The sequence below is a fragment of the Leifsonia sp. 563 genome (assembly GCF_040545055.1).
In the GTDB taxonomy this organism is placed as follows: domain Bacteria; phylum Actinomycetota; class Actinomycetes; order Actinomycetales; family Microbacteriaceae; genus Leifsonia.
The window spans coordinates 226507-283769 of the sequence record NZ_JBEPLE010000004.1; the positions used below are offsets into that span (position 1 = coordinate 226507).

Below are 57263 nucleotides of genomic sequence, written 5' to 3' on the forward strand. Positions count from 1 at the left end.
CGTACTCGGCCGTGACCCAGCCGCGGCCCTTGCCCGACATCCAGCGCGGAACGCCGTTCGTGAACGAGGCGGTGCAGAGCACGCGCGTGTTGCCGAAGGAGATGAGCGCGGAGCCCTCCGCCTGGCGGCTCCAGCCCCGCTCGATGGTCACGGGACGCAGCTGGTCCGGGGTGCGCCCGTCGGCGCGGGTGATGTCGGTCACTCAGGTCTCCTCGGTGGGATCAATGGCTCGGTGGGCGGTGGACGGTCAGAGCGGGAGGTCGATGACGCCGGTGTGCACCAGGTCGACCTGCGAGACCTCGGGGCCGATGAACCGGTGGGCCAGACGCAGGAAGGTGTCGGCGTCCGAGCCGGTGGCTTCGTAGTGGATGGTCGGCGGCAGCGGTGAGCGGCGCTCGAGCCCCTGGCCGACGAGGGTGCGGTAGACGTCCTTGGCGGTCTCGGTGTCGCTGGAGACGAGCGAGACGCCCTCCCCCATCACGTACGAGATCGCGCCCTTCAGGAACGGGTAGTGCGTGCAGCCGAGCACTAGCGTGTCGACATCGGCGTCGCGGAGCGGCTGCAGGTACTCGGCGGTGACCCGCAGCACCTCCTCGCCGCTCGTGACGCCCGCCTCCACGAACTCGACGAACCGCGGGCACGCCTGCGTGAACAGCTGGAGGGTCGGTGCGGCAGCGAAAGCGTCCTCGTAGGCGCGGGAGGCGATGGTGCCGACCGTGCCGATCACCCCGACCCGGCCGGTGCGCGTCGCGGAGACGGCACGCCGGACAGCCGGCTGGATGACCTCGATCACCGGCACGTCGTAGCGCTCGCGCGCATCCCGCAGCATCGCCGAGGACGCGGTGTTGCACGCGATGACGAGCATCTTGACGCCCTGGTCGACGAGGAAGTCGAGCACTTCGAGCGAGTACCGGCGCACATCGGCGATCGACTTCGGACCGTACGGGGAGTGCGCGGTGTCGCCGACGTAGAGGATGGACTCGTTGGGCAGCTGATCGCGGATCGCCCGGGCGACGGTCAGCCCGCCCACACCCGAGTCGAAGATCCCAATCGGCGCATCCGTCACAGCACTCCAGCCTACCGGTCCGGTGGCGCACGGAGGCGTGAGTAGGTCGGGTGGCGTGAGTAGGCTGGCGACGTGACCGAGAGAGCCGCGTCCTCCGCGCTACTGACCGACCGCTACGAGCTCACGATGCTCGACGCCGCGCTGCTCGCCGGCACCCACGATCGCGAGTGCGTGTTCGAGGCGTTCACCCGCCGGCTTCCCGATGGACGCCGTTACGGCGTGCTGGCCGGCACCGGACGGCTGCTCGAGCTGATCGAGCAGTTCCGGTTCCAGGATGCCGAGCTGCAGTTCCTGCGCGACAACCACGTGGTGCGCGACGAGACCATCGACTGGCTCGCCGACTACCGCTTCTCGGGCACGATCCGCGGCTACCGCGAGGGCGAGCTGTTCTTCCCCGGATCGCCGTTCTTCATCGTGGACGCCCCCTTCGCCGAGGGCGTCATCCTCGAGACCCTCCTGCTGAGCGTCTTCAACTACGACTCGGCCGTGGCCTCGGCCGCCGCGCGTATGGTGGCCGCGTCGGCCGGTCGCCCGCTGGCCGAGATGGGCTCACGCCGTGCGAACGAGCGCTCGGCGGTCGCTGCCGCCCGCGCCGCCTTCATCGCCGGGTTCTCGGCGACGTCGAACCTCGAGGCCGGGCGCACGTGGGGCGTGCCGACGATGGGGACCGCGGCCCACGCCTTCACTCTCCTGCACGACTCCGAGGAGGACGCCTTCCGGGCACAGGTGGATGCGCTCGGCCCCGGCACCACGCTCCTGGTCGACACCTTCGACGTCGAGAAGGCGATCGAGACGGCCGTGAAGGTGGCCGGTCCGGAGCTCGGCGCCGTGCGGCTCGACTCGGGCGACCTGCCCAAGCTGGTCAAGCAGGTGCGCCAGCAGCTCGACTCCCTCGGCGCCACGAAGACCCGCATCACCGTCACCAACGACCTCGACGAGTTCACGATCGCGGCCCTCGCCGCCTCCCCCGTCGACTCCTACGGGGTCGGCACGTCCGTCGTGACCGGCTCCGGGCATCCCGCCTCCGGCATGGTCTACAAGCTCGTCGCGCACCGCGGCGGCGACGGCGGCGAGTGGATCTCCGTCGCCAAGAAGTCGGACGGCAAGGCCAGCATCGGCGGCCGCAAGCACCCGATCCGCCGGCTCGACGCGCGCGGGACGGCGGTGGCCGAGGTGGTGCACATCGTCGAGAAGGGAGACACGCCGGACGACAGCGGGCGCGACCTCCTGGTGCCGCTGATCACGGACGGCGAGGTGCACCGCGAGCACCTGGGCGTCGAGGGGACGCGCCGGGCGCGTGAGCACCGCGCGCTCGCCATGGCGGAGCTGCCGGACGAGGCATTCCGTCTGGGCCGCGGCGACCCCGTGCTGCCCACGCTCTTCGGCTGAGCCCGGCCGGGCGACGTGGCCCGAGGGCTACTCGCCCTGCAGGCCCTCGTAGATCTCGCGGCAGGTCGGGCACACCGGGAACTTCTCGGGGTCGCGGTTCGGCGTCCACATCTTGCCGCACAGCGCCTTCACCGGCTTGCCCGTGAGAGCCGACTCGAGGATCTGCTCCTTCTTGACGTAGTGCGAGAAGCGCTCGTGGTCGCCCGGCTCCTGGTTCTGCAGGAGCTCCTCGAGCTCGCGGTCGAGCGTCGTCGCCCCGCCGCCGCTCGGCTGGCCGCCCGGCTCGGAGATGCTCGCTTCGTTCATACCACCAGTTTAGACGCCGTACGGGAGGATGCGTCGGGGATGCCCGACAAGCGCCCGCTCACTCGTTGCGGTTCGCGAAGGCCATGATCTCGGGCCCGCGGCGGTCGAACACCCGGCCGCCCAGCCAGATCCCGAAGAACAGGGTGGCGAAGCCGATCAGCACCGCCGCCACCGGCGCGATCGCCAGCCAGAACGCGTTGACGGTGATCCCGAGGACCAGGAAAACCAGCACCGGCGAGGCGAGGATCAGGATGGCGAAGAAGCTCAGCGACTGGACCAGCGCCGCGGAGGCGCCCGAGGTCTGCGGCTGCGTGAACGCACTGTCGCCCGGTTTCGTCGCCGGGTACGGGAACAGCGCGGACGAGATGCTGGAGAGGCCCAGCCCGATCACCAGGATCGCCCCGCTCAGCGCCGCGACGGACGGCAGCACGGCCCAATCGCCGAAGACGATCGTCGTGGCGATGGAGCCGACCACGAGCACCGGAATGCCCACCACGACCGGCGGGAACATCCGCCCGGCGCGGTCCGCCATGCCGCGCGTGCCCGACACGAGGTGCAGCCAGATCGCGGTGCTGTCGTAGGCCAGGTCGTTGTGGATGCTCCAACCGAGGAACAGGCACACCAGCGGCAGCGGCACGAGGGCGATGAAGTGCCACGGGAGCCCGGCGAGGGCGAGCGCGACCACCACCGCGACCGGGATCACCGGGATGAGGACGATCGACACCCAGTAGCGCGCGTCCCTGCCCCAGTAGGTCATCGAGCGCGCGGCGATCGCGGCGGTCGGGCCGCCGGGCAGCCGGTCGAACCAGCCGAGGCCGTGGTAGTCCTTCGACCGCTGCTCCCGTTCTGGCGAAGCGACGACGTGGGCGACGAGCGCCGTCCAGCCCAGCCAGAGCAGGCCGAGCGTGACGAGCGCGATGATCAGCTGCAGCACGGCAGCGCCCCAGTCGCCCTGCGCGGCGGCGCCGGGCGCCGACCACATGGCGCCGAGCGGCGTCCACGCGAGCCAGCCGGCCGCGCCGCCGAGGGCTCCGAGACCGTCACGGCCCCAGTCGACCGTGACGAGCAGGAGCAGCACAGGGCCGATGAGCACGAGCAGCAGGATGCCGATGACGCCGCCCGCCTCGCGGGACCGGCGCGTCGACAGCATCGAGTGGGCGATCGCGGTCGTGACGCGTGAGGCCAGCACACAGGTGAGCACCACCACGACCGCGCAGATCAGGGCGACCAGCACCGTTCCGGGGTTCTGCGACCACGTGACGACCGTGGTCGCCGCGCAGATGATGAGCACGAGCGACGGGATGCCGAGGAGCCCGGCCAGCAGCAGGCCGGTGGCGAGCGATCGGTTCGGGATGCCGAAGAGCGCGAACTCCCGCGGGTCGAGCGTGTCGTCGACGCCGAAGAGCAGCGGGAGCAGGGCGAAACCGGCGAGCACCACCGACCCGATGACGACGAGGACGCTGTGCGTCGCCGCGACATCCGGGACGAGCCGTGCGGCGACCAGCGAGCCGACGACGAGGACGGTGATGAAGCCTCCGTAGAGCAGCCCGATCACCAGGCCGAAGATCTGCCACGGGCTCCGCCGGAAGGCGTTGCCCATGATCCGCAGCTTCAGTCCGAGAAACTGTGCAACCACTCCATGCCTTCCGCTGCCTTGCGACCGCCGGCCAGGTCGACGAAGCGCTCTTCGAGCGTCTGCTCGCCGCGCACCTCGTCGATGGTCCCGGAGGCCAGCACCTGCCCGCGGACGATGATGGCGACGCTGTCGCACACGCGCTGGATCATGTCCATGCCGTGACTCGAGACGACGACCGTTCCGCCCGCCGCGGTGTAGCGCTGCAGGATGTCGATGATGTTCGCCGCCGACACCGGGTCGACCGACTCGAACGGCTCGTCGAGCACGAGGAGCCGCGGCGAGTGGATCATGGCGGCGGCCAGGGCGATCTTCTTGGTCATGCCGGCGGAGTAGTCGGCGACGAGGCGGTCGAGGGCGTCCTCGATCCCGAACGCGGCGGCGAGGTCGCCTGTCCGAGCACGGACGGTCTTGGCGCTCAGCCCGCGCAGGGTGCCCGCGTAACGGAGGAACTGGGCGCCGGTGAGGCGGTCGAACAGCCGGAGCTTGTCCGGCAGCACGCCGATGATGTGCTTCGCACGGACCGGCTCCGCCCAGACATCGACGCCGTGGACGACGACGCGGCCGGCGTCCGGCCGGAGCAGCCCGGTGACGATCGAGAGCGTCGTCGTCTTACCCGCGCCGTTCGGCCCGACGATCCCGTAGAAGGACCCTTCCGCGATGTCGAGGGTCACCCCGTCGACGGCGACCGTGTCGCCGTAGCGCTTCTGCACACCGCTGATGGTCAGCACCGTCGGCCGGGTCTCCACCGGTTTCGGCGCCTCCAGCACGACGGTCGGGGCGGCGCCCGCTGCGGCCGTCTCTGTCTTCGTGCGTGCGCTCTGCCGCGGCTTCGCCGCGGTCGTTCTCGTCCGCGGAGCGCGCGTGCTCGTGCCGGCGGCGGCCGCAGCCGTCTTCGCCGGGGCACGCTTCGCCCGTGGTGCCGGGCCGGTGTCGGCCCCGCCCTGCGCGGTCGTCGGCTCTGCAGCCTCCGCCATGGTGTCCCCCCTCTGTGATCCCCGTTTCGCCGTCTCCGCCGCTTCCGTCGCCCGACCCTCCTCGGGCTCGGTGCTCTGGGGACGCGCGTGCTCGGAACTCACCCCGCTAACGTACCAATACCCACGCGCCTGCGTACCCCCCGCACGAGCGTGACGCGATCGGTCTGCTCCGAATGTCCTGTGAGGAACATAACGACCCAACAACGACATCCGTCAACCCCTGCCCCCCGTGTATGCCCCCCGGTAGTCTGTGGGAGGCATGAAGGGGTGTCTAAACGCGTAAGCGCGGATGAATTCCTGGGTGAGCCTCTCCCGGGCGAGGCCGGCGGCGACGAAGGAAGTCGCTGCACAGGCCGGGCCGCGTAGGACAAGGAGATGATTGTGACGACCCAGGTAGTGATTCTCGCGGCCGGCATGGGAAGCCGACTCGGACGGAGCCTTCCGAAGCCGCTGACCGAACTGAACGACGGCCGCACCATCATGCAGCAGCAGTTCGACAACATCCACGCGGCGTTCGGCAAGGACGCCCAGGTGACGATCGTCGTCGGCTACAAGCTGGAGCACATCATCGAGGCGTTCCCGGACGCCCAGTTCGTCTACAACGAGCAGTACGACCAGACCAACACCTCCAAGAGCCTCATGCGCGCCCTGCAGGCGTCGGGCCCCGGCGGCGTGCTCTGGATGAACGGCGACGTGGTCTTCGACCCGGCCGTCCTCGTGCGCGGTGCCGCCATGGTGGCCCGCGACCAGACCTTCGTCACCGTGAACACCTCGTCCGTCGCGGACGAGGAGGTCAAGTACACGACCGGCCCGGAGGGCTACATCCAGGAGCTGTCCAAGACCGTCAAGGGCGGTCTCGGCGAGGCGGTCGGCATCAACTACATCTCCTCCGGCGACAAGGCCGCCCTGCTGCGTCAGCTGCAGCGCGTCGGCGACCAGGACTACTTCGAGCGCGGCATCGAGCTGGCGATCGAGCAGGACCGCCTGCTGGTCGAGCCGGTGGACATCTCGGACCTGTACGCCGTCGAGGTCGACTTCCAGGAGGACCTGGAGCGCGCGAATCTTTTCGTATAGTCGGATGTCGGCGTGAGCTTTCACGCGGCTTCGATCAATACGATGGGTTCTCGTGACCAGTATCCCGACTGAAGTGCGCCCTGCGCAGCGTTCGCGCTTCTCGCGCTACCGGCACTCGCTCTGGCTGCTGACCAAGCGCGACCTCCGCGTCCGCTACTCGACGAGCGTCCTCGGCTACCTGTGGTCGATCCTCGATCCGCTCGTGATGAGCGCGATCTACTGGTTCGTCTTCACGGTCATCTTCAAGCGCGATGTCGGTGAGAACCCCTACATCGTCTTCCTGCTCGCCGCGCTGCTGCCGTGGATGTGGTTCAACGGCGCCGTCTCGGACAGCACGCGGGCGTTCATCCGCGAGGCGAAGCTGATCCGCTCGACGATGATCCCGCGGACCATCTGGGTGAACCGGATCGTTGCGTCCAAAGGCATCGAGTTCCTGCTGTCCTTGCCGGTGCTGGCGTTCTTCGCCGTGCTCACGGGCGCGCGCCTCAACGTCGACGTGCTGCTGTTCCCTGTCGCAATCCTCATCCAGACGGTGCTGACCATCGGCGTCGGGCTGATCGTGGCGCCGCTCGTCGTGTTCTTCCGCGACCTGGAGCGCGCCGTGAAGCTGGCACTCCGCTTCCTCTTCTACGCCTCCCCCATCATCTACAGCGCCCGCGACCTGCCCGGCGGGTGCGGGGCAGGCATCGCCGCGCGGCACTGCGCCGCCTACCTCACCGCCCATCCCGGCGCGCAGACGGACGTGCTGTTCTCGCTGCATTTCTGGTCGGCGTTCAACCCGCTCACCGGCATCTTCAGCCTCTACCGCTCGGCGTTCTTCGCCGAGGAGCTGGACTGGTTCCTGGTCGGCGTCAGCGCGGCGATGTCACTGGTGCTGCTGGGGATCGGCTGGCTCGTCTTCAAGCACTTCGAGCGCGACGTCCTGAAGGAGATCTGAGTGCCCCCCGTCATCGCCGTCGACGGTCTCGGCGTGCGCTTCCGCCGCAATCGCGGAGCCCGCCGCTCGTTCAAGGACCTCTTCTCCACCCGCGAGCGCCGGGTGCGCCCGGACGACTTCTGGGCGCTCCGCAACGTCAGCTTCGACGTGCAGCCGGGTGAGGCGATCGGCGTGGTCGGCCGCAACGGCCAGGGCAAGTCGACGCTGCTGAAGCTCGTCGCGGGCGTGATGCTCCCGGACGAGGGAACCGTGACCGTGCGCGACGGCGTCGCCCCACTGATCGAGATCACGGGGGGATTCGTCGACGATCTCACGGTGCGCGACAACGTCTACCTGACGGCCGGCCTGCACGGCATGACCCGCTCCCAGATCGACGAGCGGTTCGGCGAGATCATCGACTTCGCCGAGATCGGCGACTTCGTCGACACCCCGTACAAGCACCTGTCGAGCGGCATGAAGGTGCGCATCGCGTTCTCCGTCATCTCGCAGCTGGAGGAGCCGGTGCTGCTCGTCGACGAGGTGCTGGCCGTCGGCGACCGCGGCTTCCGGGAGAAGTGCTACCGGCGCATCGAGGAGCTCCTCGCGGGCGGGAGGACGCTGTTCTTCGTCTCGCACAACGAGAAGGATCTGCGGCGCTTCTGCGAACGCGGGCTCTACCTCGACAAGGGCGCGCTCGTGCTCGACGGACCGATCGGGGATGTCCTGGAGCTGTACAACGCCGACTACGGCACCTGAGTTCGAGCGTTCTCCCCAGGGCGTGAAACCGTCCCCAGAAAAGATTTCGGTGGGTTCTCCCCGGAAGTGGTGTTCGTGCCCGATTTCGGGGCGTCGAGCGTCGGAGGGGCTGGTTAGCGTCGTCGCATGAATCGTCTCCGGTTTCTTCGCAGCCCCTCTCCCGCCCCTCGTCCGCGCCGCCTGGCGTACCCCGTCCCGTGGCGGGTCGACCGCTCCGCGGCACCCCACTACCGCCTGGTCAATGCGGGGAAGGAGACGCTCAACGGGGTGACCCTGAGCGTCTCCGGGAGCGCCCGGCTGCGGGTCAGCGCGCCCACCTCCGTGCCACCGGGCGAGGCTGTCCGGGCGAGCCTGTCCGGCCCGGAGCCGGCCCGCGACACCGTGCTGGTCGTGCGGTGGTTCCCGCCGGACGGCCGCGAGTACCTCTGGCAGATCAGCTTCTGACGAGAGCTCTCCGGGTCGCACCCGCGGCCCGGAGGGCTCCCCCGGAATACGGGTATCACCGGCATTTTCTGTGACCAACGCGTGAGGTTCGATGTTCGGGGTGCTCGTGCTCTGGAGCAGAAGGGGCGTTCGGCTCTTCACTGATGAACTATGAAGAACCCCGCAGGGACCGCCGCCCTCCTGCTCGGCGAACGCATCCGTCGTGCCCGTGTCCGCCTGGGCCTCAGCCAGGAGGCGATCGCGAGTCTCGCCGCCATGCACGTGACCAACTTCGGCAAGATCGAACGCGGAGGGGCGAACCCCAGCCTGCTGACGATGATGCGCATCGCGGCGGTGCTCGGGACCGACGTGTCGACCCTCACGCAGGACATCTCGACCGAACACCTGCCGAGCGACGTCCGCGTACTGTCGGCTCGCGAGTACCTGAGCGCACGGGAACGGCGTCGCCGGTCGTCTTGATCGGGAACCGGCCTACACTCTGAGGAGATGGCTAAGAAGCAGCAACCGATCATCTCCGTCACCGGAGGACCGTCGCGCGGCGGAGACACCCCGCGCGCGGTGAACACGACCCTGGACCGCTTTCTCGGCATCCAACGGCCGGTCGTGGTGGCCCACCTGCGCAGCATCCGCCGCCGTCACCCGGACGCGTCCGCGGACGAACTGGCCCGCATCCTCGAACGCCGGTACCTCGCTGCCGTGACGAGTGGTGGGGCCGCGGTCGGAGCCACCGCCGTCATCCCGGCGATCGGCACCGGCATCACCTTGGCCCTCTCCGGGCTGGAGACGGCCGGTTTCCTGGAGGCGACCGCCCTGTACGCGCAGTCGATGAGCGAGTTGCACGGCATCGCCGTCGACGACCCCGAGCGCGCCAGGGCCCTGGTGCTCACGATGATGCTCGGCAAAGAGGGATCCGACCTCGTGCGTCAGCTGGCCGGCCAGTTCGGCGGGGGCGGTGTGACCCGCACTGCCTACTGGGGCGAGCTCGTCACCTCGACACTTCCGAGCATGGTCGTCGGTCCGCTGGTCGACCGGCTGAAGAACGCGTTCATCCGCCAGTTCGCGGTGCGCGGCGGGGCGAGCATCCTCGCCCGCGCCATCCCGTTCGGCGTCGGCGCCGTCATCGGCGGCACGGGCAACAACATCCTCGGGCGACGCGTCGTGCAGAACGCGCGTCTCGCGTTCGGCCCGCCACCGCTCGTCATCCCCGAGGTCCTCACCCCGAACGAAGGCCCGGGAGCGGTGCGCCGCCTCGGTACGGCGACCGGCACGCGCGTGGTCCGGGTGGGCACCGTGCTCCGGGGCGCACTCCCCCGCCGCGGGCGGCGGAAGGATGCGCCGACGGAGGCCATCGAGTCCGAACTGCCGCGGGGTCCGTACGTCATCGAGTCCGGCCCCTCCGGCGCTCCGGCCGACGCGCCCACAGGCGGTGGGACCGCCGCTGAGGGCTCCGCAGACGACGGCGAGGCGGGAAGCCGGCGCCAGGTCGGCTGACCGCATCCACGGGGCGCCACCGGGTGTTCAGACGATCGGTGGCCGTCCTGCTGCCGTCATCCGCGCCACGGTCCTCCACCGCAGCGGGCGTCGCTCGCCCGGGTCGGTGCGCCAGCCCTCGGCCCAGCCGCCGAACCACGCACGCAGGACGGCGGGCTTGCGGAACCAGCGCAGCAGCTGGATGCCGGTCCACGACCCGACATAGAGCGGGATGAGCACGGCCGGGAGGTTGCGGCGGGCCAGCCACACGCGGTTCCGCGCGTTGAGCCGGTAGTAGTACGAGTGCCGGGTCGGCGACACGGACGGATGCTCCGCCACGAGGTCGCCCGCGTACCAGACGCGCTTTCCCTGGTCCCAGACCTTCCAGGCGAGGTCGATGCCCTCGTGCGCGTAGAAGAACGGATCGGCCCAGCCGCCGGCCCGCTCGAAGACGGCACGCGGCAGGACCACGGCGGCCTCGAGCACGGCGAACACGTTGCTGGAGCGCTCCGGGTCGCCCTTGCGGATGCGCGGGATCCAGCGCCGGGGCGCCGGCGCGCCGTCGGGCACGCGAAGCCGGGGCTGCAGCATCCCGATGCCGGGGTCGTCCCGGAGCTTGGCGACGGCGTCCGCCAGGAACGTGCGCGACGGGATGTCCGCATCGTCGTCGAGGAAGAACAGCCACTCGCCGTGCACCAGCGGCACCCCCGCGTTGCGTCCGGCGGGGATGCCCACGTTGTCGGGCAGGGCGAGCACGTGCACGCCTGCGGGAAGCGCCGGGTCTGCGGTGGCCGGGTCCCACCCGTTGCCGACCACGACGACGTCGGTGGTCACGCCCTCCTGGGCGAGCACCGACTCCACGCCGCGGCGCAGCTCGACCGGCCGGGCGCCCTGCGTGAGCACCACGACCGCGACCGCGGGCAGCTCAGCCACGGACCCGCCGCGACGCCATGATGGTCACGAAGTGCCCGATCAGCGCCAGGATCGACAGCGGGACGAGCGCACAGAGCAGGATGCGGTCGGCGAGCGTCGCGCCGATGAACAGGCCGACGATGGAGAAGACGAAGATCAGGATGGTGAGCTCCACCGAGTGGTACAGCCGGTGGAACGGGAGGAACTTCGCCGCACGCCGCAGCGTCGCGATGAGCCCGTGCGTCGGCGCGTACTCCGACTGCGTGTCGGCGAGCTTCGGCAGTCCGGCGTTGGCGCGCGCCACGCGCACCATGTCGTTGAGCGCCTTGTTGAGCACGATCACCAGGGCGAGCAGGGTGCCGAGGTTCGTCCAGAGGAAGTCCTCCGGCGTCTCCAGCGGATAGCCCGCCGCGCGGATGCCGAGGACGATCGCGATCAGCGTCTCTGTCGAGTAGTGGCCGACGTTATCGAGGAAGATGCCCACGGGCGACGACGTGCGGCGCCAGCGCGCCACCTCGCCGTCGCAGCAGTCCACCAGCATCTGCAGCTGGCCGAGCACCAGTGCGAGAGCCGCGCCGGCGATGCCCGGGATGAGCAGGGCCGCGGCGGTCGCCCATCCCGTCAGGATCATCAGGCCGGTCACGCCGTTCGCCGAGATCGAGGTCTTGAGCAGCACCCACGTCAGATACGGCGACAGGTTGCGGAGGTACAGCGAGGCCGTCCAGTGCTCCGCGTTGCGGCGTCCGCGCACCTCTGGGGGCTGCGCGACGGCCTTCAGCTCGGCGATCGAGGACGGACGGGCGCCGTGCGCCGCAGGTCCGGGTGCGGTCATGCCTACCTTCCCGTGTGGGCCGTGATGTTGCGGGTGAGCGACAGGTATCCGAGGACGAAGCCGATCCCCCAGCTGAAGTGGATGCACGGCAAGACTACGAGAAACCACAGGAACGGGCGAAAACCGTCGCGTCGCCCCCAGAGCAGCGCGGAGATCACGACGATCACCACGTAGAGAGCCGGGATGGCGAAGCCCCAGAGCAGCCACGGCGCGGCGCCGAGGAGGGCCTGGATGATGCCGACGATGCCGAGCACCGTGCCGACCGCGACGCCCACCACCATCACGGGCGGCGCGAAGTAGCGCAGGCCATTGGATGCCGGGAAGCGCCGGGCGAGCTCGCCCCGCCAGATGCCGGTGGAGAAGAACTGCCGGGCGAGCCGGTACAGGTTCGGGCGGGGGCGGTAGGTGACTTTGAGCCGCGGCGTGAACCAGACCGTGCCACCCGTGGTGCGGAGGCGCCGGTTGAGCTCCCAGTCCTGGCCGCGCTTGATCTCCTCGTCGAAGAGGCCGACCTCGATCAGGCGATCGCGGCGGAACACGCCGAGGTAGACCGTCTCGGCCGGACCGGCCTCGCCGCCGACATGCAGCTTCGTGCCGCCCAGGCCCACACGGCTCCCGTACGCACGCGCGACGGCGCGCTCGAAGTCGGTGGTGCCCTGCGCATCCATCAGTCCGCCGACGTTGTCTGCGCCCGTCTCCAGGATGGTCTCCACGGCGACGCGCGCGTAGTCCGGCGGAAGGACGCTGTGCGCGTCCACCCGGATCACGATCGGGTACTGCGACTCGCGGATGGCGAGGTTCAGACCGGCGGGTGTCGAGCCCACGACGTTGTCGACGACCCGGATGCGGCTGTCGACGGCCGCGAGCTCCTCGACCAGCTGGGTCGTGCCGTCCATGCTCGGACCGAGGGCGATGGTCACCTCGAACGGCCCGGCGTAGTCCTGCGCCAGAAGGCTGTCGACGGCGGCTCGCACGTGGGTGACCTCGTTGAGCACGGGCATCACGTACGAGACACCGGGGAGGGTGTTCACGATGTCGTCCGGCATCTGGTCCTTCGCTGTAGCGGGTCGGCGTCGAGCCTATCAGCCGGGTCTGCGGCGCGGCCGGGAACGGGGAAGGGCCGCCCCGCGCCTGCGGGACGGCCCTTCTCGGTGTGCTCGATCGGCGCGATCACTCGGCCGGGAGGGACCCCAGCGTCACGGTCGCGGTCTTGGTCTGACCGTCGCGGATGTAAGTGACGTCGACCTTGGAGCCGGCCGCCTGCGCCCGGACCTGGGCGGTCAGGTCGGTGGCGTCGGTGATCGGGGTGTCGTCGAGGTTCACCACGATGTCGCCGGCCTTGAGGCCCGCACCGGCCGCGGCGCCGCCGCTGGTGACGCTCTTGATCAGTGCGCCGACCGTGGTGGCCTTGCTGTCGGTGCTCGCGTCGGCGACCGACGCGCCCAGCAGGCCGTGCGTGGCGGAGCCGCTCTTGATGATCTCGTCGGAGACGCGCTTGGCCAGGTTCGACGGGATGGCGAAGCCGACGCCGATGCTGCCGGACTGCGAGCCGTCGGAGCTGGAGCCGCCCGCGCTGGCGATGGCGACGTTGACGCCGATCAGCTCACCCTTGCTGTTGAGCAGCGCACCACCGGAGTTGCCCGGGTTGATGGACGCGTCGGTCTGGATGACCGGGAGCGAGATCGTTCCGGCGCTCTGCTGCTGTTGCTGCTGCTGACCGCCCTGGTCGGGGAAGTCGAAGTTGAACGGGTTCTGGCTGCCGCCGTCGCTGTTCGAGTCGTCCTTCGGAGCGGCCGAGGAGGCGATGCTGATGCTGCGGTTGAGCGCGCTGACGATGCCGTCGGTGACCGTGCCGGAGAGGCCGAGCGGCGCACCGATGGCGACCGTGGTGTTGCCCACGTTGAGCTTGCTCGAGTCGCCCCAGCTGATCGGGGTCAGCCCGGACGCCTTGTCCAGCTTGATGACGGCGAGGTCGGTGGTCGGGTCGGTTCCGACGATCTTGGCCGTGTAGATCTTGCCGTCGTTGTCGGTGACCGTCACGTTGACGTTGGCCGCCTGGCCGTCGAGCGTCACGACGTGCGTGTTGGTGAGCACGTAGCCGTCGGAGGTCAGGATGATGCCGGAGCCGGTGCCGCCGGAGCTCGACGCGCTCACCGAGATGGTGACGACGCTCGGGGACGCCTTGGCGGCGACCGCGGTGATGGTGCTCGCGTCGTTGGAGTCGTTCACCGTGATGTTCTGCGGGCCGGAGACGGTCTTGATCGTCGCGTTGCCGCCGTCGGTGGCGGCGTAGATGCCGACACCGGCTCCGGCGCCGGCGATGCCGCCGACGAGCGCGCCGATGGCGAGCGTCGCGATGATGAGGCCGGTGCTGCGGTTCTTGGCGGGCTTCGCCGGAGCCGTAGCGGTCGCGGCGCCCGGTGCGCCGGCGTAGCCCTGCTGGTGGGCGTTGGGGGCGTAGGGCTGCTGCGGCTGCTGGCCGTACCCGGCGGGCTGGCCGAAGGCGCCGTTGCCGTGGTGCGGCTGCTGCGGCTGCTGCTGCTGGCCGTACGGCTGCCCGTAGGTCTGCGGCTGCGGCTGGTGCTGCTGCGCCTGGTACGGCGCGCCGGTGGGCTGCGGAACCGTCGGCTGCGCGGCGGTGGGCTGCGGAACCGTCGGCTGCGCGGCGGTGGGCTGCGGCTGGGTCGGCTGCGCGGCGGTGTCGCCGGTGCTCTGCGCGGCCGGGGCGGTCCATCCGGCTCCGGCTGCGGGAGCCTGCTCGGCCGGGGTCTCGGCCGCGGGGGTCTGCGCCGCCGGAGCGGCGGGGGTCTCGGACGGCGCTGCGGGGGTCGCGGCGCCGGTGTGCTCGATGCTGGTGCGCTCAGTGCCGGCAGCATCCACGACCGCGTCGGTGTCGGCGTCGTGCTGGGGCTTCGCGGGCTCCGGGGTGTTCGGGGTGTCGGTCATGGTGTTGCTCCTTCCAAGCACAGACAGCTTGGGATGCGAACCTGGGCGTTCTATTTGCCGTTGCTGTGGGCGACCTTCTGCGTGTCGATGACTCTCCCCAACGTACCCAATGGGTTGGATGCGAGTAAGGCCGTAGCGTTGTCCTATGACGATCACGGGAGGCTGGCGGCGCGCCGCCACGGGTGCAGGACTGCTCGGAGCCGACGGCTCCGTGCGGCCGACGATCTTCGCCGAGATGAGCGCGCTGGCGTCGCGGACGGGCGCCATCAACCTCGGCCAGGGGTTCCCGGACGAGGACGGACCCGCCGCAGTGCTGGAGGCGGCCGTGGCGGCCATCCGCGACGGGGAGAACCAGTACCCGCCCGGGATGGGCATCCCCGACCTCCGCCTGGCCGTCGCCGAGCACCAGAAGCGGTTCTACGGCATGGAGCTCGACCCGGACCGGGAGGTGCTCATCACCGCCGGCGCGACCGAGGCGATCGCGGCGACGCTGCTCGCGCTGCTCGAACCGGGCGACGAGGTGGTCACATTCGAGCCGTACTACGACGAGTACGGCGCCGTGATCTCGCTGGCGGGCGGCGTGCACCGCACCGTGCCGCTGGAGCCGCCGGCCTTCCGCCCCGACCTCGACCGGCTGCGCGAGACGGTGACCGACCGCACACGCGCCATCCTCGTGAACACACCGCACAATCCCACCGGCAGCGTGCTCGACCGGGAGACGCTCACCGCGATCGTGGAGCTGGCCGAACGGCACGACGCCGTGATCGTCACCGACTCCGTCTACGAGCACCTGACGTTCGGGCCAGAGCACATCCCGATCGAGACGCTGCCGGGTGCCCGGGAGCGCACGATCGCGATCTCGTCCGGTGGCAAGACCTTCAACACGACGGGCTGGAAGATCGGCTGGCTGACCGCCCCTCCGGAGTTCGTCACCGCGGTGCTCGCCGTGAAGCAGTTCCTCACCTACGTGAACGGCGCGCCGTTCCAGCCGGCGATCGCCGCGGGGCTGCGGCTCCCGGACGCCTACTTCACCGGCATCGCCGAGGCTCTGGCCCACAAGCGGGATGTGCTCTCCGCCGGGCTCGCCGCCGCCGGCTTCGGCGTCTTTCCTTCGGACGGGACCTACTTCGTGGTCGCCGATGCAGCCCCGCTCGGCTTCCCGGAGGGCGTCGAGCTGTGCCGTCGGCTGCCGGAGCTGGCCGGAGTCGTCGCGGTGCCGCTCGGCGCGTTCAGCCGGGGCGAGTATGCGGCGCGGACCGCATCCCTCGTCCGGTTCGCGTTCTGCAAGCGCATCGACGTGCTCGAGGAGGCGGCACTGCGTCTCGCCGCGCTGCCCCGCTGAGCGATCGGCACCGGCAGGAGCACCGGCACCGACCGAACCGTCACTGGCGGAGTTCGCCCGCGAACAGCTGCGCCGCCCTCAGCCGGCCGCCGATGTCGGCGACGCACTGTTCGAACACGGCCTTGGCCTTGGAGGCGCCGATCGCCCCGCCGCTCACCGCCGCGCCCACCTGGTCGCGCGACAGCCGGGCGACCAGGCGCCCCTCCTGGTCCACCTGGAACCGCAGCAGGAAGGTGATCCGCAGCTGCGATCCGGCGAGGCCGCCGAAGAGGACGGTCATGGCGGTGCTCCCCCGCTGCACGGTGAACGCGCCGTTCGGCGCCGGCGTCACCGCGAAGCCCTGCCCGCGCAGGGCGTCGAGGACGATCCCGCGGCCCTGCTCGTGGTCGCCGGTGAGGAAGAAGTCGTGCGTCGTCGCCATCAGAGCGGACTCACCCGGTAGCGGCGCAGGGCGAGTGCGGGATTGCGCTCCCGCACCTCGCGCACCCGCGCGACGGACACGTCGGCGACGGCGACGCCGGTCGTGTCGGCGAGTCCGGCCAGCGTGACCCCCATCGGATCGAGGATCGCGCTGGCGCCCACCCCGATCGACGGCGGGTGGTCGGCCGCGGCGACGTAGAGGGTGTTCTCGATGGCGCGCGCCGCGAGCAGCGTCGACCAGTGGAACTCCTTCAGCGGGCCGCGCACCCATTCGGCGGGCACGGCCACCAGCAGCGCGCCGGCGTCGGCGAGGCGACGCGTCACCTCCGGGAAGCGCAGGTCGTAGCAGGTCTGAAGGCCGACGGTCACGCCGTCCACCTCGAAGGTCTGCGGTTCGTCCAGATCGCCGGGGACGACCCACTCGGACTCCTTCGCCCCGAACGCGTCGTAGAGGTGCTGCTTGCGATACGTCGCGAGCACGTCGCCCGACGGCCCCACCGCGACGAGGGTGTTCGAGAACCGGTGCGCCTGATCGCTGCGCTCGACGAGGCCGGCCACCACGAACAGGCCGTGCTCGCGGGCGGCGGCGGAGAGGGAGCCGACGAAGTCGCCGTCCAGCGGCTCGGCGTTCCGGGCGAACGACGGCCCGAGCGGATCGGTGAAGTACGAGGCGTACTCGGGCAGGATCACGAGGCGGGCACCGCGGGAGGCCGCAACCGCGATCAGGCCGGCGACCACATCCCGGTTGTGCACCCGGTCGTCGCCCGGCGCGAACTGGGCGACGGCGACCGCGATGGTTCGGTCGTCGACGGTGAGCTCTGCAGGCCGGTCGGTCATGGCGCCACCTCCACGTGCGGGATCGCCTCGGTCACGGGCCGCGGTGTCTCCACCGGCAGGACGATGCTGATGGACGTTCCGACCCCCTCCTCGCTGGCGATGTCGAGGCGGCCGCCGTGAGCAGTCACGATCGCCTTCGTGATGGTGAGGCCGAGTCCGACGCCCGGGACCGCGTTGCGGGTCGCGGTGGACGCACGGAAGAAGCGCTGCGACAGCTGGCTCAGCTCCACGGCGGGGATGCCGATACCGGTGTCCCTCACGGCGATCACAGCCTCGTCGCCCTCGTGGCGCAGCGCCACGGTGACGGTGCCGCCGGACGGCGTGAACTTGAGCGCGTTCGAGACCAGGTTGTCGACCGCCTGGCCGAGCCGGAGCGTGTCGCCCCGGACATCGACGGTGTGATCGGGGACTTCGGCGACCAGGGTCACGCCCGCGTTCGCGGCGACCGGGCGGGCGGACTCCACGGAGGCGGAGACCACGGTGTTCAGCTCGACATCCTTGATGTCGAGCGGGAACCGCCCGGATTCGACCTGTGCGGTGAACAGCAGGTCGCCGACCAGGCGAAGCAGCCGGTGCGCGTTGCGCTCGGCGACGGCCAGATACTGCAGCTGCTCCTCCGACAGCGGATCCTCGTCGTCGTCGCGCAGCAGCTCCAGGTAGCCCAGGATCGAGCTGAGCGGCGTCCGCAGCTCGTGCGAGATGAGGCCGACGAACTCGTCCTTGAGCCGGGCGAACTCGCGCGCCTCGGTCATGTCGGTCGCCACGAAGATGAAGCCGACCCGGTGGCCGTTCTCGTCGATGCGCGGTGTCGCCGCCACCTGAACGACGACGCGCTTGCCGTCCGGCCGCACGTACGTCCAGTCGCGCACATCCGCCGATCCGGCACGGACGGTGTCGACCAGGGCCGAGAAGTCGTCGGTGCTGGAGACGGTCGTGAAGCGCGCATCCATATCCTGCAGCCGCTCCGCGAGCTCGGACGACAGGTGGAAGTCGATGATGTGGTACTTGCCGTCGAGCACCTGCTTCTCGGTCAGGCCGAGCATCTTCTCCGCGCCGGGGTTCCACACGTCGATGAGGCCGTCGAGGTCGGTGCCGATGACGGACTGCTCGGTCACGGCATTCCAGATGCTCTGGATGAGGCGGTTCGCGGTCTTCAGCCTCGCCTCGTTGAGCACCAGCTCGTCCTGCGCCTGCACGGCCTGGGCGAGGAGCTGCTGCTGCTGCTCCCCCGACTGACGGGCGGCGGCGAGCTGGACCCGCATCCTGTGCGCGATCTCGTTGATGACGATCGCGACGATGAGGTAGATCACCGGCGAGAAGAAGGCGCGGACGATGTCACCGGCGGTGTGGGCGACGCCGTCGACCACCAGCGGCGCGAGCAGCACGACGAAGGTGGTGAGCGCCGCGATGAGGATGTTGATGCGCCCCGCCTCGGAGGCGATCCAGACGAAGGGCAGCAGGGTCAGGACCGCGAACGGCGAGGCGGCGGACCCCGTCCCGAGCCGCAGCAGCCCGACGGCGAGCAGCGACAGGACCGGGATGACGACCGCCCACTCCGGATGCAGATGCCGCCACGGGATGACGAGCGAGAAGACGGTCGCGACGACCACCAGGGCGATGCCGGCCAGGAACAGCGGGGCGTTCGTGATGGGAACGCCGTTCGGCAGGGCGGCGATGAGCGCGGCGATCGCAAAACCGACGATCGTCGGGACCTGCTTCATGAACGCCGAGGGCGAATCCAGCGGGATGCGGCTGAGCCACCGGTCGAGGGTCATGCGGGCTCCCCCAGTTCGAGCATCTCGCGGATGCGGGTCGACAGCACGCGCGGGCTGAACGGCTTGACGATGAAGCTGTCCGACCGGTCGGCGACGACACCGTGGTCCGTGAGCAGCTGGACAGACGCCGACACCATGAGGATGAGCGTCGAACGTGTGATGTCGTCCGCGCGGATCGCCTCGGCCACCTCCACGCCGTTCAGTCCGGGCATCGAGATGTCGAGGACGGCGAGGTCGATCCCGCCGGCCTGGACGGCGGCAAGGGCGGCGGAGCCGTTGTCGACGGCCGCGACGATGTCAACGCCCGCACGATTCGCGGCGATCGCCATCAGGTTCCGGATGTCGTCGTCGTCGTCCGCGATCACGATCCGCTTGCGCTCAGACATGGAGGAACACCGTTCGGACGACGACGATCGCGGCGCAGATCAGCAGCGCGATCCCGCCGTAGAGCGGGAGGCGGAACTCCCAGCGGCGGTCGCGTTCCAGCTCGGCCTGGATGCGCTCGCGGAGTTCGCCGGAGGGCTCGGCGGGGTCCCCTGCGGACGGTCCGGACGAGTGTCGGGCTGGGCTCACCGTGCGTCCTCCTTCTCCACGCCCACCCGGGCGGCGGCTTCGTCCAACAGAACGGGGACGCGGTCGTAACGGCCCACGTCAGCGGCGACATGACTGTCGGTGGAGGCGACGATACGCGCTCCGGCGTCCAGCAGCGCCGCGATGGCGTCCGGGCCGGGGCAGTTCCACTTCTCGTTGACCTCGACGATGGTCCCGGTCGCCGCGGCGGCCTGAGCCCAGGCCGCGAGCCGCGCCGTCCCGAGCTGCGTCTCGTCGAGGCCGACCTTCGGCAGGATCGAGAACCAGTGCGCCAGCTGCGCGTGCGGCGTGCGCTCCATCGCGCGGATGCTGCCCTCGATGAGCAGGTCGAGCGCGTCGTCGTCCGACAGGCCGGCGTCGAGCCGCTCGCGCGTGGCCGTGGGCGACCACGGGCCGTCCGTGCCGGGGAACTGGTGGTCGCCGATGACGACGGCATCCACCCCACCGGTGCCGACGACCAGGCCCGGCGGGGTGTCGACGGCGCCCGACGCATCCAGGAGCTTCGCCTCCACCCCGGTGAGCACCGTCAGTCCGTCCGGGACGCGCTCGCCCGCGACCGCGGAGAGGAACTCGTGGACCCAGGTCGTCGAGGCGCGCACATGGTCGGTGAGGCGGATCGTCCGCAGGCCGACGGCGGACGCCGCGGCGATGTTCTCCGCCAGGGTGCTCCGCGCGTCGTCCGAGAACGTCGAGTGGACGTGGAAGTCGCCGTGCAGCAGCGCGGGCAGCCGGCCGGCCTCCGTCGCGCTCACTCCTCCGGACCCTCCGCGTGCGCCGCGTTCTCGGAGACCAGCACGTCGCCGGGAGCGAGGAAGACGTCCTCCAGGAACCGCACGTTGGCGAGCTCCTCGAAGTCGACGGCCGACGGCACGGGCCGGCCGAGGACCAGGTCGAGCAGGAGGGACGGCATGTCGACCCCGGCCGCGATGGTCAACGGCATGGCGCCGGGGAAGCGCGGGTTCACCTCGAGCAGCGCCGGGATGCCGTCGGCGCTGTACCGCAGTTGCACGTTCGCGACACCGGTCAGGCCGATCGCGCGGGCGACCGCCGCGGCGGTGTCGGAGAGCTCGTCCCGCCGCACCGTGCGTCCGGCGATCGAGACGCCCGAGTCCACGCGCTCCCGCGACCGCGGGACGGCCGCGATGACGTTGCCGTCGAGCCCCGCGAGGACGTCGACGGAGAACTCCTCGCCGGGCAGGTTCTCCTGGATGATGATGCTCTCGTCGGTGCCGAGGGCCTCCAGAGTGCCGCGATCCGCGATGAGGCGGACGCCCCGTGATCCGGCGCCGCTGCGCGGCTTGATGATGACCGGGAAAGTCCAGTCGGCGCCGACGCCCTCCCCGTTCAGCAGCCGCGTGACCGGCACGCGCGCCTGGTCGCCGACCCGCTGGACGAGGGCGAACTTGTCGAGGCAGGTCACCAGGGTGTCGTGCGAGGGCGCGGCCAGCTTCGTGCCGACCGCCTCGAGCTCGTCGCGGCGCGCGGCGAGCCCCGGGAGCTCGACGTCGACCGTCGAGAACAGCACGTCGATGCCGTCCTCCCGGCTCATGGCGATGAGCGCATCGACGAAGCCGTCCGAGCGCCCGGGCGGCACGATCCGCCTGCGCCCCTCCTCCACCAGATACAGGCCGCTGGCCCATCCGTCCATGTCGGCCGCGTAGACCTCGACATCGTCGCGGGCCAGCAGCGAGCGGATCACCGCGACGCCGGCAGGGCCGCCGGCTCCCGTCACCAGGACACGGGTACGGGTGGAATCGGTCATTCAGCGGTCCTGTTCAGTCGGTTTCCCGCGACGCGCGCGTCGGAGTGGATGGCGGAGGCGGGCACCGAGATGTCGGCGGTGTCGCGCATGACCTCCAGCGGCTCGCAGTTCTTGCCGCCGCCGAAGCGCGACCAGTAGCGGGCCGTCGCGAGCACGAAGTCCGGCTCGAGATAGTCGCGCAGCTCGGTCTGCGAGCGGAAGCAGTCGATCAGCTGCAGCTTGGTCTCGGTGAACCCGTCGATCGGGACGAAGCGGGTGGGACGGAAGTCGATGGTGGCGGACGGGCTCTGGTAGCAGCAGACGGTCCGCACCGACCGGGTGGCGACGTTCGTCGCGGCGTGCACCGCGCGGTGGTCCTGATGGCGGTCGTGCGACGAGTGCGTGTAGACGATGTCCGGCTGGATCTCGGCGACGACGCGCTCGATGATGCCCACCGTCGGATCCGCCGCCGAGATGTGGGTGTCCTCCAGGTCTTCGAGGAACAGCCGGGCGCCGAGCAGCTCGGCCGACGCGAGGGACTCGTGCTGCCGGTCGTCGGCGTCGCCGCCGCGAGCGCCGCGCGACAGCGTGAGGATCACGACGTCATTGCCCGCGTCACGGTGCGCCGCGAGAATACCGCCGACGCCGATCTCGACGTCGTCGGGGTGAGCACCGATCGCGAGCACCACCTGGCGGCGCGCAGCGGCTCGCTTGACGCGCCCTTCTGCGGCGAGACGGTTGACGATCGCGACCAGCTCCGCCGAGGCGACCGGTTTGCTCAGGAACTCGTCCGCCTGGGCCCGAAGCGCCGAGACCGCGTAGTCGACCGAGACGTGCGCGGTCATCACCACGACCGGCATGCCCGGATACTGGGCGCGCAGCTCCTTGAGCAGGTCGAGGCCGGTGATGCCGGGCATCTCGATGTCGGTGATGACGAGGTCCGGCTCGAACTCGGCGATCGTCGCCAGGGCGATGGAGGGATTCGTCACCGCGATCGCGACCGCATCCGCGCGCTTCTCCAGCACGGTCTTCATGAAGAAGGCGACATCGGGGTCGTCCTCGACCACGACCACCCGGTACTTCGTCACGACACTCGCCATCGCATCCCCTATCTGGGAACGACTCTAGTAGGACGCCCGGTCCACACGAGGGGACGCGCCCGGGCCGGTGTTCGCGATTTCACACCCCTCGGATCCCGTGCTAGAGTTTCTTCTTGTGCCGCGGGGTGGAGCAGCTCGGTAGCTCGCTGGGCTCATAACCCAGAGGTCGTAGGTTCAAATCCTGCCCCCGCAACCGATAAGGCCCCCTGATCAGGGATTCTCTGATCAGGGGGCCTTCTTCTTTTGACGCACGGGGCCCTTCTCGAGCGTCGGGCCGATCTGGTCGAGCGTGAGCGATGGCACGAAGGCTGGGTCCTCGTAGAGCCGCTGGAGCGCCGCCGTGTCGACCGCCCTCAGATCCGTGGCCGAAAACGCCGACTCGCCCGAAGCCGCCTTCCAGGCGCTCTGCCAGATCATCGCGAGCGTGAGCGCGCCGTCCACGAGCAGACCGATCGTCTGCTCGCCGAACGCGCTCCACAACGCGTCCGTCACCCGGACGCTCGAGTCGCCCGGCTTCGACGCGACGGCCGCGTACGCCGTGACGAGGGCACGTGGATCGATGGCCTTCGCCGAGCGGTCCATCAACCGCACGATCGCCACCGCGGCTTCCTGCCCGGACGCGACGCCGGGAGGGAGCGTCGCCGTCGAGAGCGCCGCCGTGATCCCGCTCACGATCTCGACGTCGTGCCGGTCGATCATGGTGGACTCGTACGCCGAGTGCACCCCCTTCCCGGTGCCGTCCTCCAGTCCGTCCGCCAGGAACGATCCGTGCAGCGGCTGGCAGGCGTCGCCGACATAGTGGGCGACGAGCCCGGCCGCCGCGACGTATCGCGCGACGTCCTTCGCCCGGACCGCGGCCACGAGCTCGTCGTAGAACTGCCTGACCCGGAACGGGAGGAGTCCGCGTTTGTCGGGCTCGGTGTGGCCGAGACGCGTGTAGTAGTCCTGCCACACCGCCACGGAGACGTCGGCCGGATCGTCGACGCAGCGCGCCCGCAGCGTCTCGCCGTCGAGCAGCTGGTCGATGTCGGCGAAGTGCGTGGGATGCTCCGGGCCGGTGCGGAACGCCGTGTCCCGACCACCTTTCACCGCGCTCGGCAGGTTCTTCCAGATCAGATCGGGCACGTCGGCGAGCGGAACGAAGCCGCCGTTCTTCTTGGCGAGGACGGTCGTCGTGTCGATCGCGCCATGGCCGAGGCCAGCGAGGCTGAAGCTGATGCGGTCCGTGTTGGCCGCGAGCAGCCTGCGGAGCTTCGCGCCCGTCACCTTCTCGCAGGCGAAGGTGGCGATCGTGTAGTGGCCCGTCTTCCCCCAGTAGGGCTGCGGGCCCGTGTTGTAATCGACGACCAGTTCGACGTCCAGCAGGCGCAGGATGCTGCTGAGGCTGGTGGCGAGCGAGAAGTCGAAGGCCGCCCCGGAGGAGCCCAGGAAGCTCTGACCGCCCCACTGGACGGCGATCGGGCGCAGCGGAGCATCGCCGGCCTGCACCAGATACCAGACGGTGCCCGAGTCGCCGGGGCGTGACTGCGCGGCGACCAGCCCGGCGTCGCCATCCTGTCGCGCTTCCGGGTCCGGCGCGATCAGGAAGTCCGTCACATCGTCGAATCCTCCCCTGCTCCGGTAGCGGTAGAACAGCGCGGCGATGCGCCCGCGCAACTCGCCAGAAGCCGCCCCGAACGCCCGGACCCGCGCGCCGATCAGGCGCACGCCGATGTTGAGCTCGTTGAGGTCGGCGAGCTCTCCGGCGGCGGGAAGGCCGTAGCCCTGCGACGTCCACTCGGTGACGTCGTCCACCTCCACCAGGCCGACATCGAGGGTGGCGAAGCTGCGGCGTCCCGAGAACTGCGGGTAGACATCGGAGAACGGCTTGCGGCTGAGGTGGCGCGAGCTCGCGCGGCCGACCTCCGCGAGCGTGCCGCCGAGGAAGCTCGAGACCGGGCTGCCCGCCGGCCCCGTGACGTGACGGCTCGTCAGCGCGAAGACGGTGTGCCCGTCGGTCACCAGCGTTCCCACGCTCCCCAGGTTCTGCACACCCTGACTCTCGCTGACGAGCGGGAAGCCGCCACCGATCCGCGAAGTAGGCCAGGTGCGTGGCGGGAGAACCGACGCATCCGGCGCCGACTCCGTCACCCGGACGACGCACACCGGCACCGTGCGACCGTCCGGGAGGTAGAGGGTTCGGGGCACCAGTTCCTCCGGTGACTCCTGGTCCGCTCCTGCGCCGAACCGGTCGGCGGGGATCCACTTGTCGACCAACACGAGGATGCACGGCCAGGAGTAGTCGCGCACTTCGGAGTTGTCGAAGGTCCGTTCGCCGCGGGCGGCAGTGCGGGCCGCCGTGCGGGCCGCGCCCCCGGAGTCGGTATGCTCCCCGGCCGGCCAGGGATCGCTCTTCCGGATCAGGTACAGGCCCACCGCGGTGCCGACCACGTTCTTCTTGTTGAGCAGATGCCAGTGGTACTGGTCGCGCGCCTCGAGCAGGTCCGCTGTGGAGAGGCTGGCGAAGCTGCGGTCGGTGCCCAGAACATCCATGCGGTCCCCCATCCCGTCGCCGCGCCGAGGTTCGCCCCCGCCGGCGCGGCCAGGATAGTCCCGGCGGGTGAACGTGAGGAGTCCGGATTCGCTAGTGTCGTGACGCAACGAGACGGGCGGGAGAACAGTGGCAGAGGAGCACGGCAAGGCGACGCAGGCCGCCGTCCGCGAGCGCAATCTCACGACCGCGCTGCAGCTCGTGCTGTCCGGGAACGGCACGGCGACGCGCGCGGCCATCGCCCGCCGGACTGGGCTCACCAGCGCAACCGTCTCCTCCCTGCTCGCCGGGCTCATCGCCGACGGGCTCGTCATCGAGGGGCAGCTGGCCGAGAGCACCGGCGGGAAGCGCGCTACGACCCTCCGCGTCGCCGCGGAGAATCACGTGCTGCTCGCACTGCTGGTGCAGCCGGGACTCGTCCGCGGCGCGGTCGTCGACCTGCTGGGCGACGAGCTCGCCACCGTGACGCAGCGCGCCGCGACACCGGGCTCCCTCGAAGACGTGCGCTCTGTCGCGCGACGGCTGGTCGCCTCCACCTCGGCACGGATCGTCGCGGTGGGCGTGCAGGTGCCGGGTATCGCGGACGGCCCCCTGATCCGCGAATCGGTTCAGCTGGGATGGACGGACGTGGACCTGGCGCGCGAGCTGTCCGGGATCGTGGACGCGCCCATCCACCTGATCAACGACGCGGACGCGGAGGCCATCGCCGACTCGATCACGTCCGACGACTTCGGGGCCAACCAGCTCTTCGTCTCTCTGAGCACGGGTGTCGGGGCGGCCGTCATCATCGACGGGGAGGTCGTCGCCGGCGCCGCGCATCGCGCCGGCGAGATCGGGCACGTCCCGGTGCTGTTCGGGCCGGATGCGCCGCTGTGCGCCTGTGGCAACCGCGGCTGCCTCGAGGAGATCGTGTCGGTGACGAGCCTGCTGGGCCTCCCCCACGGCACCGACCTCGAAGCGCTCGACCTCGCGGCCCTCGCTGCCGCTCCGGACTCGCGCGAGCGCATCGCGGACGGCGCTCGCGTGCTCGCCCGCGCGCTGCTGCTCGTCGCCGCCGCCCTCGACGTGCCGAACATCGTGATCGGCGGGGCGGCTCCTCGGCTCGGGCCCGAGTTCATCGGACACCTGCGTGCCGAGGCGGCGCGGCATCCGGTCAAGGCGGCCATGCCGCTGAGCTTCCGGTACGCGCGCGTGGGCCAGGAGCACCCCTACCGCGGGGCGGCGCAGTACGCGCTGAAGTCGGCGCTCGGCGTCACCTGGGCGCACTGACCCTGCGAGCGGCGCGGCGAGCGGCCGGTCAGCAGCCGGTCAGCAATCCGAGCAGCGCAGCGCCGTGGCGGCGGTCGTGGCCGTAGGTCGCGATGTCGGCGTACGACGGATCCGGGCGCTCGCCCATGTCGACGACCAGCACCGAACGGCAGGTGGCCCGTACCGCATCCACCACCTGGCGCGTCCACCGGGACGCCGCGTTGTCGGCGCCGACCACGACGACGGGCGTCGCGGTCGCGAGCACGAGCTCCGGATCGTCCGACGGCCCGACGGCGACGACCGGATTGCCGGACCAGGATGCAGCGGCATCGCTCCCCGGCTCGGCCCACGCCTCCTGCAGCGTGTACCAGCGCGGGACGCCCAGCACGTCGTTGTCGAGCGTCGCCAGCCGGACGACCGTGCACCGGCCGCGGAACGCCGTCAACGCCTCGCGCACGCCCGGAGCGAACCGGAATCCGCGCGAGGCGTCCAGATCGAGGTCGACCGCATCGGCGAGCAGGGTCATCACGACACCCCCAGCTGCGCGGAAAGCACCATCACGACGCAGCCGCGGAGCACGATGTCGCGGCCCTGGCTCGTCATCCGGACCGTTACGCCGGAGTGGAACCCGGCCATCGTCCGGTTGCGGAGGGTCTCGCGTACGGCATCGAGCAGCACGCCGTCGAGAAGCTCCTCCGGACCGGCGAGGACGACCTCCGACAGGTTCAGCGCGCCGACGATCGGCGCGAGCGCGACACCGAGCCGCTGCCCGGCCTCCCGCAGCACCGGCTCGGCCGACGCCCCTGCGGCCTCGGCGGCCGCCACGCGCGACTCCAGCCGCGGGACGGCCAGCCACGCCTCCAGGCACCGTTCGCGGTCGTACGGGGCCTCGGGACCGGCGTCGGTGCCGACCATCACCTGACCGATCTCGCCGGCGGCGAAGCGGCTTCCGAAGACGAGCGCACCGGCGACCAGCAGGCCGGAGCCGACACCGTGGCCCACCTTGACGAGCATCATGTCGCCCTGCGCGTCGGCGAAGCCGTGCTCCGCCAGAACCGCGACGTTCGCATCATTGGCGACGAAGACGGGCAGCCCGGTGCGTTCTGCGATGCGCTGCTGCAGCGGCTCATCAACCCAGCCGAGGTTCGGGGCGGTGGCGACCACGCCATCCGCCTCGACGATGCCGGGCGACCCGATGCCGATGCCCAGCACCGGCGCGGAGGTGAGCTCCACCAGGCGGTCGACGAGAGCGAGCACCTTGGCGGTCGCCTCCTCGCCGCGGCTCCCGGCGAGCTCCACCTCCGCGGTCTGCAGGATGCGGCCGTCCATGTCGAGGACGGCTCCGCGGAACACCGCGTGCTCGCTGAGGTCGACTCCGACGATCTGCGTCGCGCCGCGGTTGACGTCGAGGAGCACCGCGGGCTTGCCCGGGCGGGCGTCGTCGCGTTGGCCGAGCTCGACGACCAGACCTTCGGCGATCAGCTCCCCCACGAGGTCCGAGATCGTGACGCGGGTGAGTCCCGTCGTCCGGGCGAGATCCGCCCGGCTGGCGCGGCCGGAGCGGTACAGGGACTGCAGCACGAGCGAGCGGTTGTGGCCGCGTGCATGCTCGGGCAGCACCTTCGTCCGGGGCCGGAGCGCCCGGCCCGGGACGAGCCCGTGGTCGGACGGCGCACCCCGATCGGAGGCGGTGGTGCGCTTGGCCAGGTCGATCGACATGTTTGTTAGTAAAGCTGACAATCAAAGTCGGCGCAAGAGTTTTCCGCGTTCGTCTTGTCGGATTCCGCACTTCGCACGGCGGCCGAGCATACGAAACGGCCCGCGCGAGAACGCGCGGGCCGTTTCAGCCGATCGAGGCGGCGGACTACTTGGCGGCGGGCTGCCCCTCCGCCGCAACGGCGTCGGAGATCGCCTGCTGCAGGCGCTTCTGAGCCTCGCCGTACGCGGTCCAGTCGCCGGACTTCAGAGCGGCCTGGCTGTCGCTGAGCGCCTGGTTGGCACGCTGCAGGGCCTCCTGGAGGGCCGTGTTGCCCGCCGCGGAGCCGCCGGTCCCTCCCCCGGTCTGCTCGCCGCCGCCGGTGCCGCCGCCGGTCTGACCGCCGGTGCCACCACCCTCGGTCGGCACGTTGTTGTCACCGGCGGACGCGCCCGAGTCGCCGCCGAACAGGGCATCGAGCGCCTGGTCGAGAGTGTCCTCGAACTCGATCTTGTCGCCGAAGGCCACCAGCACCTTCTGCAGCAGCGGGTAGCTCGTCTCACCCGAGGATCGGACGTAGACCGGCTGCACGTAGAGCAGACCGCCACCGACCGGCAGGGTCAGCAGATTGCCGTTGATGACCTCCGATTTACCCTGTCGCAGCAGGTTCAGCTGCTGCGAGACGGTGGGATCGGAGTCGAACTGGTTCTGCATCTGCCCGGGGCCCGGGATCGTGTCGCTCGAGGGCAGTTGCAGAAGCCTGAGCTTGCCGTAGCCGGACGCGACCTTGCCCTTGGTATCGCCGGCATCCGCATCCACCGCCAGGTAGCCCTTCAGCACCGACCGGCTCGACTCGCTCGTGCCCGCTGGGATGAAGGTCGAGTAGAGCGAGAACGCGGGGGCGTCCTGGCCCGGCATCTTCATCGTCAGGTAGTAGGGCGGCTGCAGGGCCGGGTTGCTCGACGGCGAGGTCGGGTCGTTCGGCGTGGTCCACGCGTCCTCACGCGAGTAGAACGAGCCCGCGTCGTCGACGTGGTACTGGCCGAGCACCGCCCGCTGCACCTTGAACAGGTCGGACGGGTAGCGCACGTGGCTCATCAGCTGAGCGCTCATGTCGCTCACCGGCTTGACGGTGGCCGGGAAGACCTTCTCCCACGTCTTGAGCACCGGGTCGCTGGTGTCCCACGCGTACAGGGTCACCGAACCGTCGTACGCGTCGACGGTGGCCTTCACCGAGTTGCGGATGTAGTTGATGTCGTCGAAGGCGTAGGCGGGCTTCGGTGTGTCCTTGTCTGCCGTCGCATCGCTCAAGCTGCCGACGTGCGAGTACGGGAACTGGTCGCTCGTCGTGTAGCCGTCGACGATCCACTTGACGCGCCCGTCCACGACCGCCGGGTACGCCTGCGAGTCGACGGTGAGGTAGGGCGCGACCTTCTGCACGCGCTTGATCGGGTCGCGGTCGTAGAGGATCTGCGAGTTGCTGTTGACCGCGTCCGAGAGGACGATCTGCTCGTCCTGGAACTTCAGCGCGTAGACCAGTCGCTTGAAGATGTTGTCGAGCTTCGGGCCGCCGTTCCCGTCGAACGTCGTGTACGTCTGCTGCGCGCCGTCCGAGCCGCCCGGGTAGTCGAGCTCGACCTGCTTGGAGCCCTTCGGGGCGCCGACGATCGAGTACGTCGGCGACTGCTCGCCGAAGTAGATGCGCGGCTGGTACGTGCCGAGCGTCCCGGTGGTGGGGATGCCCGACTCCATGAACACCGGCTGGCCGTCGGGAGAGCGCTGGTTGCCGTAGGCGGCGACCAGCCCGTAGCCGTGCGTGTAGACGACGGTGTCGTTGAACCAGTTGCGGGTGCCGCCGAGGCCGGACTGCTGCAGCTCGCGGACGGCGACCACCGCATCCTGCTGCGTGCCGTTGACCTCGTAGCGGTCGACGTTCAGCTTCTCGGGGAACGCGTAGTACTGCCGGAACTGCTGCAGCTGGCGGAACGACGGGCTGACGACGGCGGGGTCGAGGATGCGGATCTGCGCGGTCGTCTGCGCGTCCTGCCGCAGGGCGCCCTGCTCGGCCGTCGTCTTCGCGTTGTACGGGATCGTCTCGATGTCGCTGAGCCCGTACGCCTCGCGGGTGTAGTCGATCCCCTTCTGCACGTAGGGCGACTCCAGCGTCTTCTGGCTCGGGTCGACCTGGAACCGCTGGACGACCCACGGCACGATCGCGCCGACCACCAGGGCGGCGACGATGAGCAGCGCCGTGCCGACCATCGGGAACCGCCAGCGGCCGATGAAGGCCGTCAGCACGAACAGGATGGCGACGAACACCGCGGCGCCCGCCAGGATCGCGCGGCCCGGGATGGTCGCGTTGACGTCCGTGTAGGCGGCGCCGTTGATCATGTCGTTGACGTTGGAGTCGGTGACCGTGGCGTAGCGGTCGAGCCAGATGCTGATGCCCTGCAGGAGAAGGTACAGCGCGGCGATCACGGAGATCTGGACACGCGCCGCGCGCGAGATGCGCACCTCGCGACCACTGACCCGGATCGAGCCGTACAGGTAGGTGGTGGCCAGTGTCGCGAGCAGCGAGATGAGCACGACCGCCGACGCGAACCCGACCGCGCTGCGATAGAACGGCAGCGCGAAGAGGTAGAAGCCGATGTCGAGGTGGAAGAGCGGGTCGGTCTTGCCATAGGCGGTGCCGTTCAGCCAGAGCGCCGCGGTCTGCCAGCGGCTCGCGGTCGAGACACCGGCGAAGATGCCGAAGACGATGGGGATGCCGTACATCGCGAGGCGCCGCAGCGGCTCGATGACCTGCTGGTAGCGGTCGAGCTGCGAGTTCAGCTTCGCGTAGACCGGGCGCAGCCGGTACGCCAGCTGGATGGACAGCCAGAGCGGCAACGCCATCCCGAAGAAGCCGATGAAGAACATGGCGATGCCTGCGAACCACTGCGTGGTGAGCACCTGGAGGTAGCCGAGCTGGTCGTACCAGAGGATGTCGGCGTACAGCCCTGCGAAGACGAAGAACAGGATGACCACCGCGACGATCACCCCGAGAGTGATCCAGATGGCCGCGCGCCGGCGGCCTGCGGGTCGAGCTGCTGCTGTTGAACTCACGTATGGCCTTCTTGGTCTCGCGTGGCGGGGATGTGAACCATCCTAGGCAAGGGACGCTTGGAGAACGCTGCTACGCGACCGTGCGCTCACCGGGCGGGGCAGGTGGCGAGGCCGGAGGTGCTCGATCCGTCCTCCACCGCCTTCAGGACTTTGAGGGAGTCGTCCAGCGTCTTCACGGCGAACACGCGGAGACCGGCGGGGATGTGGCCGGTCACCTCGTCGCAGTTCGAGGCGGGCGCGAGGAAGTAGTCGGCCTTGCCGTCGTCGCGCGCGGCGTACATCTTCTGCCGGATGCCGCCGATCGGGCCGATCTGCCCCGTGTTGTCGATCGTGCCCGTCCCGGCGATGCGCTTGCCGCCGTTCAGGGATCCAGGCGTCAGCTTGTCGATGATCCCGAGCGCGAACATCTGGCCCGCGCTCGGGCCGCCCACGTCGTTGAGCTGGATCTTCACGTCGAAGGGGAAGGTGTAATCCATCCCGGCGCCGATGCCGAGCACGACCTGCCCCTGCGACTCGGTCGGGGTGATCGAGACGGTCGTCGGCACGCCGTCGCGCACGATCCCGAGCTCGGCCGCCTTGCCGGTGCCGTTCTCCTTCACCGCGCTCCGGAGCTCGTCGACACTCGCGATCTTCGTGCCGTTGACGGAAGTGATCTCGTCGCCCACCTTCAGCACATCGGCGGCCGGCGTGCCCTTGATCAGCTGCTTGACGGCCACGTTCTCGGGGAAGGTGTAGCCGAGCTCGTTGAGGGCGGCGGCGATCGCATCCTGCTGGGAGTCGACCATCAGGGCGGCGTTCTCGGCGTTCGACTGCTCGGTGGTGGTGCCGGGCGGGAACACCGACTCGAGCGGCAGGACCGCCTTGCTCGGCTGGAACCACGCACCCGCGATCTCCATCCACGACGGGCGCTGCTCCGGATTGCCCACCACCGAGACGGTGAGCAGGTCGAGCGACCCGGACGTCGGATAGGTCTTCTGGCCGGAGATGCTGATGAGCTCCTTGGCGTCCCCGCCCTCCGTCGCGCCGACCTGCTGGTCGGTGCCGAGGGTGTTGTAGACGGGCCCAGGCTGCTCGATCACGAACGGAGCGGGGACCAGCGCGAGCACCAGGCCGAGGACGACGGCGAGGCCGATGGCGACCCATCCGATGATCACGCGCCGCGGCGGCGCGATGCGCGTGCGCTCCTGGGTGCGCAGCGTCGGGTCCTCGTCGCCGAACAGCGTCACGGGGGCGTCCTCTCGTCAGGGTCGTGTTCGCCACAGGCGCACGGTCCGGAAGCGAGCATAGGGCAATTCCCACCCGGCATCCCGGCGCCAGCGGCTAGCGTAGATGACAAGCCTGAAGCCGAGCCCGACGGCTGCTCACCGGACGGCCGGCTCACTTCGAGGAGTAGGGAACGACGATGGCCGACGACCAGAACGAGGAGCGGGACGACGACGAGTTCCGCGACATGCTGAACCAGTTCCTGTCGGGGAACGGCGCATCGATCGACCCGAGCCGCCTCGCCGGCGCCGCGGGCCTCCCCAACGATCCCGCCAGCATCCAGGCGCTGCTCGGACAGCTCCAGAACGCGCTGATGAACCCGGGCGGCGGCATCAACTGGGACATCGCCGAGCAGCAGGCGCGCCAGCTGGCCGCCGACGGCGCCCATGCGGTCACGCCGGCCGAGCGCGCCTCGCTCGACCAGGCCTTCCACGTGGCCGCACTCTGGCTCGACCAGGCGACCGGCGTCGCGGGACTCAGCGCCACGCCCGAGCTGATCGGCCGTGCCGAGTGGGCCCGGCAGACGATGCCGCTGTGGACGCAGCTGGCCGAGCCGGTTGCGCTCAGCATCTCCGACGCGCTCACCCGCGTCCTCGCCGAGCAGGCTCCGGAGGAGATGCAGGCCATGCTGCAGAACGCCGGCCAGGTCATGCGCTCCATCGGCGGCGCCCTGTTCGCGATGCAGCTCGGCCAGGTCGTCGGGCAGCTCTCCAAGGAGGTCGTCTCCGGTGGGGACATCGGCATCCCGCTGCTGCCGGACGGCACCGCGGCGCTGCTCCCGCAGAACATCGCGGAGTTCGGCGACGGTCTCGACATCCCCGAAGACCAGATCCAGCTGTACCTCGCGGTGCGCGAGCTCGCACACGCGCGCCTGTTCCGCCACGCGAAGTGGCTGCGCCTCCAGCTGATCACGCAGATCACGGCCTTCGCCAAGGGCATCACCATCGACACCGATGCCCTGGAGTCGCTGGCCGAGAACTTCGACCCGTCCAACCCCGACGAGCTGCGCGAGGCGATGGTGAGCGGGCGGCTGATCCCGCCGCGCACCGAGGAGCAGCAGGAGGCGCTCGCGCGTCTCGAGACCGTCCTCGCACTGGTCGAGGGCTGGGTCGACGTGGTGACCGCCAACGCCACCCGCCTGCTCCCCCGGGCCGACGCGATCGCCGAGACGGTCCGTCGCCGGCGCGCATCGGGCGGTCCGGCGGAGTCCGCGTTCGCGACCCTCGTCGGGCTCGAGCTGCGACCGCGCCGGCTGCGCGACGCCGCCGCGATGTGGCAGGCCGTGACGGAAGCGGTCGGCATGGATGGGCGCGACGACCTGTGGTCGCACCCGGACCTGCTGCCGCAGTCGTCGGACCTCGACGACCCGTCGGCCCTCGTTGCGCGCCTCACGGCCACCGCGACCGGTCAGGAGCCCGAGCAGGATGCGCTCGACCAGGCCATCGAGGACCTCCTGCGCGACGACCGGGACCGGCCGACCGAAGCCTGACCTGTGGATGACCGGGGTGCGCGGTCAGCGGCTGTGGACAACCGCTGACCGGGCCCCGGCGTCCGGCAGGATGCGGGGATGGCCATCGCACTCGACCCCCGCATCCAACGCGTCTGGCGCACTCCGGACTGCCTGCAGTTCGGTGTGGAGCAACCGGTGCTCGTGCTCGACAGCGTCAGCGCGGCCGACGAGCGGATGCTCGCGGCGCTCGCCTGCGGCGTGACCCGCGAGGGACTGCAGCTGCTCGCGGAGAGGGCCGGCGCGCCGCCGGGTGCGGCAACGGCGCTGCTGAAGCGCGTCGCGCCCGCGCTGGCGCGCGATGAGGGACGCGAGAACCGGGACGAGCGACCGCCCGGCCGGCCGCCACTCGTCGTGCTCGACGCGGCGGGACCGACGGCGTCGCAGCTCGCCGGGATGCTGACCGATGCTGGCGCGGAGGTGCGCGGCGGACTCGCGTGGGACGACCCGGCGCTCGACCGGGCAGAGGCGGCGGTCATCGTCGGCTCGTACGCGATCGAGCCGCAGCGTTCCGCCCGCTGGCTGCGGCGCGACATCCCCCACCTTGCGGTCGTGTTCGGGGATGCCGGGGTCACGGTCGGGCCGTGGGTGCGACCGGGAGCGGCGCCGTGCCTCCGGTGCGTCGACCTTCACCGTACGGCCGCCGACCCGGCATGGCCGGTGATGGCCACCCAACTGCACACGCTGCCGCCACCGGGTGAGGACGCGATCACGTCCGCCATCGTCGCCGCCCGCGCCGCCGCGCTGGTGCTCGCGGGCGTCGGCGCTGCCCGCGGACGGCCGGCACTTCCGCCCCCGGTCGGGGTGAGCTGGCGGCTGGTCCGCGACCGGACGGACAAGGGCAGCGCGGACGGGAGCGACGCGCGATGGGGCGGTGCCGACTGGGTCAGCGCTACCTGGGAGCCGCACCCGGAGTGCGGGTGCCTCGGCCTTCCGCCGTGACCGTCGGCCGCAGCTCCGCCAGGAAGCGAGATGGCTGCCGGAGTTGCGGCCTGCCGGGCTGGTTGCCGCGCGCCGCCCAGCTGAGGTGGAGGCTGCGACGTGCACGGGTGATGCCGACGTACAGCAGGCGGCGCTCTTCGTCGATCTGCTCGAAGGTGCTCGCATAGCTGATCGGGACGAGGCCCTCGCTGAGGCCGATCAGGTAGACCGAGGGCCATTCCAGTCCCTTGGCCGCGTGGAGGGTCGCGAGGGTCACGGCCGACATCGTCGGTTCGTGCTGACCGGCCTGCCGGGCGAGCAGTTCATCGGTGAAGGCGCGGAGCGTCTGGCCGGGCGGCTGCTCGTCCACCAGGCCCATGATGGCGTTCAGCGACTCCCAGCGCTCGCGGACGGCGCCACGGGCCTCGGGAGGCTGCACCGACCATCCCAGCGAGCGCAGCACGTCGCTGACCGACTTGAACAGTGGGTCCTCGGTGGCCGCGAGGCTGGCCGCCCGTAGCGACATGACGGCCTGGCGCACCTCCGGGAGGTCGAAGAAGCGCTTCGAACCGCGGATCTGGTAGCTGATCCCGAGGTCGCCGAGCGCCTGCTCGAGTGCCGCGGCCTGGACGTTGACGCGGTACAGCACCGCGATGTGCTCCGGCCGTGCGCCCGCGGCCAGCTCGGCGGCGATGCGTCCGGCGACGGCGCGGGCCTCGGCCCGATCGTCCTCGAAGGTGGCGGGCTCGGTGACGGGGTCACCGTGCGGTGTCCCACCGGCGATCTCGGCCGGGCGCAGGGTCAGCGCGCCGGACCTCCCGCGCATCAGCCGGTTCGCGGTGTCGATCACGGCCGGCGTCGAGCGGTAGTTCTGCTCCAGTCGCACCACGGTCGCGCCGGGATGCTCGTGCTCGAATCCGAGCAGGTACTCGCTGCGGGCTCCGGCGAAGGAGTAGATCGTCTGGCTGGCGTCGCCGACGACGCACAGGTCGCGGCGGGTGCCCAGCCACAGGCTGAGCAGCTGGTGCTGGAGCGGCGAGACGTCCTGATACTCGTCCACGACGAAGAAGCGGTACTGCTCGCGCACCTGCAGGGCGACCGACGGCTCGGACTCGATCATCCCGGCGCAGGCGAGCAGCACATCCTCGAAGTCGATCTGCTTGCGTTCGTCCTTGAGGTCCTCGTACGACTGCAGCAGATCGGCGACCTGCGTCGCGGTCAGCGAGCCGGGGGTCGGCCGGTCGGCGGCCGTGTACTGCTCGATGCTCAGGCCAGAGACCTTGCGCCACTCGATCTCCGCGGCGACGTCACGCAGGGTGGCCGTGTCCACCTTCACCTTCAGCCGCTCTGCGGCATGCCCCAGGATGCGGCCCTTGCCGTCGAGCACGGAGGGCAGCTGCCCGCCGACGACCTGCGGCCAGAAGTAGTTCAGCTGCGCGAGAGCGGCGGAGTGGAAGGTCCGCGCCGACACTCCCCCGGCGCCGAGCTGACGGAGCCGCCCACGCAGCTCGGCAGCGGCGCGCGCGGTGAACGTCAGCGCCATCACACGCCCGGGCGCATAGGCGCCGGAGGCGACGCCGTACGCGATGCGGTGCGTGATCGCGCGCGTCTTGCCCGTGCCGGCACCGGCGAGGATGCACACCGGGCCGAACAGCGCCTCCGCCGCGACCCGCTGCTGCGCGTCCAGCCCGGCCAGCAGGGCGTCCGGGCCGGAGAGCGCGGTGCTCACGGCGCCGGCGGCTCGTCGAGCGGGCCGCCGTACCAGTCCTCGATGAGGGCTCGCGCGATGGAGGAGCGGCCCGGGAGGATGATCTGCTCGCGCGCCGCCCACAGCTCGTCGCGGGTGAACCAGCGCACGTCGAGGATCTCCTCGCCGTCCGGATCGAGCGCGCTCGCGGCCTGATCATCGGCCAGCCGCGCCGTCATGCCGACCATCACCGATGCCGGGAACGGCCACGGCTGCGAGCCCTTGTAGCGGGCGTCGACGACGCGGATGCCCGCCTCCTCGAACATCTCGCGCTCCACTGCCGCCTCGAACGACTCGCCCGGCTCGACGAAACCGGCGAGCAGCGAATAGCGGGAGTTCTCCCACATCGCGTTGGAGCCGAGCAGGAGCCGGTCGTCCGCATCCAGCACCGTCACGATGACCGCGGGGTCCGTTCGCGGAAAGACCTCGGAGCCGTCCTCGAGGCAGCGCCGCACCCAGCCCGCCTGCTCGACCACCGTCGGCGATCCGCAGCGGGGGCAGTGCGTGTGCGTCGCGTGCCAGTTCGCCATCGCGAGCGCCTCGGTGAAGAGGCCCGCGTCGCGGTCGCTCAGCGCGGTGGCGACCGTACGCAGGTTGCCCCAGCGCGCCTCGTCCGGCTCCAGCTCCTGCGCCGCGGCGTCGGTCAGCACCTGCAGCACCACGGCGGTGCCCGCGGGCTCGGTCGCCGAGGCGACCGTGGTGCGGCCGAGGTACACCCGGATCAGCGCGGAGGTGACCCGGTCCACCGGCAGCAGCTCCAGCTCGGCCGGTCCGGCGTCCGGGGCCGACCAGCCGTCCGCTGCGGGCGTGGCGGCCGCGACGCTCTCCGCAGTCAGCAGCGCCCGTCCCTTCCACAGCGCGAGCACGCGCGTGGTCGGCTCCTCCCAGAGCTCGTCGAACAGGGCAGGCCGCGATCGCGCGGCATGGTCGCGGTCGGTCGCGTGCCGCGAGAGCGGAAGAGCGGCGAGGGGAAGGGCGGGAGTCGGGGCGGACGACATCGAGGTCCTTTCGGGGCGTGGCGGACGGCCGTCGCAGGGAGGTCCAATTAGCCTAGGTGCATGGCCAGATCCCACTTCACTCTAGCCGCGCTGGCCACCTCGGCCGTTCCCGACCTCGACGTCTCCGGCGCCCGCAGCTACACCAGGAGCGGCGCAGGCGAGTTCGACTCGGCGCTGCTGTCGACGAGGGACGGCTCCACCGTCATCGTGCGCGTGCCGACGAACCAGATCGCGGAGACCGAGCAGAGCGCCGATCTGGTCGCGCTGCGCGCACTCACCACCGGCATCCGCACCCGTCTCCCGTTCGAGGTGCCCCGCTACCTCGGCCAGGCGCCTGTCGCGGGAACGCGCGCCGTCGTCTACGACTTCCTCCCGGGCGAGCACATCGCGGTGGAGGACGTCCCGCCGGGCGATGGCCTGGCCGGGTCGATCGGGCACGCCATCGCGGCCATCCACGCGCTCCCCACCGCCTTCGTCGGCGAGGCCGGCCTGCCGGTGATGTCGTCGGCCGAGTGCCTCACGGCGGCGAACTCGGTCATCGAATCGGCCGCATCCACCGGTCTCCTGCCCGTCGCGCTGCGCGACCGGTGGCGGGATGCGGCGGCCGACCACTCGATCTGGCAGTTCCAGCCGACCGTCATCAACGGCTCCCTCACCTCGGACTCTTTCCTCGTCGAGGACGACGTCGTCACGGCCGTGCTCGGCTGGTCGGCGCTCCGCGTCGGCGACCCGGCGCGCGACCTGCACTGGCTGCTCGCCATGAACCCGGAGGCGACCGACGGCGCCCTGGGCGCCTACGCCTCCACGCGGCAGGTCGCCACCGACCGCCAGTTCACCCAGCGCGCCATGCTGTACGCCGAGCTCGAGGTGGCCCGGTGGCTGCTCCATGGCCGCGAGGTGCGCGACCAGACGATCGTGGATGACGCGGTCGAGATGCTCGACGGCCTGGTGGACCGCGTCCGCAGCAACTCGATGAACCCGCTCTCGACGGCGACCGGCCCGATCATGGCCGTCGGCGATGTGGAGGCCATGCTCGACCGGACTCCCGGCGACCGCACGGATCCCGGAGGCTACGGGCGCTCGGGCGGGATGAAGCCGGTCGCCGACGACCAGAGCGACGTCAGCTCCTCCTCCGCGTAGAGGCGCTCCGGCCGCACGACCGCGTCGTCGGCCACGAAGTAGAAGACGGCGTCGATCCGCTCCGGGTCGATCCCTGCGTAGCGGGCGAACGCCAGGCGGTAGAGCGCGAGCTGCAGCTGCTTGCGCTCCAGGTCGTCCGCGTCGCGCGGCGCCTTGCCGGTCTTCCAGTCGACGATCTGGTAGTCGTGGATGCCGTCCTCCGCCCGGTAGACGGCGTCGAGCTTGCAGACGACCACCTGCCCGGCGAGGGTGATGTGGATCTCCAGCTCCACCTCCTCCGGACGCCGCCCGGCCCACTGGCTGCGCTCGAAGGTGGCACGGAGCTCCTCGAAGCGCTCGGCCTCGAGCACATCGCCCGCGAGGTCGTCCAGTTCGGCGACGTGGGCGTCGAGCACGTCGGTCGCGCCCGCGACCGTGCCGAAGCGCTCCTCCACCCAGCGGTGGAACAGGGTGCCCAGCCTCGTCTGGCGGTACGGGCGCTCGGGCATCGGCCGGCGCAGGGTCGCCGCCACCGATGCCGGGTCGGTCACGTAGTCCTTGAACCGCGAGGCCGGGATGCGCGCGGGCAGCTCGACGAGACCCGCCTCTTCTGCGCGTCGGGTGCGCTCGGCGAGCAGCAGGTCGAGGTCGCGCGCGTAGACACCGCCGTCGCCCGCCCCGCGCTCCCGTGCGCGGCGGACCGCCTCGGCCGCCGCCTCGACGCGCGTGCGGCGGGCGCCGAGCGGCTCAAGCGGCCAGGTCACGGTGGATGCGGTCAGCGCGAGGGGGTTCTCCTCCGACTCGTCGCAGTCCGGGAACGCGTCCGGCGGCAGCAGACCCGCCTCCTGCAGTTCCAGGAGGTACGACCCGGGGCCGCGCGGCTTGGTCTGGGTCGACCAGTACGAACCGGACAGCAGCAGCCGCTGCCGGGCCCGGGTGACGGCGACGTAGATCAGCCGGCGCTGCTCGTCGAGGTGCCGGGCGAGGTTCTCCTCCTCGAACGCCGCGATCGAGTCGTTGACGTCCTTCTGGGTCTCGGCGGTGCGCCAGGCGATCACCGGAAGCTCGGCCGAGTCTCCTCGGAACTCGTTCGGCAGCTGCCCGAAGGCCAGCCAGCCCTTGCGGCTCTGCGGCGGCCCGGGGAGCTCACCCTCGACCAGGCGCGGGACGGCCACGACATCCCACTCCAGGCCCTTCGCGCCGTGGATGGTGAGGATCTGCACGGTGCCCGGCTCCGGCTCCTCGCTGCGCGGGGCCAGGTTGTCGCGCTGCTCCGCCTCCGCGAGCCACGACAGGAAGGAGCCGAGGGTCGCCTGGTCGTCCGCCGCGAGGTACGAGGCGACCTGCTCCGCGAACGCGTCGAGGCTCGCCTGACCGAGCTGCGCGGTCTCGTTCGCCGCGACCTCGATGTCGAGCAGAAGCTCCTGCTGCACCAGCGTGACGAGGTCGAGCAGGTCGAGCCCGACCCGTGACCGCAGGTGGTCGAGTCGTCGGCCGGCGTCACGCATCCGCGCCAGACCCTCCGGGCTGAATCCCGCCAACCGTCCGTGGTCGTCCGGTGCCTCGACGACGAAGTCGAGCGCATCCACCAGGGATGCCGACTCCTCCCCCGCGACCGATCGCCGCAGCCGGTCGCGCAGTTCGGGATCGAGCCGCTGGTACCGGTGGTCGCGCTCGGCGAGCCACGACGCGACATCGCGCAGCGCGGCGATGTCCTTCGGGCCGACGCGCCACTTGGCGCCCGTCAGCAACCGGATCAGCTCGGAGCCGGCGGTCGGGTCGTGCATCACCCGCAGAGCGCTGACGAGGTCGGCGATGACGGGCTGCTCCAGCAGGCCGCCCAGCCCGAGCACGTGATACGGGATGCCGTGGCGGGCGAGGGCGGACGTGAACACGTCGATCTTCTTCAGCGACCGGCAGAGCATCGCAGCACTCGGCGGGACGCCGTCGTCGTCGCGGTCGCCGAGCCGTGCGCCGAGCCAGCGCGCCACCGTCTCGGCCTCGTCGGCAACCGTCTGCTCGAACACCGCCGTCAGCTCCCCCGCGACGGCGCCGGGGCGAGGCTGCAGGCGCTCGACGTGCACCGGCGAGGCGGCCGTCAGCGGCTCCACGAGCGCGTTCGCCGCATCCAGGACCCGCGTCGGGTTGCGCCAGCTGGTGCTCAGCGCGTATTCGGCCGCTCCGCCCTCCGCTCCAGCGCGCTGACCGGTGAAGTCGGCGGAGAACCGGCCGAGGTTGGCCGCGCTGGCGCCGCGCCAGCCGTAGATGGACTGGTGCGGATCGCCGACCGCCATCACCGGCTGCCCGGCGAACAGCGTCGAGAGCAGGCGGGTCTGCACGACCGAGGTGTCCTGATACTCGTCGAGCAACACGACGCGGTAGCGCCGGCGGTAGTCGGCGACCACCGCGGGGAGGCGCTCGCTCACATCCAGCGCGAGGGCCACCTGGTCGGAGTACTCGACGAATCCGCGACGGCGCTTCTCGTCGGCGAAGGCGCGGGCGAGATCGAGCAGCGGAGGAAGCGACCCGACCGCGTCGACGGCCGAGCGCACGGAGGCGTAGAGCTCCTTCACGCGCCCGTTGCCCGTCGGCAGCTCGGCGATGCGCGCGAACTGCTCCACCATCCGCTCGACGTCGTCCGGGTCGGCGACGTTCTCGCTGAGCGCCCGGCTCAGCGTCACGACCGCGGTCGTGACCGCCTCGACGCCCCGGTCGAGCTCGACCAGGCGGTCGTCGGTGCTGGTGACGACGAGACGGCGGGCGAGCTGCCACGCCGACGCCTCGCTGAGCACCGCCGACTCCGGCTCGCGGCCGATCAGCAACGCGTTCTCGCGGAAGATCGCGTTCGCGAACGAGTTGTAGGTGGCGACCGCCGGGGCGTCGAACGGGTCGAACTCCACCTCGGTCACGCCGGACGCGACCAGCTGCTCGATACGGGTGCGGATGCGGCCCGCCAGCTCGCCCGCCGCCTTGCGGGTGAACGTCAGGCCGAGGATCTCGGGAACTCGAACGTGGCCGTTCGCGAGCAGCCAGACCACCCGGTTCGCCATCGTCTCGGTCTTGCCGCTGCCGGCTCCCGCGACCACGATCGCGGGTCGGAGCGGCGCCTCGATGACCGCCTGCTGCTGGGCGGTCGGGATGGGCAGCCGGAGCGCCTCGGCGATGTCCGCCGCGCTCAGCGCACGCGACGGGCGCGGCCGCTCCTCCTCCGTCTCGGCCAGCGAGAAGGCCTGCTCGACGAGGTCGAGCTCCGCCTGCTCGGTCGCCCACTCCAGGAGGCTCTCGTCGTCGACGTGCGTCGCTTCGTCCGTCATGCTCCTCCTCCCGCGCTCACCGCAGGCACCAGGTGGATGCGGTACTCGTACTTCCCGTGCGGGTCGCGCTCGCCCAGGTCGACGACCCCGGCGAAGGTCGCACCCGCCATGCCGTCGGCCGCTCGCGCGACGCGCTCTCGCAGCCGGTCGAGCCCTTCGTCGTCGACGCGGTCCTGAGCGACCTCGCGGTAGCCCTTCCCGCGGACGCCCTTGGCGACGAAGAGCAGCTTCGCCCCGCCAGATGGCAGGTCGGCGGCCTGCTCCACGGCCCCGTACTCCAGGGCGAGCTGATAGGCGCCCAGCTGCGCGTGCTCGGCCGCTTCCGCCGCCGAGGGCGTGCGGTTGCCCGTCTTGAGGTCGACGATGACGACCGTGCCGTCCGGTGTGCGCTCCACCCGGTCGATCGTCCCGCGCACGAGCGCCCGGCCGAGGCGCAGCTCGAAAGCGCCCTCGGAGCCGAGCAGCACGCCACCGGCGCGCTCGAAGTCGCGGAGGTACTCCGAGACCCCGGCCGTGAGGGTCCGCGTCCGTCGCCGCTCCTTCTCCTCCAGCCACGGCGACTCGAACGCGAGTTCGCCCCACCGGCGCTCGATGCCTTGCCACAGCCGCTCGACGCTGAGGTCGCGGTCGTCGCTCGTGCTCGCCTCCTCCATAACGGCGTGCACGACGGTGCCGATACCGGCGGCGAGTCCGCTCGGCGAGGCGGCCATCGTGTCCACGAACCAGGCCAGCGGCGACTTCTCGAACGTCTCCAGCCGCGACGGAGACACCCGGACCACGGCCTCCGGGTCGTCGAGGTCGACCAGCGGCTCGGTCGTCGACGGCTCCAGCAGGCCGTACCAGGCGGCGGGATCGGCGCCCTCCACGTCCGCGTCCGCCAGCCGGGCGAGCGCTTCGGCCGCGTCAGGTGCGCCCGTCGTGGCGAGGCGGCGACGCAACCGGCCGACCATGCCACGGAGGGAGAGCGGATGGGCGCCGTCGTCGGCGTCGTCGACGGCCAGGTCGGCCGCGAGGCGCAGGAACGGGGAGGGCTGCTCGTCGTCGTTCGCCGTGGCCGTGAGGATCACCTGGCCGCGGGCGCGCGAGACCGCCAGCGCGAACATCCGGAGCTCGTCGCCGAGCACCTCCGCCCGCTCGTCCTCGGTCACGGTGGTGCGACCCTCCACCGCGTCCGCGAGCTCTTGCGGGTGCAGCAGCGAACCGCGCAGGCGCAGGTTGGGCCAGACGCTCTCCTGGAGTCCGGCGACGACGACGACCTCGAACTCGCGACCGATGGTGGCGCTCGGGGTGCAGACCAGGACGGCGTCGCCGGCCGTACGGGCGGCGAGGGTGTCCTCCGGCACCTCCGCGCCGAGGAGTTCGACGACGAAGTCGGAGGCCGGATGCTCCGGGTAGCGCTCGACGAAGCGGCGGGCGGCGGTGAACAGCGCGACGACGCCGTCGAGGTGCCGGTTCGCCTCGTCGGCGACGATGCCCGTGCGCTCCGAGTGCTCCAGCCAGCGGGCGGCGAGGCCGCTGCGCTCCCAGACGTGCCAGAGCAGCTCCTCGATCGAGGCGCCGTTCTCCGCCTTCTCGCGGCCGGACCGCAGTGTCTCGGCCAGTCGTGCCGCCCGGCGGGCCGGGCTCGCATCGATCGTTGCCAGGTGCGCGGGATGCTGCAGCGCCTCCACGAGCAGCTCATCGCCCGGGCGGTTGCCGTCGCCCGCGAGCTCCTCCTGACGGAGGGCAAGGCGCAGCCGCCGCAGGCTGACGCTGTCGAGCCCGCCGAACGGCCCGAGCAGCAGTTCGGTGGCGACCACGGGCGTCAGCTCGATCGCGCCGAGTTGCACGCCGGCGATCGTGATCAGCTGGCGGGCGGCGAAATCGTCGCGCAGCGGACGCCCGGCGATGCTCGTCGTCGTCGGAACCTCGGCGACCGCGAGGGCACGCGAGAGGGCGGGCACATGGGCGCCCGAACGGACCACGACGGCCATCGAGCTCCAGGGGACGCCGTCGAGCAGGTGACGTTCGCGCAGCTTGCGCGCCAGCCGCGACGCCTCCGCGGGGGCGGACACGGCGACGAGCCGCACGATCTCGGGGCGGCGCTCGGCCGCATCCACGCCGTCCGCATCCACCTGCGCCGCATCCGGCTGCTCCGGTTCCGGGCGCCCGGCCGCGGCCAGCCGCTGGACGCCGGCTGCCGCCGTGCCGATGCGTTCGGTCACCCGGGCGGTCAGCTCGCGCAGCGCGGGCGTCTGGCGGTGCGCCGTGGTCAGCACGAAGCGGGTCACCGGCACGCCGAGGCGACCCTCGAGCTGCCCCAGGGCCGTGGTCTGGGCCCCGCGGAAGGTGGTGGATGCGACATCCGGGTCGCCGAATGCGACGACCGCGACGCCGCGCGCCGCCAGCGCCCGCAGCAGCGCCAGCGTCGCGACCGTCGCCTCCTGCAGGTCGTCCACGAAGACGGCGCGCAGGCCGTCGAGCGAGCTGCCCTCGGCGATGACCGTGACCGCCGACGCGATGAGCTCGGCCGAATCGACGAAGCCGCCGCGATAGCTGTCGACCACGAGCTGGTACTCGGCGATGAAGCGGGCGGCGGCGCGCCACTCGTCGTGGCCGGTGATCGCGCCGAGCTCGGACAGCCGGGAGGGGGTGACGCCGCGCTCGGCGCAGCGCGCCATCAACTCGCGCAGCTCGGTACGGAATCCACGCAGCGTCCGCACCTCCTGGACGAGCGGCTCTGGCCAGACCGGACCGGTTCCGTCCTCCAGGTGGCCGCTGATCAGCTCGGCGATGATCTGGTCCTGCTCGCCTCCGGTGAGGAGGCGCGGGGGCTCTGCTCCGATGCGGCGCGCCCGCTCGCCGACGAGCTGGAACGCGAGCGATGTCGCCGTGCGCGCCAGAGGCCCCTGCGTGGGAACGCCGAGGCGCAGGGCGATGCGGTCGCGGAGCGCCGTCGCCGCGGTGCGCGAGGCGCTCAGCGCCAGCACCTCGTCCGGCCGGTAGCCGCGGTCGAGCACGCGCTCGGCCAGGGCCTCCACCAGCGTCGTGGTCTTGCCCGTGCCTGGCGCTCCGAGCACGGCGGCGGAGGCGCCGTCCGGCAGCAGGAGCACCTCCGACTGCGAGCCGTCGAGCGCCGGGCCGCCCGCTGCGGGAGGGGATGCGAGGGTGCCGGCGGCGTGCATCCGGAAGCCTCGAGCGATCATGTCCTTCACGGTATCGGCGTCCGCCGACAGAGAACGCGAGCGGGGGCCGCGAGCCGTGTGCCGTAGTCTGAACTCACACCCGCCGGTCAGACTCGAAAGGCACCTCAGTGGAGATCCGCATCGGAATCGTCAACGCCCCCCGCGAGCTCAACTTCGAGTCGTCGCAGTCGGCCGAAGAGCTCGCCGGGCAGGTGCAGACCGCACTCGCCAGCGGCACCGGTGTCCTGCAGCTGACCGACGACAAGGGCCGGCTCTACGTCGTCCCGACCGCCGGTATCGCGTACGTCGAGATCGGAACCGAGGAGTCGCGCCGCATCGGCTTCGTCGGCTAGCCTCCCACTCGTGGAACTGCTCTTCGTCGTCCTCGGAGGGGCCATCATCGGCCTGGCCGGACGCTATCTGCTGCCGAACCGTCACACGCACGGCTCCGTGCTCATCCCGGCCGTCGGCGTCGTCTCGTCGGCCGTGCTCTGGGTGGCGCTCACCTGGGCCGGTCTGAAGTGGGACGGCGGCTGGATCTGGTGGATCACGCTCCTCGGCACCGCGCTCATCGTCGCGGTCGCCGACCTGCTGATCGGACGCGTCCGCTCCACGAACGACGACCGCATGCTGCACGCGCTGGCGAAGGGCGCCGTCGCCCGCTGAGCGCACATTCCTGCCGAATGTGCGCTATCGCCCACGCTGAGCGCACATTCGGCACGAATGTCGCGGGCTAGGCGGTCAGGCCGAGCGCGTCCATCCGGCGCGTGTGCGCCGCGATCAGCTCCGTGAAGATCGGCTCGATGCGCGCATCATCGGCGATCCTATTGCCCGAGAGGTGCAGCGCGGAGCGCGCGACGAGCAGCGTGTCGCCGACGAGCCTCCTGCCCCACATCGCGAGCCGTGACGCGAGCAGCGGATCGCCCGCGATCTGGGCGCGGAGCACCTCCAGCACGCCCTCCTGGCCGGACTCCGAGCCGAGCAGGTGCGCGAGGCGCGGTCCGACGTCGCCAGGAAGGCCGGCGGCGAGGCGGATGAAGAAGTCGTCGAGCAGGCCGCCCGTCACCAGGGCGGAGAGCAGCGTCTCGCGCCAGTCCGCGCCGACGATGAGCGCGCTGAAGCCCTCGATCTCATCCGCGAACGGCTTCATGGCGTCGGCCGGGTCGTCCCCTCGGCGCCGGATCTCGGCCACGATCCCCTGATGCTTCGACAGGGCGTGACCGGCGGCCGCCGAGATGAGGCCCTTCGCGTGCAGGTCCTCCGCCTCGGCCGCGACGCGCGACAGCGTCTCGAACTGCTCCAGCTGGAGGTACGCGGACTGACCCAGGTAGGGCAGCAGATCCGGCATCACCTCGTGCAGGTCGACGCGGACGGTCGGGATCGTGCGCGCCCGCGGAGTCAGGCGCGGGAGCTCGACGGAAGGCCGTCGCCGGGTGAACCAAGTCGACACGCTCAGCAGTGTATCGGGACCGTCCAGTAGGCTGGAGACGCCGTCGGCGCAGGATCGACGGCCCTACGCCTGCGACAGAGAAACAGGGCGTGGACACTCCAATCGAATCGACAGGCAATTCACCAGTGACTTTCTCAGAACTCAACATCGACCAGGACATGGTGGACCAGCTCGCCGCCAAGGGCATCATCGAGCCGTTCCCCATCCAGACGCAGACCATCCCTCTCGCGCTCACCGGCCAGGACATCATCGGCCAGGCGAAGACGGGAACCGGCAAGACCCTCGGCTTCGGCCTCCCCCTGATCCAGCGCCTCGGCCCGAACCCCGAGCCCGGCGTGAAGGCACTCGTCGTCGTGCCCACCCGCGAGCTGGCCATCCAGGTCTACGAAGACCTCGAGACGGCCGCCGCCGGACGCCCGACCTCCATCGCCAGCATCTACGGCGGCAAGGCCTACGAAGGCCAGATCGCCCAGCTGAAGGGCGGCGCGCAGATCGTCGTCGGCACCCCTGGGCGCCTCCTCGACCTCGCCGGTCAGCGCCTGCTGAACCTCGGCAGCGTCCAGGAGATGGTGCTTGACGAGGCCGACAAGATGCTCGATCTCGGCTTCCTCGCCGACATCGAGAAGCTGTTCGCGCAGACACCGGCCACACGCCACACCATGCTCTTCTCGGCGACCATGCCGGGCCCGATCGTCGCGCTGGCGCGCCGGTTCATGACCCGACCGGTCCACATCCGCGCGACCGACCCCGACGAGGGCCAGATCCAGGCGAACATCAAGCACCTGATCTACCGCGCGCACTCGCTCGACAAGGACGAGGTCATCGCCCGCATCCTGCAGGCCGAGGGCCGCGGCAAGACCGTGATCTTCACGCGCACCAAGCGCGCCGCCGCCAAGCTGGTCGAGGAGCTCAACGACCGCGGCTTCAACGCCGCCGCCGTGCACGGCGACCTCAACCAGGAGCAGCGCGAGCGCGCCATGGCCGCGTTCAAGGCGGGTAAGAAGGACATCCTCATCGCCACCGACGTCGCGGCTCGCGGCATCGACGTGGACGACGTCACGCACGTCATCAACCACACCATCCCGGACGACGAGAAGACCTACCTGCACCGCGCCGGCCGCACCGGCCGCGCGGGCAAGACCGGCATCGCCGTGACGTTCGTCGACTGGGAGGACCTGCACAAGTGGGCCCTCATCAACAAGGCGCTCGAGTTCGGGCAGCCGGAGCCGACCGAGACCTACTCGTCCTCGCCGCACCTCTACACCGACCTCGACATCCCGCAGGGCGTCAAGGGCCGACTGAAGCCCACCCCGGCCGTGAAGGCGACCGAGTCGCCGCGCGGCGGCCGCACCGACTCCACCGGCCCGGAGGGCGGGGAGCGTTCGAGCAGCAGCCGCCGTCGCCGCACGCGCGGCTCAGGGCAGGGCGCATCGCAGGGCTCGACGGCTCCCGACGGCTCCGCGTCGGAGGGCGGCGAGGCCAAGGCCCCGGCCGCCGGCACGCACGACGGCGGCGGATCGCAGCACCGCGACGGCAACAGCGCTCCGCGTCGTCGCCGTCGTCGCTCGCGCGGCGGCTCCGCCACCACCCCCGCCAGCTGACCCCGGCCTCCCACGCCGACAGCTCCTGAGTTTTTCGCCCGATTCGTCAGGATCGGAGCGAAAAACTCAGGAGCTGTTTGCGTGGGACGGGGGACGCGCTCAGTACCAGTTGGGGTCGTGGCTCATCTCGAAGGTCCACGCGGCGCACGGCGAGCCGTAGGCGCGGTTGATGTAGTCGAGGCCCCAGTTGACCTGCGTGTTCTGGTTGGTCAGCCAGTCCGGGCCAGCCGACGCCATCTTGCTGGCGGGCCAGGCCTGCGGGATGCCGTACGCGCCACTCGACGTGTTGTAGGCGTCCGCCCGCCAGTCGGACTCATGGTTCCACAGCTTGATCAGGCAGCTCATCTGCTCGCCGCCCCAGCCGAAGGCCGGGAGGCGGCTCGCCGCGTACGCCTGGGCGCCGGCCGGGTCGACCACCATGCCGGGAGGCGGGGCGAACCCGTCGGACCCGCCGCCCGGGTTCGCGGCCGCCGCGGCAGCCGCGGCCGCCGCCTGCCCCTCGGCGTACGACTTCTCGACAGACGCCTCGGTGTTCTTCAGGGTCGCCAGCTGGGCGTACAGCGTGTCGGCGTGCTTCTTCTGGTCGGCGAGCTGAGCGTCGGCCGCCTGCTTCGCCGCGGTCGCGACGTCGAGGGCCTTCTTCGCATCCACCGCGAGCTGGTCGCGCACCTTCTGGGCACTGCTCGCCTGCTCGCTGAGCGACGCGGCGAGGTTCTTCTGGGCGTTCGCCCTGGCGTACAGCGAGCTTGCCTGGTCGGCGAGCTTCGACACCGCGCCGAGCTGGTACAGCAGGGAGTCGGAGCGTGTCGCGTTCGGGCTGAGGAACAACCGGAGCGACACGGATGAGGTGCCCGCGCGGGTGAGCTGCTCGGCGAGCTTGCCGCTCTGGGCCTTGAGCGCATCCGCCTGGGCGGATGCCTCCTGCGCCTTCTCGGCCAGACCCTGCGCCTTGGCGGTCGCGGTCTGCAGGGCGGCCTCGGCGGTTCCGTACTCCCCCAGCCGCTTGACGGCGAGGTCGCCCGCTGCGTTCGCGGCGGTCTGCAGACCCGTCAGTAGACCGTTGATCCGGTCGACCTCGGCCTGGGCCGCGCTCGCGTTGTTCTTCGCGGCCTGCACGTCGTCCCACGACGGGTAGCTGTCGGCGTTCGCGGGCGTGACGCCCGCAACGACGACGAGGACGGCCGTCAGGGCGGCAGCGGCCGCCGATCCTCGCCAGAACCGTCTCACTCGCGCACCTCGCATCCTTCTCGCCCCGACGTCATGTCCGGGGTCCAGGCTACGTGCTGGTGGTCACGGAGCGTAGAAGGGCGCCGCGCCTGTCGCTTCTTCGATCATCGCGTCGACCACGGCCGGATCGGTGGTGTTCTCCCCCAGCCGGTTGGGCTTGCCCGCGCCGTGGTAGTCGCTCGATCCGGTGATGCGGAGGCCGTATCGGGCCGCGAGCTCCCGCAGCCGTTCGACACCGTCCGCCGTGTTCTCGCGGTGGTCGAGCTCCAGTCCGAAGAGCCCGGCGTCGACCAGGCGCCGCAGCCGGTCCTCCGGGATCACGCGGCCCCGGCCGCCGGTCGCGGGATGCGCCAGCACCGGCAGACCGCCCGCCCCGCGGATGAGGCGGACGCCGGTCAGCGGCTCCGGTGCGTAGTGCGGCTGGAAGTAGCCGCTCCGCCAGTGCAGGATCCCGGCGAACGCGGCGCTGCGGTCCGAGGCGAGCCCGCGCGCGACGAGCGCGTCGGCGATGTGCGGGCGCCCGACGGTCGCGCCCTCCGTCGCCTGGGCGAGGACGTCGTCCCACGTGATGTCGTAATCCTCGGAGATGCGCCGCACCATGTCCTCGGCTCGCCGCATCCGGCCGTCGCGGATGCGGCGGGTCTCGGCGACGAGCGCTTCGTTCGTCGGATCGAAGAGGTAGCCGAGCATGTGGACGCTGGCGAACTCGATGCGGGTCGACAGCTCCATCCCCGGGATGACCGTGATGCCGACGCGTGCGGCCTCGGTGGCGGCCTCTGCCCATCCGGCGGTCGAGTCGTGATCGGTGAGCGCGACGGTGCCCAGCCCTGCATCGGCGGCGGCGCGGATGAGCTCGGCCGGGGTCTCCGTCCCGTCGGACACGCTGGAGTGCGTGTGCAGGTCGACGGGACCTCGGAACCGCCGCGCATCAGCCATGGTGACCATCCTAGGAGGGCGCCGACCGGCCGGGCGCATGGCGGCCAGCGGGTGGAAGAATGGACGCCATGTCCTCCCAGCCGACCACGCCAGCCACCGCAGACGCCGACATCGCGACCAACGCCGTCGACGACCCGACCGCCGCAGCGGTCGCCACGACGACCGAGACGGCTGCCGCCGCCGAGTCCGATGAGGCTCCGCGCGCGACGCAGAACCGCTCGACGACCCCCGGTTCCGACGCCTTCCGCGAGTACATCGGGTCGGGATGGGCCGAGCGTCCGGAGGTCGTGCCCGAGCCGCGCCGCCAGGCGCAGTACGCGGCGGCCCGTCGTGCGCGCGTGTCCGAGCTGTTCCCCGGGAAGCGCCTCATCATCCCGGCCGGGCGTCTCGCACAGCGCTCCAACGACACCGACTACCCGTTCCGCGCGCACTCGGCGTTCGCGTACCTGACCGGCTGGGGTTCGGACTCCGAGCCGGGCAGCGTCCTGGTGCTGGAGCCGACGGCGTCCGGACACGAGGCGACCCTGTACTTCCGTGAGCGGGCGGGACGCGACTCCGACGAGTTCTACGCGAACCCCGAGATCGGCGAGTTCTGGATCGGTCCCCGTCCGTCGCTCGCGCAGGTCGCCGGCGACCTCGCGCTGGCCACCCGCGGCATCGCCGAGGTGCGCTCGGTGCTCGACGCGGTGGACGGCGACACCGTGGTGCTGCGCGAGGCCGACCGCGGCATCACGGACGACGTGGATGCGGCGCGCCTGCTGCTGGGAGACGGTTCCGACGGCGACGGCGCGGATGTCGACCCGGAGGACCACGATGAGGACGACCGGCTGGCCCGCGAACTCTCCGAGCTGCGCCTCGTCAAGGACGAGTACGAGATCGCCGAACTCCGCGCTGCGGTCGCGGCGACCGCCCGCGGCTTCGACGACGTGATCGCCGACCTGCCGCGCATCACTGCGCACCCGCGCGGCGAGCGGCTCGTCGAGGGCGTCTTCTACGGCCGCGCCCGCGCCGACGGCAACGCGGTCGGCTACGACACGATCGCGGCGAGCGGGCCGCACGCGTGCATCCTGCACTGGACGCGCAACGACGGCCCCGTGGTGCCGGGCGACCTCATCCTGCTGGACGCGGGCGTCGAACTGGACAGCTACTACACCGCCGACATCACCCGCACCTTCCCCATCGACGGCACCTTCACCGAGACGCAGCGCCTGATCTACGAGGCGGTGCGAGAGGCGGCGGACGCGGCGTTCGCGATCGTGCGACCCGGCATCCGGTTCCGCGAGATCCATGCGACCGCCATGGCGGTCATCGCTCGGCGCACCGCCGAATGGGGGCTGCTCCCGGTCAGCGCCGAGGAGGCCCTGGAGGTCGAGAACCAGCAGCACCGCCGCTACATGGTGCACGGGACGAGCCACCACCTCGGTCTCGACGTGCACGACTGCGCGCAGGCGCGCCGGGAGCTCTACCTCGACGGCGTGCTCCAGCCCGGAATGGTGTTCACGATCGAGCCCGGGCTCTACTTCCAGCCGGACGACCTGACCGTCCCCGAGAGCTTCCGCGGCATCGGCGTACGCATCGAGGACAACATCCTGGTCACCGAGGACGGCGCCGAGAACCTCTCCGCCGACATCCCGCGCACCGCGGACGATGTGGAGGCGTGGGTGCGGCGGCTCTCGCAGCGCTGAGGTGCACGTTGTGGTTGTTTCGCACGCGAAATAGCCGCCACCACGTGCACTTCGGCGGAGGTGGTCAGGCCGAGGGTGCGGGCGGACGCTCGTCGCCCGGCTGGGGAGCGACCGGCGGCGCCGACGCGGGAGGCGCGGGCGGCGGGTCGGACGGGTGCTGCGGCTGCGCGGGCGGCGTCCATCCCGGGGCTGCGGCCGGCTCCTCCGCTCCCCCGCTCGCGAGCAGGTTGCGTGCGCGGTTGCCGAGATCGGAATCGACGAGCACCGAGTAGCTGGTCGCGATCACCTGCTGGACGGACGTGAAGTCGCGCCTGCGCCGGTTGATCGCGTAGGAGACGATGCCCCACAGCATCCCGAATCCCGCACCGAGGAGCAGCGCGGCGAGCACGAACGCGAGGCTGACCGACGGCGAGAAGATGATGAGCAGCAGGCCGAAGAAGATGCCGAGCCACGCACCGGACGCCGCACCCGCCAGTGCGACGCGGCCCCAGGTGAGCTTGCCGGTGACGCGCTCGACGCTCTTCAGGTCGCTGCCGACGATCGAGACCTTGTCGACGGGGAAGTCGGCGCGGGCCAGCACGTCGACCGCCTCCTGCGCCTCGGGATAGCTCTCGAAGGTGGCGACCACTTCGCCTCGCGGCAGGGTCGGGAAGAGGATTCGGTTGCGCCCGTTGTTCAGCCCAGGTGTGCTCATCCACCCATTGTTCCATCCAGGCTTCGCGAGGGCACGGAAACAGCCTTCGTTCACCTGCGAGGGCTAGGTTAACAGGGTGAGTTCGCCCAGAGTCTTCGTCGCCCGCCTGGCCGGGACGACCGTGTTCGATCCCGTCGGAGACCGGGTCGGCAAGGTCAGAGACGTCCTGGTCGTGTACCGCAAGAACGACCCTCCCCGCGTCGTCGGGCTGATCGTCGAGATCCCCGGGAAGCGCCGCGTGTTCCTGTCCATCGGGCGGGTCACCAGCATCGGCAGCGGGCAGATCATCACCAACGGCATCATCAACATGCGCCGCTTCGAGCAGCGCGGCGGCGAGGTGCGCGTGATCGCCGAGCTCCTCGGCCGCCGGGTCGTGTTCACCGACGGCGGCGGCGAGGCGACAATCGAGGACGTCGCGATCGAGGAGACCGAGACCGGCGACTGGGCGGTCAGCCAGCTGTTCGTCCGGAAGCCCAAGGCGGGCGGCTCCCCCTTCGCCAAGGGCGCGACGACGTTCGTGACCTGGAACGAGGTGCGCGAGAAGCAGAAGCTCGGCGAGGCGCAGTCGGCCGAGCAGCTCATCGCCACCTACTCGGAGCTGAAGCCCGCCGACCTCGCGAACACCCTCCTCGACCTCCCTCAGCAGCGGATGCTGGAGGTCGCGGAGGAATTGCCGGACGACCGTCTCGCCGACGTGCTGGAGGAGATGCCGGAGAGCGAGCAGGTGCAGATCCTCGCCCAGCTCAACGACGACCGCGCCGCGGACGTGCTCGACCAGATGGAGCCGGACGACGCAGCCGACCTCATCGCCCAGCTCTCCGACGAGCGCGGCGAGCACCTGCTGGAGCTCATGGAGCCGGAGGAGGCGGACGACGTCCGCATGCTCCTCAGCTACAACCCGGACACCGCGGGCGGTCTGATGACGACCGAGCCGATCATCGTCTCGGCCGACGCGACGGTCGCGGAGGGCCTCGCCCTGATCCGCCGTCACGAGCTCGCTCCCGCGCTCGGCGCCGCGGTGTGCGTGACGCTGCCGCCGTACGAGCCGCCGACCGGCCGGTTCCTGGGCGTCGTGCACTTCCAGCGGATGCTGCGCTATCCCCCGCACGTGCGCCTCGGCACCCTGCTCGATCCGAGCCTCGAGCCGGTCACCGCGGACACCTCCGCCGCCGAGGTGTCGCGCATCCTCGCCTCGTACAACCTCGTCTCGGTCCCCGTGGTCGACGACAAGCATCGTCTCGTCGGGGTGGTGACCATCGACGACATCCTCGACTATCTGCTCCCCGACGACTGGCGAAGTCAAGACGAGGACGAGCCCGTGAAACGCACGGCGCCGTCCGACCAGACCGGAAGCATCCGCATCGTGAACGGAAGGAGGGGCGGAAGTGGCAGGAGGTAGGCAGGACGCGGGGCTCGACGCCCCGAAGGGACTCCGGACGCCGGTGCTGCGGCGCAGCCCGCTGGAGTCGCGCGACCGGTTCGGCCGGTTCACCGAGTGGATCGCACGCGCGATGGGCACGCCGTGGTTCATCCTGGGGCTGACCGTCTTCGTCCTCGCGTGGATGGCGTGGAACACGCTCGCCCCGAACGCCTGGCGTTTCGACTCCGCGGCTCTGGGCTTCATCGCGCTGACGCTCGTGCTCTCGCTGCAGGCGTCGTATGCCGCTCCCCTGATCCTGCTCGCGCAGAACCGTCAGGACGACCGCGACCGCGTGCAGATCGAGCAGGACCGGCAGCGTGCAGAGCGCAACCTCGCCGACACCGAGTACCTGGCGCGCGAGGTCGTAGCCCTGCGGCTCGCGGTGAAGGACATGGCGACGAAGGACTTCATCCGCGCCGAGCTCCGCTCGCTGCTCGAGGACCTCGAGAGGGGCGACGCGGGCGAGGGCGAGCAGGCCCGTGCCTGAGCCGGACAGCGCGGGAGTCGATCTCGCGGTTGCCGTCCGGAGCGCGCTCGGGGCGGTGCTCGACCCCGAGATCCGCAAACCGATCACCGAGCTCGACATGGTGGGCGGCGTGGAGGTGGATGCGCAGGGGCGCGCCGAGGTCGGCATCAAACTGACCATCGTCGGGTGCCCGGCGGCCGACGCGATCGAACGGGACGTGCGCGCGGCAACCGCCGCCGTCCCGGGCGTGACCGAGGTCGCCGTCGACGTCTCGGTGATGACCCCCGCCGAGCGGCGTGCTCTGACCGACCGCCTGCGGGCGGGCCGGCCGGCGCGCGGTCAGCAGTTCGGCCCGGAGTCGCTGACCCGCGTCTACGCCGTCACGAGCGGCAAGGGCGGAGTCGGCAAGTCGACGGTCACGGCCAACCTCGCGGTCGCACTGGCGGAGCGCGGGCTACGGGTCGGGATCGTGGATGCGGACGTGCACGGCTTCTCCATCCCCGGAATCCTGGGCCTGACCGACGAGAACGGCGTCGCGCCGCGGCCGACGCGCGTGGATGACATGATCCTTCCGCCGGTCGCCTACGGCGTGAAGGTCGTTTCGATCGGGATGTTCGTCGATTCGGCCTCCGCGGCCGTCGCGTGGCGCGGGCCGATGCTGCATCGCACCATCCAGCAGTTCCTGTCGGACGTGTACTTCGGCGACCTCGACGTGCTGCTGCTCGACCTCCCGCCGGGCACCGGGGATGTCGCGATCTCGGTCGGCCAGCTGCTGCCCGGCGCGGAGGTGCTCGTGGTGACGACACCGCAGCCGGCCGCGGCCGACGTGGCCGAGCGCAGCGGCGTCGTCGCGCGTCAGACCGGCCAGCGGGTCATCGGTGTCATCGAGAACATGGCGGGGCTCGTGCAGCCGGACGGCAGCGTGCTCGACCTGTTCGGCTCCGGCGGCGGCGCCGAGGTCGCGCGACGGCTGTCGGCCGGCCAGGAGGAGGAGGTGCCGCTGCTCGCCAGCGTGCCCCTCAGCATCCCGCTGCGGGCCGGCGGCGACACCGGAGCGCCCATCGTGGTGACCGACCCCGCGGACCCCGCCGCCGCCGCGATCCGCGCCGTCGCCGACCGCCTGGCGACCCGCTCCCGCGGCCTCGCCGGCCGCAAGCTCGGTCTCTCCGTCCGCTGACCCCGCATCCCCCGCCGTCGAGTCCGCAAACTTTGCACGCTCGACGCCCCCTCAGCGTGCAAAGTTTGAGGACTCGACGGTGGGACGGAGGCGGGAGGCGGGAGCGGGTCAGGCGTCGGGAGGCTCTACGGCCCGGGCGAGCAGCTCCGTGAGGAGGCGTTCGGTGACGGGGCGCGGCAGTGCCGAGACGAGCGCGAGCAGCGGCGCCTGATCGTCGGGGAGGCCGGGGGTCGCGCCTCCCGCGAGGCCGATCGAGCCCAGGATGTGGGCAGCCGTCGCCGAGTCGAGTTCGACGTCGCCTGCCGCGAGCCCCGCCAGCAGGTCCCCGGGCAGGGCGGCGAGCACCGCATCCCCGTCGACCGGGGGCACGCCGCGTGCTTCGTCGGCGGCACCGCGCAGGGCCGCCTCCAGCTCGTCGATCCGCGCCTCCGTCACCGGCGTGATGGTGAGGTGGGTGGTGTGCGGGAGGCGCGTGCCGTCCGTCTGCACCAGCCCCGGCTGCAGCTGTAGCACCCAGCCGCGGCGCCGCACCCGGTCGGCCCAGTGGTGCGGGTCGATGCGACGCTCCGTCGGCACCGCGTCGTCGGTCGTGACGGCGAGCAGCGGGCCGGTCGGGTCGCCGAGCACGCGCAACCCCTCGATGTCGCCGACGATGTCCTGCAGCCCGCGGGTGGCACGACGGCACGACTCGGCGAGGCCGGCGAAACCGCGGGCTCCGAGCGCCTGGATGATCGCCCAGGATGCCGCGAGCGACCCGGCCGACTTCGACCCGAGCAGGGTGGAGTTGACGACCGGATACCCCGGCCAGCCGGTCGTCGCGAAGTACTGGCGCCGCTGACGGTCGCGCCCGCGCTGCAGCAGGACGCTGGCTCCCTTCGGCGCGTAGCCGTACTTGTGGAGGTCGGCCGAGACGCTCGTCACGCCGGGCACCCGGAAGTCCCACGCCGGCAGCGCCGATCCGTCCGCCGCCCGCCAGAACGGCAGGATCCACCCGCCGATGCAGGCATCCACATGGCACGCCACCCCCGCGTCGTCGCACGCGGCGGCCACCTCCTCGATCGGGTCGAGTGTCGCGTACGGGTACGAGGGCGCCGAGACGACGACCAGCGCGACGTCCGGACCGATCCGCTCGATCAGACGGGATGCGTCGAGCCGCCCCGTCCGCGCATCCACAGGCACGAGGTCCAGCGTCAGGTCGAACAGTGCCGCCGCCTTCTGGAACGCCGCGTGCACGGTCACCGGCGCGAGCAGCCGGGGCGTCCCCCTGCCGCCCGCGGCGCGCCAGACGTCGCGCGCGGTCTTCACGGCGAGCAGGCACGACTCCGTGCCTCCGGAGGTCACCGAGCCGACCACGTCGTCCCCGCCATGCAGCAGCTCGCGGGCGAACCCGACGACTTCGCGCTCCATCACCGCGACGGACGTGAACGTCGTCGGGTCCAGGCCGTTCACCGGCTGAACCAGCCGCATG

50 protein-coding genes and 1 tRNA gene (2 of these 51 only partly in view) are annotated in these 57263 nt (G+C 71.1%); 20 read left to right on the forward strand and 31 right to left on the reverse strand.

The window, feature by feature from the left end:
• A protein-coding gene (rph, locus tag ABIC47_RS13780; RefSeq protein WP_018190515.1) for a ribonuclease PH crosses the window boundary here: on the reverse strand, positions 1 to 202 show its beginning. Its footprint begins 554 nt before the window's first position; only the first 202 of its 756 coding nucleotides appear in the window; the start codon lies at positions 200 to 202; the stop codon falls past the left edge of the window.
• A gap of 45 nt (positions 203 to 247) precedes the next feature.
• The gene (gene murI / locus ABIC47_RS13785; protein WP_018190514.1) at positions 248 to 1066 is read right to left on the reverse strand and encodes a glutamate racemase; all 819 of its coding nucleotides are present in this window, start codon (positions 1064 to 1066) and stop codon (positions 248 to 250) included.
• Between the two features lie 72 nt (positions 1067 to 1138).
• Here murI and ABIC47_RS13790 point away from each other — a divergent pair, with 72 nt between their 5' ends.
• A complete protein-coding gene (locus ABIC47_RS13790; protein ID WP_354481135.1) occupies positions 1139 to 2455 on the forward strand; it encodes a nicotinate phosphoribosyltransferase in 1317 nt (438 codons plus the stop codon).
• A gap of 27 nt (positions 2456 to 2482) precedes the next feature.
• Here ABIC47_RS13790 and ABIC47_RS13795 read toward each other — a convergent pair whose 3' ends face one another.
• From ABIC47_RS13795 to ABIC47_RS13805, 3 genes are read right to left on the reverse strand one after another with little or no spacing between them, the layout of a single operon-like run.
• Entirely contained in the window at positions 2483 to 2761 is a 279-nt protein-coding gene (locus tag ABIC47_RS13795; protein WP_018190512.1) for a DUF3039 domain-containing protein, read from the reverse strand.
• A 58-nt stretch (positions 2762 to 2819) separates the two neighbouring features.
• Positions 2820 to 4397 (reverse strand): hypothetical protein, encoded by a 1578-nt coding sequence (locus ABIC47_RS13800; protein ID WP_354481137.1) that lies wholly within the window; start codon positions 4395 to 4397, stop codon positions 2820 to 2822.
• Complete coding sequence (locus ABIC47_RS13805; RefSeq protein WP_354481139.1) at positions 4373 to 5371, reverse strand: ABC transporter ATP-binding protein; 999 nt, start codon at positions 5369 to 5371, stop codon at positions 4373 to 4375. The genes ABIC47_RS13800 and ABIC47_RS13805 overlap by 25 nt, the downstream gene beginning before the upstream one ends.
• A 381-nt stretch (positions 5372 to 5752) precedes the next feature.
• On the opposite strand from ABIC47_RS13805, the gene ABIC47_RS13810 reads away from it, so the two are divergent.
• From ABIC47_RS13810 to ABIC47_RS13835, 6 genes are all read left to right on the forward strand, one after another.
• Positions 5753 to 6445 carry a phosphocholine cytidylyltransferase family protein gene (locus ABIC47_RS13810; RefSeq protein ID WP_026307130.1) on the forward strand — a complete coding sequence of 231 codons (693 nt, stop codon included), beginning with the start codon at positions 5753 to 5755 and terminating at the stop codon, positions 6443 to 6445.
• Between the two features lie 73 nt (positions 6446 to 6518).
• Entirely contained in the window at positions 6519 to 7382 is an 864-nt protein-coding gene (locus ABIC47_RS13815; RefSeq protein ID WP_018190508.1) for an ABC transporter permease, read from the forward strand.
• Positions 7383 to 8117 (forward strand): ABC transporter ATP-binding protein, encoded by a 735-nt coding sequence (locus ABIC47_RS13820; protein WP_018190507.1) that lies wholly within the window; start codon positions 7383 to 7385, stop codon positions 8115 to 8117. It abuts the gene before it with no gap.
• Positions 8118 to 8243: 126 nt separating this feature from the next.
• Entirely contained in the window at positions 8244 to 8561 is a 318-nt protein-coding gene (locus ABIC47_RS13825; RefSeq protein ID WP_155885440.1) for a hypothetical protein, read from the forward strand.
• 150 nt (positions 8562 to 8711) lie between these two features.
• The gene (locus ABIC47_RS13830) at positions 8712 to 9020 is read left to right on the forward strand and encodes a helix-turn-helix domain-containing protein (protein ID WP_020075110.1); all 309 of its coding nucleotides are present in this window, start codon (positions 8712 to 8714) and stop codon (positions 9018 to 9020) included.
• A 27-nt stretch (positions 9021 to 9047) separates the two neighbouring features.
• Positions 9048 to 10052 carry a hypothetical protein gene (locus ABIC47_RS13835; RefSeq protein ID WP_018190504.1) on the forward strand — a complete coding sequence of 335 codons (1005 nt, stop codon included), beginning with the start codon at positions 9048 to 9050 and terminating at the stop codon, positions 10050 to 10052.
• 27 nt (positions 10053 to 10079) lie between these two features.
• On the opposite strand, the gene ABIC47_RS13840 is transcribed toward ABIC47_RS13835, so the two are convergent.
• From ABIC47_RS13840 to ABIC47_RS13855, 4 genes are all read right to left on the reverse strand, one after another.
• Entirely contained in the window at positions 10080 to 10964 is an 885-nt protein-coding gene (locus tag ABIC47_RS13840) for a glycosyltransferase family 2 protein (protein WP_354481142.1), read from the reverse strand.
• On the reverse strand, positions 10957 to 11775 hold the full coding sequence (locus ABIC47_RS13845; protein WP_354481144.1) for a CDP-alcohol phosphatidyltransferase family protein: 819 nt from the start codon (positions 11773 to 11775) through the stop codon (positions 10957 to 10959). Before ABIC47_RS13845 ends, ABIC47_RS13840 begins: the two co-directional genes overlap by 8 nt.
• 2 nt (positions 11776 to 11777) lie before the next feature.
• The gene (locus ABIC47_RS13850) at positions 11778 to 12821 is read right to left on the reverse strand and encodes a glycosyltransferase family 2 protein (protein WP_018190501.1); all 1044 of its coding nucleotides are present in this window, start codon (positions 12819 to 12821) and stop codon (positions 11778 to 11780) included.
• A 124-nt stretch (positions 12822 to 12945) separates the two neighbouring features.
• On the reverse strand, positions 12946 to 14721 hold the full coding sequence (locus tag ABIC47_RS13855) for a S1C family serine protease (RefSeq protein WP_354481146.1): 1776 nt from the start codon (positions 14719 to 14721) through the stop codon (positions 12946 to 12948).
• Positions 14722 to 14866: 145 nt separating this feature from the next.
• Here ABIC47_RS13855 and ABIC47_RS13860 point away from each other — a divergent pair, with 145 nt between their 5' ends.
• Positions 14867 to 16063, forward strand: coding sequence for an aminotransferase class I/II-fold pyridoxal phosphate-dependent enzyme (locus ABIC47_RS13860; protein ID WP_354481148.1), 1197 nt, complete (start codon positions 14867 to 14869; stop codon positions 16061 to 16063).
• A 40-nt stretch (positions 16064 to 16103) separates the two neighbouring features.
• On the opposite strand, the gene ABIC47_RS13865 is transcribed toward ABIC47_RS13860, so the two are convergent.
• Genes ABIC47_RS13865 through ABIC47_RS13900 form a run of 8 tightly spaced genes read right to left on the reverse strand, consistent with a single transcriptional unit; the run spans position 16104 to position 22527 of the window.
• On the reverse strand, positions 16104 to 16484 hold the full coding sequence (locus tag ABIC47_RS13865) for a hypothetical protein (protein ID WP_354481150.1): 381 nt from the start codon (positions 16482 to 16484) through the stop codon (positions 16104 to 16106).
• Positions 16484 to 17320, reverse strand: a complete 837-nt coding sequence (locus ABIC47_RS13870) for a carbon-nitrogen hydrolase family protein (RefSeq protein ID WP_354481152.1) — start codon at positions 17318 to 17320, stop codon at positions 16484 to 16486. Before ABIC47_RS13870 ends, ABIC47_RS13865 begins: the two co-directional genes overlap by 1 nt.
• Positions 17317 to 19095 carry a sensor histidine kinase gene (locus ABIC47_RS13875; protein ID WP_354481153.1) on the reverse strand — a complete coding sequence of 593 codons (1779 nt, stop codon included), beginning with the start codon at positions 19093 to 19095 and terminating at the stop codon, positions 17317 to 17319. Before ABIC47_RS13875 ends, ABIC47_RS13870 begins: the two co-directional genes overlap by 4 nt.
• A complete protein-coding gene (locus ABIC47_RS13880) occupies positions 19092 to 19481 on the reverse strand; it encodes a response regulator (RefSeq protein ID WP_089875336.1) in 390 nt (129 codons plus the stop codon). The genes ABIC47_RS13875 and ABIC47_RS13880 overlap by 4 nt, the downstream gene beginning before the upstream one ends.
• Positions 19474 to 19668 carry a hypothetical protein gene (locus ABIC47_RS13885; protein ID WP_354481155.1) on the reverse strand — a complete coding sequence of 65 codons (195 nt, stop codon included), beginning with the start codon at positions 19666 to 19668 and terminating at the stop codon, positions 19474 to 19476. The genes ABIC47_RS13880 and ABIC47_RS13885 overlap by 8 nt, the downstream gene beginning before the upstream one ends.
• Positions 19665 to 20438, reverse strand: coding sequence for a PHP domain-containing protein (locus ABIC47_RS13890; protein WP_354481157.1), 774 nt, complete (start codon positions 20436 to 20438; stop codon positions 19665 to 19667). Before ABIC47_RS13890 ends, ABIC47_RS13885 begins: the two co-directional genes overlap by 4 nt.
• Positions 20435 to 21448, reverse strand: a complete 1014-nt coding sequence (locus tag ABIC47_RS13895; protein ID WP_354481159.1) for an ATP-grasp domain-containing protein — start codon at positions 21446 to 21448, stop codon at positions 20435 to 20437. Before ABIC47_RS13895 ends, ABIC47_RS13890 begins: the two co-directional genes overlap by 4 nt.
• Complete coding sequence (locus ABIC47_RS13900) at positions 21445 to 22527, reverse strand: response regulator (protein WP_018190491.1); 1083 nt, start codon at positions 22525 to 22527, stop codon at positions 21445 to 21447. The genes ABIC47_RS13895 and ABIC47_RS13900 overlap by 4 nt, the downstream gene beginning before the upstream one ends.
• Positions 22528 to 22646: 119 nt before the next feature.
• Here ABIC47_RS13900 and ABIC47_RS13905 point away from each other — a divergent pair.
• Positions 22647 to 22720: transfer RNA gene (locus tag ABIC47_RS13905), tRNA-Met, on the forward strand.
• A gap of 32 nt (positions 22721 to 22752) precedes the next feature.
• Here the strand turns inward: ABIC47_RS13905 and ABIC47_RS13910 are convergent.
• Complete coding sequence (locus tag ABIC47_RS13910) at positions 22753 to 25059, reverse strand: phospholipase C/P1 nuclease family protein (RefSeq protein ID WP_354481161.1); 2307 nt, start codon at positions 25057 to 25059, stop codon at positions 22753 to 22755.
• A 127-nt stretch (positions 25060 to 25186) separates the two neighbouring features.
• On the opposite strand from ABIC47_RS13910, the gene ABIC47_RS13915 reads away from it, so the two are divergent.
• On the forward strand, positions 25187 to 26326 hold the full coding sequence (locus tag ABIC47_RS13915) for an ROK family transcriptional regulator (RefSeq protein ID WP_089875330.1): 1140 nt from the start codon (positions 25187 to 25189) through the stop codon (positions 26324 to 26326).
• 28 nt (positions 26327 to 26354) lie between these two features.
• On the opposite strand, the gene ABIC47_RS13920 is transcribed toward ABIC47_RS13915, so the two are convergent.
• The 4 genes from ABIC47_RS13920 to ABIC47_RS13935 all read right to left on the reverse strand — a co-directional run bounded on the left by ABIC47_RS13920 (position 26355) and on the right by ABIC47_RS13935 (position 32332).
• The gene (locus ABIC47_RS13920; protein ID WP_354481163.1) at positions 26355 to 26831 is read right to left on the reverse strand and encodes a hypothetical protein; all 477 of its coding nucleotides are present in this window, start codon (positions 26829 to 26831) and stop codon (positions 26355 to 26357) included.
• Positions 26831 to 28024: an ROK family transcriptional regulator gene (locus ABIC47_RS13925; RefSeq protein WP_018190487.1), complete on the reverse strand. Its 1194-nt coding sequence runs from the start codon at positions 28022 to 28024 to the stop codon at positions 26831 to 26833. The genes ABIC47_RS13920 and ABIC47_RS13925 overlap by 1 nt, the downstream gene beginning before the upstream one ends.
• Positions 28025 to 28169: 145 nt before the next feature.
• Entirely contained in the window at positions 28170 to 31106 is a 2937-nt protein-coding gene (locus ABIC47_RS13930; RefSeq protein ID WP_026307128.1) for a UPF0182 family membrane protein, read from the reverse strand.
• An 86-nt stretch (positions 31107 to 31192) separates the two neighbouring features.
• Positions 31193 to 32332 carry a YlbL family protein gene (locus tag ABIC47_RS13935; protein ID WP_354481165.1) on the reverse strand — a complete coding sequence of 380 codons (1140 nt, stop codon included), beginning with the start codon at positions 32330 to 32332 and terminating at the stop codon, positions 31193 to 31195.
• A 176-nt stretch (positions 32333 to 32508) separates the two neighbouring features.
• Between ABIC47_RS13935 and ABIC47_RS13940 the strand changes: the two genes are divergently transcribed.
• Entirely contained in the window at positions 32509 to 33858 is a 1350-nt protein-coding gene (locus ABIC47_RS13940) for a zinc-dependent metalloprotease (RefSeq protein WP_354481167.1), read from the forward strand.
• A gap of 78 nt (positions 33859 to 33936) precedes the next feature.
• Entirely contained in the window at positions 33937 to 34818 is an 882-nt protein-coding gene (locus ABIC47_RS13945; protein WP_354481169.1) for a hypothetical protein, read from the forward strand.
• Here the strand turns inward: ABIC47_RS13945 and ABIC47_RS13950 are convergent.
• Together ABIC47_RS13950 and nudC are read right to left on the reverse strand one after the other, a co-directional pair.
• Positions 34769 to 36526: an ATP-dependent helicase gene (locus ABIC47_RS13950; RefSeq protein ID WP_354481171.1), complete on the reverse strand. Its 1758-nt coding sequence runs from the start codon at positions 36524 to 36526 to the stop codon at positions 34769 to 34771. The genes ABIC47_RS13945 and ABIC47_RS13950 overlap by 50 nt on opposite strands.
• Positions 36523 to 37542 carry an NAD(+) diphosphatase gene (nudC, locus tag ABIC47_RS13955; protein WP_018190481.1) on the reverse strand — a complete coding sequence of 340 codons (1020 nt, stop codon included), beginning with the start codon at positions 37540 to 37542 and terminating at the stop codon, positions 36523 to 36525. Before nudC ends, ABIC47_RS13950 begins: the two co-directional genes overlap by 4 nt.
• Before the next feature lie 60 nt (positions 37543 to 37602).
• Between nudC and ABIC47_RS13960 the strand changes: the two genes are divergently transcribed.
• Positions 37603 to 38682, forward strand: coding sequence for a phosphotransferase (locus ABIC47_RS13960; RefSeq protein WP_354481173.1), 1080 nt, complete (start codon positions 37603 to 37605; stop codon positions 38680 to 38682).
• Here ABIC47_RS13960 and ABIC47_RS13965 read toward each other — a convergent pair.
• On the reverse strand, positions 38613 to 41975 hold the full coding sequence (locus tag ABIC47_RS13965; RefSeq protein ID WP_354481175.1) for an ATP-dependent helicase: 3363 nt from the start codon (positions 41973 to 41975) through the stop codon (positions 38613 to 38615). The two genes, ABIC47_RS13960 and ABIC47_RS13965, sit on opposite strands and share 70 nt — an antisense overlap.
• Complete coding sequence (locus ABIC47_RS13970) at positions 41972 to 45160, reverse strand: ATP-dependent helicase (RefSeq protein ID WP_354481177.1); 3189 nt, start codon at positions 45158 to 45160, stop codon at positions 41972 to 41974. The genes ABIC47_RS13965 and ABIC47_RS13970 overlap by 4 nt, the downstream gene beginning before the upstream one ends.
• Before the next feature lie 107 nt (positions 45161 to 45267).
• On the opposite strand from ABIC47_RS13970, the gene ABIC47_RS13975 reads away from it, so the two are divergent.
• A complete protein-coding gene (locus ABIC47_RS13975) occupies positions 45268 to 45492 on the forward strand; it encodes a DUF3107 domain-containing protein (protein WP_018190477.1) in 225 nt (74 codons plus the stop codon).
• Positions 45493 to 45502: 10 nt separating this feature from the next.
• On the forward strand, positions 45503 to 45805 hold the full coding sequence (locus ABIC47_RS13980; protein WP_020075134.1) for a hypothetical protein: 303 nt from the start codon (positions 45503 to 45505) through the stop codon (positions 45803 to 45805).
• A gap of 67 nt (positions 45806 to 45872) precedes the next feature.
• On the opposite strand, the gene ABIC47_RS13985 is transcribed toward ABIC47_RS13980, so the two are convergent.
• Positions 45873 to 46589 (reverse strand): ferritin-like fold-containing protein, encoded by a 717-nt coding sequence (locus ABIC47_RS13985; protein ID WP_026307127.1) that lies wholly within the window; start codon positions 46587 to 46589, stop codon positions 45873 to 45875.
• A 125-nt stretch (positions 46590 to 46714) separates the two neighbouring features.
• On the opposite strand from ABIC47_RS13985, the gene ABIC47_RS13990 reads away from it, so the two are divergent.
• Entirely contained in the window at positions 46715 to 48190 is a 1476-nt protein-coding gene (locus ABIC47_RS13990) for a DEAD/DEAH box helicase (protein ID WP_354481180.1), read from the forward strand.
• A 99-nt stretch (positions 48191 to 48289) separates the two neighbouring features.
• Here the strand turns inward: ABIC47_RS13990 and ABIC47_RS13995 are convergent, their stop codons facing one another.
• On the reverse strand, positions 48290 to 49417 hold the full coding sequence (locus ABIC47_RS13995; protein WP_354481183.1) for an aggregation-promoting factor C-terminal-like domain-containing protein: 1128 nt from the start codon (positions 49415 to 49417) through the stop codon (positions 48290 to 48292).
• 63 nt (positions 49418 to 49480) lie between these two features.
• Complete coding sequence (locus ABIC47_RS14000; RefSeq protein ID WP_354481185.1) at positions 49481 to 50353, reverse strand: PHP domain-containing protein; 873 nt, start codon at positions 50351 to 50353, stop codon at positions 49481 to 49483.
• A gap of 59 nt (positions 50354 to 50412) precedes the next feature.
• Between ABIC47_RS14000 and ABIC47_RS14005 the strand changes: the two genes are divergently transcribed.
• Positions 50413 to 52038: an aminopeptidase P family protein gene (locus ABIC47_RS14005; protein ID WP_354481188.1), complete on the forward strand. Its 1626-nt coding sequence runs from the start codon at positions 50413 to 50415 to the stop codon at positions 52036 to 52038.
• 64 nt (positions 52039 to 52102) lie between these two features.
• Here ABIC47_RS14005 and ABIC47_RS14010 read toward each other — a convergent pair whose 3' ends face one another.
• A complete protein-coding gene (locus tag ABIC47_RS14010) occupies positions 52103 to 52732 on the reverse strand; it encodes a YflT domain-containing protein (protein ID WP_018190468.1) in 630 nt (209 codons plus the stop codon).
• A 76-nt stretch (positions 52733 to 52808) separates the two neighbouring features.
• Between ABIC47_RS14010 and ABIC47_RS14015 the strand changes: the two genes are divergently transcribed.
• From ABIC47_RS14015 to ABIC47_RS14025, 3 genes are read left to right on the forward strand one after another with little or no spacing between them, the layout of a single operon-like run.
• A complete protein-coding gene (locus ABIC47_RS14015) occupies positions 52809 to 54131 on the forward strand; it encodes a magnesium transporter MgtE N-terminal domain-containing protein (protein ID WP_018190467.1) in 1323 nt (440 codons plus the stop codon).
• Positions 54118 to 54639: a DUF1003 domain-containing protein gene (locus ABIC47_RS14020; protein WP_018190466.1), complete on the forward strand. Its 522-nt coding sequence runs from the start codon at positions 54118 to 54120 to the stop codon at positions 54637 to 54639. The genes ABIC47_RS14015 and ABIC47_RS14020 overlap by 14 nt, the downstream gene beginning before the upstream one ends.
• Positions 54632 to 55795: an Mrp/NBP35 family ATP-binding protein gene (locus ABIC47_RS14025; protein WP_354481192.1), complete on the forward strand. Its 1164-nt coding sequence runs from the start codon at positions 54632 to 54634 to the stop codon at positions 55793 to 55795. The genes ABIC47_RS14020 and ABIC47_RS14025 overlap by 8 nt, the downstream gene beginning before the upstream one ends.
• A 108-nt stretch (positions 55796 to 55903) precedes the next feature.
• Here ABIC47_RS14025 and ABIC47_RS14030 read toward each other — a convergent pair whose 3' ends face one another.
• On the reverse strand, positions 55904 to 57263 hold the 3' portion of the coding sequence (locus ABIC47_RS14030) for a pyridoxal phosphate-dependent decarboxylase family protein (protein ID WP_354481195.1). 140 nt of this gene lie beyond the right edge of the window; the window shows 1360 of its 1500 coding nt (coding positions 141-1500); the start codon falls outside the window, past its right edge; its stop codon occupies positions 55904 to 55906.

Excerpts from the sequence above, each read along its gene's own strand:
- ABIC47_RS13845 (WP_354481144.1), bottom strand. The coding sequence starts at position 11,775 with ATGACCGCACCCGGACCTGCGGCGCACGGCGCCCGTCCGTCCTCGATC.
- ABIC47_RS13855 (WP_354481146.1), bottom strand. The coding sequence starts at position 14,721 with ATGACCGACACCCCGAACACCCCGGAGCCCGCGAAGCCCCAGCACGAC.
- ABIC47_RS13870 (WP_354481152.1), bottom strand. The coding sequence starts at position 17,320 with ATGACCGACCGGCCTGCAGAGCTCACCGTCGACGACCGAACCATCGCG.
- ABIC47_RS13860 (WP_354481148.1), top strand. The coding sequence starts at position 14,867 with ATGACGATCACGGGAGGCTGGCGGCGCGCCGCCACGGGTGCAGGACTG.
- ABIC47_RS13830 (WP_020075110.1), top strand. The coding sequence starts at position 8,712 with ATGAAGAACCCCGCAGGGACCGCCGCCCTCCTGCTCGGCGAACGCATC.
- ABIC47_RS14005 (WP_354481188.1), top strand. The coding sequence starts at position 50,413 with ATGGACGCCATGTCCTCCCAGCCGACCACGCCAGCCACCGCAGACGCC.
- ABIC47_RS13880 (WP_089875336.1), bottom strand. The coding sequence starts at position 19,481 with ATGTCTGAGCGCAAGCGGATCGTGATCGCGGACGACGACGACGACATC.
- ABIC47_RS13940 (WP_354481167.1), top strand. The coding sequence starts at position 32,509 with ATGGCCGACGACCAGAACGAGGAGCGGGACGACGACGAGTTCCGCGAC.
- ABIC47_RS13960 (WP_354481173.1), top strand. The coding sequence starts at position 37,603 with ATGGCCAGATCCCACTTCACTCTAGCCGCGCTGGCCACCTCGGCCGTT.
- ABIC47_RS13965 (WP_354481175.1), bottom strand. The coding sequence starts at position 41,975 with ATGACGGACGAAGCGACGCACGTCGACGACGAGAGCCTCCTGGAGTGG.
- ABIC47_RS13945 (WP_354481169.1), top strand. The coding sequence starts at position 33,937 with ATGGCCATCGCACTCGACCCCCGCATCCAACGCGTCTGGCGCACTCCG.
- ABIC47_RS14010 (WP_018190468.1), bottom strand. The coding sequence starts at position 52,732 with ATGAGCACACCTGGGCTGAACAACGGGCGCAACCGAATCCTCTTCCCG.
- ABIC47_RS13795 (WP_018190512.1), bottom strand. The coding sequence starts at position 2,761 with ATGAACGAAGCGAGCATCTCCGAGCCGGGCGGCCAGCCGAGCGGCGGC.
- ABIC47_RS13970 (WP_354481177.1), bottom strand. The coding sequence starts at position 45,160 with ATGATCGCTCGAGGCTTCCGGATGCACGCCGCCGGCACCCTCGCATCC.
- ABIC47_RS13910 (WP_354481161.1), bottom strand. The coding sequence starts at position 25,059 with ATGGATGTTCTGGGCACCGACCGCAGCTTCGCCAGCCTCTCCACAGCG.
- ABIC47_RS13835 (WP_018190504.1), top strand. The coding sequence starts at position 9,048 with ATGGCTAAGAAGCAGCAACCGATCATCTCCGTCACCGGAGGACCGTCG.
- ABIC47_RS13920 (WP_354481163.1), bottom strand. The coding sequence starts at position 26,831 with ATGACCCTGCTCGCCGATGCGGTCGACCTCGATCTGGACGCCTCGCGC.
- ABIC47_RS13900 (WP_018190491.1), bottom strand. The coding sequence starts at position 22,527 with ATGGCGAGTGTCGTGACGAAGTACCGGGTGGTCGTGGTCGAGGACGAC.
- ABIC47_RS13805 (WP_354481139.1), bottom strand. The coding sequence starts at position 5,371 with ATGGCGGAGGCTGCAGAGCCGACGACCGCGCAGGGCGGGGCCGACACC.
- ABIC47_RS13850 (WP_018190501.1), bottom strand. The coding sequence starts at position 12,821 with ATGCCGGACGACATCGTGAACACCCTCCCCGGTGTCTCGTACGTGATG.
- ABIC47_RS13865 (WP_354481150.1), bottom strand. The coding sequence starts at position 16,484 with ATGGCGACGACGCACGACTTCTTCCTCACCGGCGACCACGAGCAGGGC.
- ABIC47_RS13895 (WP_354481159.1), bottom strand. The coding sequence starts at position 21,448 with ATGACCGATTCCACCCGTACCCGTGTCCTGGTGACGGGAGCCGGCGGC.
- nudC (WP_018190481.1), bottom strand. The coding sequence starts at position 37,542 with ATGTCGTCCGCCCCGACTCCCGCCCTTCCCCTCGCCGCTCTTCCGCTC.
- ABIC47_RS13875 (WP_354481153.1), bottom strand. The coding sequence starts at position 19,095 with ATGACCCTCGACCGGTGGCTCAGCCGCATCCCGCTGGATTCGCCCTCG.
- ABIC47_RS14000 (WP_354481185.1), bottom strand. The coding sequence starts at position 50,353 with ATGGCTGATGCGCGGCGGTTCCGAGGTCCCGTCGACCTGCACACGCAC.
- ABIC47_RS13925 (WP_018190487.1), bottom strand. The coding sequence starts at position 28,024 with ATGTCGATCGACCTGGCCAAGCGCACCACCGCCTCCGATCGGGGTGCG.
- ABIC47_RS13825 (WP_155885440.1), top strand. The coding sequence starts at position 8,244 with ATGAATCGTCTCCGGTTTCTTCGCAGCCCCTCTCCCGCCCCTCGTCCG.